56 protein-coding genes and 1 pseudogene (2 of these 57 running past the window's edge) are annotated in these 56676 nt (G+C 57.8%); 26 read left to right on the forward strand and 31 right to left on the reverse strand.

What is annotated here, in order from left to right; all coding sequences use genetic code 11:
- The 4 genes in view from Q0859_RS02985 to bchF are tightly spaced (at most 19 nt apart) and all read right to left on the reverse strand, a layout consistent with a single transcriptional unit that may run on beyond the window.
- Window positions 1–2691, reverse strand: the 5' portion of a protein-coding gene (locus tag Q0859_RS02985) for a magnesium chelatase subunit H (RefSeq protein WP_299147408.1). It extends 840 nt beyond the left edge of the window; the window shows 2691 of its 3531 coding nt (coding positions 1–2691); the start codon lies at window positions 2689–2691; its stop codon lies off the left edge, out of view.
- A 19-nt stretch (window positions 2692–2710) separates the two neighbouring features.
- The gene (bchB, locus tag Q0859_RS02990; RefSeq protein ID WP_299147409.1) at window positions 2711–4261 is read right to left on the reverse strand and encodes a ferredoxin:protochlorophyllide reductase (ATP-dependent) subunit B; all 1551 of its coding nucleotides are present in this window, start codon (window positions 4259–4261) and stop codon (window positions 2711–2713) included.
- Window positions 4258–5598: a ferredoxin:protochlorophyllide reductase (ATP-dependent) subunit N gene (locus Q0859_RS02995; RefSeq protein WP_299147410.1), complete on the reverse strand. Its 1341-nt coding sequence runs from the start codon at window positions 5596–5598 to the stop codon at window positions 4258–4260. The genes bchB and Q0859_RS02995 overlap by 4 nt, the downstream gene beginning before the upstream one ends.
- On the reverse strand, window positions 5595–6095 hold the full coding sequence (gene bchF, locus Q0859_RS03000; RefSeq protein WP_299147411.1) for a 2-vinyl bacteriochlorophyllide hydratase: 501 nt from the start codon (window positions 6093–6095) through the stop codon (window positions 5595–5597). Before bchF ends, Q0859_RS02995 begins: the two co-directional genes overlap by 4 nt.
- Window positions 6096–6403: 308 nt before the next feature.
- Here bchF and Q0859_RS03005 point away from each other — a divergent pair, with 308 nt between their 5' ends.
- From Q0859_RS03005 to glpK, 9 genes are read left to right on the forward strand one after another with little or no spacing between them, the layout of a single operon-like run.
- Window positions 6404–7186, forward strand: a complete 783-nt coding sequence (locus tag Q0859_RS03005; protein WP_299147413.1) for a hypothetical protein — start codon at window positions 6404–6406, stop codon at window positions 7184–7186.
- Window positions 7183–8604, forward strand: a complete 1422-nt coding sequence (gene ppsR, locus Q0859_RS03010) for a transcriptional regulator PpsR (RefSeq protein WP_299147414.1) — start codon at window positions 7183–7185, stop codon at window positions 8602–8604. Before Q0859_RS03005 ends, ppsR begins: the two co-directional genes overlap by 4 nt.
- A gap of 48 nt (window positions 8605–8652) precedes the next feature.
- Window positions 8653–9552, forward strand: a complete 900-nt coding sequence (gene chlG / locus Q0859_RS03015; protein WP_299147415.1) for a chlorophyll synthase ChlG — start codon at window positions 8653–8655, stop codon at window positions 9550–9552.
- The gene (locus Q0859_RS03020) at window positions 9549–10808 is read left to right on the forward strand and encodes a PucC family protein (protein WP_299147416.1); all 1260 of its coding nucleotides are present in this window, start codon (window positions 9549–9551) and stop codon (window positions 10806–10808) included. The genes chlG and Q0859_RS03020 overlap by 4 nt, the downstream gene beginning before the upstream one ends.
- Before the next feature lie 4 nt (window positions 10809–10812).
- Window positions 10813–11991 carry a geranylgeranyl diphosphate reductase gene (locus tag Q0859_RS03025; RefSeq protein ID WP_299147418.1) on the forward strand — a complete coding sequence of 393 codons (1179 nt, stop codon included), beginning with the start codon at window positions 10813–10815 and terminating at the stop codon, window positions 11989–11991.
- Window positions 11988–12521: an isopentenyl-diphosphate delta-isomerase gene (idi, locus tag Q0859_RS03030; protein ID WP_299147419.1), complete on the forward strand. Its 534-nt coding sequence runs from the start codon at window positions 11988–11990 to the stop codon at window positions 12519–12521. Before Q0859_RS03025 ends, idi begins: the two co-directional genes overlap by 4 nt.
- Window positions 12518–13147 (forward strand): LysE family translocator, encoded by a 630-nt coding sequence (locus tag Q0859_RS03035; protein ID WP_299147420.1) that lies wholly within the window; start codon window positions 12518–12520, stop codon window positions 13145–13147. Before idi ends, Q0859_RS03035 begins: the two co-directional genes overlap by 4 nt.
- Window positions 13148–13186: 39 nt before the next feature.
- Window positions 13187–14752: a glycerol-3-phosphate dehydrogenase gene (gene glpD, locus Q0859_RS03040; protein ID WP_299147421.1), complete on the forward strand. Its 1566-nt coding sequence runs from the start codon at window positions 13187–13189 to the stop codon at window positions 14750–14752.
- Window positions 14749–16221: a glycerol kinase GlpK gene (gene glpK, locus Q0859_RS03045; RefSeq protein ID WP_299147422.1), complete on the forward strand. Its 1473-nt coding sequence runs from the start codon at window positions 14749–14751 to the stop codon at window positions 16219–16221. The genes glpD and glpK overlap by 4 nt, the downstream gene beginning before the upstream one ends.
- Window positions 16222–16230: 9 nt before the next feature.
- On the opposite strand, the gene Q0859_RS03050 is transcribed toward glpK, so the two are convergent.
- Window positions 16231–16926 (reverse strand): fumarylacetoacetate hydrolase family protein, encoded by a 696-nt coding sequence (locus Q0859_RS03050; RefSeq protein WP_299147423.1) that lies wholly within the window; start codon window positions 16924–16926, stop codon window positions 16231–16233.
- A 263-nt stretch (window positions 16927–17189) separates the two neighbouring features.
- Between Q0859_RS03050 and flhA the strand changes: the two genes are divergently transcribed.
- The 4 genes from flhA to Q0859_RS03070 are packed head-to-tail and all read left to right on the forward strand — an operon-like array spanning window position 17190 to window position 21518.
- Complete coding sequence (gene flhA / locus Q0859_RS03055; protein WP_299147424.1) at window positions 17190–19265, forward strand: flagellar biosynthesis protein FlhA; 2076 nt, start codon at window positions 17190–17192, stop codon at window positions 19263–19265.
- Between the two features lie 26 nt (window positions 19266–19291).
- Window positions 19292–20032 (forward strand): flagellar biosynthetic protein FliR, encoded by a 741-nt coding sequence (locus tag Q0859_RS03060; RefSeq protein WP_299147520.1) that lies wholly within the window; start codon window positions 19292–19294, stop codon window positions 20030–20032.
- Complete coding sequence (locus Q0859_RS03065; RefSeq protein ID WP_299147425.1) at window positions 20029–21120, forward strand: flagellar type III secretion system protein FlhB; 1092 nt, start codon at window positions 20029–20031, stop codon at window positions 21118–21120. The genes Q0859_RS03060 and Q0859_RS03065 overlap by 4 nt, the downstream gene beginning before the upstream one ends.
- On the forward strand, window positions 21117–21518 hold the full coding sequence (locus tag Q0859_RS03070; RefSeq protein ID WP_299147427.1) for a hypothetical protein: 402 nt from the start codon (window positions 21117–21119) through the stop codon (window positions 21516–21518). The genes Q0859_RS03065 and Q0859_RS03070 overlap by 4 nt, the downstream gene beginning before the upstream one ends.
- A gap of 3 nt (window positions 21519–21521) precedes the next feature.
- On the opposite strand, the gene Q0859_RS03075 is transcribed toward Q0859_RS03070, so the two are convergent.
- Genes Q0859_RS03075 through Q0859_RS03115 form a run of 9 tightly spaced genes read right to left on the reverse strand, consistent with a single transcriptional unit; the run spans window position 21522 to window position 26073 of the window.
- Window positions 21522–22004 (reverse strand): flagellar basal body-associated FliL family protein, encoded by a 483-nt coding sequence (locus Q0859_RS03075; protein ID WP_299147428.1) that lies wholly within the window; start codon window positions 22002–22004, stop codon window positions 21522–21524.
- Window positions 22005–22016: 12 nt separating this feature from the next.
- Complete coding sequence (gene flgH, locus Q0859_RS03080; RefSeq protein WP_299147429.1) at window positions 22017–22754, reverse strand: flagellar basal body L-ring protein FlgH; 738 nt, start codon at window positions 22752–22754, stop codon at window positions 22017–22019.
- Window positions 22755–22765: 11 nt separating this feature from the next.
- On the reverse strand, window positions 22766–23179 hold the full coding sequence (gene flgA / locus Q0859_RS03085) for a flagellar basal body P-ring formation chaperone FlgA (RefSeq protein WP_299147430.1): 414 nt from the start codon (window positions 23177–23179) through the stop codon (window positions 22766–22768).
- Entirely contained in the window at window positions 23179–23964 is a 786-nt protein-coding gene (gene flgG, locus Q0859_RS03090; protein ID WP_299147431.1) for a flagellar basal-body rod protein FlgG, read from the reverse strand. The genes flgA and flgG overlap by 1 nt, the downstream gene beginning before the upstream one ends.
- A gap of 10 nt (window positions 23965–23974) precedes the next feature.
- Window positions 23975–24694 (reverse strand): flagellar hook-basal body complex protein, encoded by a 720-nt coding sequence (locus tag Q0859_RS03095; RefSeq protein ID WP_299147432.1) that lies wholly within the window; start codon window positions 24692–24694, stop codon window positions 23975–23977.
- Window position 24695: 1 nt separating this feature from the next.
- A complete protein-coding gene (locus Q0859_RS03100) occupies window positions 24696–24965 on the reverse strand; it encodes a flagellar biosynthetic protein FliQ (protein ID WP_299147433.1) in 270 nt (89 codons plus the stop codon).
- A 1-nt stretch (window position 24966) separates the two neighbouring features.
- A complete protein-coding gene (fliE, locus tag Q0859_RS03105) occupies window positions 24967–25251 on the reverse strand; it encodes a flagellar hook-basal body complex protein FliE (protein ID WP_299147434.1) in 285 nt (94 codons plus the stop codon).
- A 25-nt stretch (window positions 25252–25276) separates the two neighbouring features.
- Window positions 25277–25669 carry a flagellar basal body rod protein FlgC gene (gene flgC, locus Q0859_RS03110; RefSeq protein ID WP_299147435.1) on the reverse strand — a complete coding sequence of 131 codons (393 nt, stop codon included), beginning with the start codon at window positions 25667–25669 and terminating at the stop codon, window positions 25277–25279.
- 11 nt (window positions 25670–25680) lie between these two features.
- The gene (locus Q0859_RS03115) at window positions 25681–26073 is read right to left on the reverse strand and encodes a FlgB family protein (RefSeq protein WP_299147436.1); all 393 of its coding nucleotides are present in this window, start codon (window positions 26071–26073) and stop codon (window positions 25681–25683) included.
- An 82-nt stretch (window positions 26074–26155) separates the two neighbouring features.
- Here Q0859_RS03115 and Q0859_RS03120 point away from each other — a divergent pair, with 82 nt between their 5' ends.
- Window positions 26156–27490, forward strand: coding sequence for a FliI/YscN family ATPase (locus tag Q0859_RS03120; RefSeq protein WP_299147522.1), 1335 nt, complete (start codon window positions 26156–26158; stop codon window positions 27488–27490).
- Between the two features lie 279 nt (window positions 27491–27769).
- Here the strand turns inward: Q0859_RS03120 and Q0859_RS03125 are convergent, their stop codons facing one another.
- The 6 genes from Q0859_RS03125 to Q0859_RS03150 all read right to left on the reverse strand — a co-directional run bounded on the left by Q0859_RS03125 (window position 27770) and on the right by Q0859_RS03150 (window position 31475).
- The gene (locus tag Q0859_RS03125) at window positions 27770–28555 is read right to left on the reverse strand and encodes a DUF1217 domain-containing protein (protein WP_299147437.1); all 786 of its coding nucleotides are present in this window, start codon (window positions 28553–28555) and stop codon (window positions 27770–27772) included.
- Window position 28556: 1 nt separating this feature from the next.
- Window positions 28557–28961 (reverse strand): flagellar biosynthesis repressor FlbT, encoded by a 405-nt coding sequence (gene flbT, locus Q0859_RS03130; protein ID WP_299147438.1) that lies wholly within the window; start codon window positions 28959–28961, stop codon window positions 28557–28559.
- Entirely contained in the window at window positions 28958–29335 is a 378-nt protein-coding gene (gene flaF / locus Q0859_RS03135) for a flagellar biosynthesis regulator FlaF (protein ID WP_299147439.1), read from the reverse strand. Before flaF ends, flbT begins: the two co-directional genes overlap by 4 nt.
- Window positions 29336–29404: 69 nt before the next feature.
- Window positions 29405–30682, reverse strand: a complete 1278-nt coding sequence (locus Q0859_RS03140; protein WP_299147440.1) for a flagellin — start codon at window positions 30680–30682, stop codon at window positions 29405–29407.
- Window positions 30683–30883: 201 nt separating this feature from the next.
- Window positions 30884–31243 carry a flagellar biosynthesis protein FlgN gene (locus tag Q0859_RS03145; protein ID WP_299147442.1) on the reverse strand — a complete coding sequence of 120 codons (360 nt, stop codon included), beginning with the start codon at window positions 31241–31243 and terminating at the stop codon, window positions 30884–30886.
- The gene (locus tag Q0859_RS03150) at window positions 31233–31475 is read right to left on the reverse strand and encodes a rod-binding protein (RefSeq protein ID WP_299147443.1); all 243 of its coding nucleotides are present in this window, start codon (window positions 31473–31475) and stop codon (window positions 31233–31235) included. Before Q0859_RS03150 ends, Q0859_RS03145 begins: the two co-directional genes overlap by 11 nt.
- Before the next feature lie 155 nt (window positions 31476–31630).
- On the opposite strand from Q0859_RS03150, the gene Q0859_RS03155 reads away from it, so the two are divergent.
- Together Q0859_RS03155 and Q0859_RS03160 are read left to right on the forward strand one after the other, a co-directional pair.
- Window positions 31631–33133, forward strand: coding sequence for a flagellar hook-length control protein FliK (locus tag Q0859_RS03155; protein ID WP_299147444.1), 1503 nt, complete (start codon window positions 31631–31633; stop codon window positions 33131–33133).
- A gap of 4 nt (window positions 33134–33137) precedes the next feature.
- Entirely contained in the window at window positions 33138–33791 is a 654-nt protein-coding gene (locus tag Q0859_RS03160) for a flagellar hook capping FlgD N-terminal domain-containing protein (RefSeq protein ID WP_299147445.1), read from the forward strand.
- On the opposite strand, the gene Q0859_RS03165 is transcribed toward Q0859_RS03160, so the two are convergent.
- The 5 genes from Q0859_RS03165 to Q0859_RS03185 are packed head-to-tail and all read right to left on the reverse strand — an operon-like array spanning window position 33788 to window position 39061.
- Window positions 33788–35107 carry an FAD-binding oxidoreductase gene (locus tag Q0859_RS03165; RefSeq protein ID WP_299147446.1) on the reverse strand — a complete coding sequence of 440 codons (1320 nt, stop codon included), beginning with the start codon at window positions 35105–35107 and terminating at the stop codon, window positions 33788–33790. The genes Q0859_RS03160 and Q0859_RS03165 overlap by 4 nt on opposite strands.
- Entirely contained in the window at window positions 35104–35922 is an 819-nt protein-coding gene (locus Q0859_RS03170) for an ABC transporter permease subunit (protein WP_299147447.1), read from the reverse strand. Before Q0859_RS03170 ends, Q0859_RS03165 begins: the two co-directional genes overlap by 4 nt.
- Window positions 35919–36794, reverse strand: a complete 876-nt coding sequence (locus Q0859_RS03175; protein WP_299147449.1) for an ABC transporter permease subunit — start codon at window positions 36792–36794, stop codon at window positions 35919–35921. Before Q0859_RS03175 ends, Q0859_RS03170 begins: the two co-directional genes overlap by 4 nt.
- Entirely contained in the window at window positions 36791–37918 is a 1128-nt protein-coding gene (locus Q0859_RS03180; protein WP_299147450.1) for an ABC transporter ATP-binding protein, read from the reverse strand. The genes Q0859_RS03175 and Q0859_RS03180 overlap by 4 nt, the downstream gene beginning before the upstream one ends.
- Before the next feature lie 60 nt (window positions 37919–37978).
- Complete coding sequence (locus tag Q0859_RS03185; RefSeq protein ID WP_299147451.1) at window positions 37979–39061, reverse strand: polyamine ABC transporter substrate-binding protein; 1083 nt, start codon at window positions 39059–39061, stop codon at window positions 37979–37981.
- 147 nt (window positions 39062–39208) lie between these two features.
- Between Q0859_RS03185 and Q0859_RS03190 the strand changes: the two genes are divergently transcribed.
- From Q0859_RS03190 to Q0859_RS03225, 8 genes and pseudogenes are all read left to right on the forward strand, one after another.
- Window positions 39209–40609, forward strand: a complete 1401-nt coding sequence (locus Q0859_RS03190) for an aspartate aminotransferase family protein (protein WP_299147524.1) — start codon at window positions 39209–39211, stop codon at window positions 40607–40609.
- 226 nt (window positions 40610–40835) lie between these two features.
- The gene (locus Q0859_RS03195; protein WP_299147452.1) at window positions 40836–41936 is read left to right on the forward strand and encodes an ABC transporter ATP-binding protein; all 1101 of its coding nucleotides are present in this window, start codon (window positions 40836–40838) and stop codon (window positions 41934–41936) included.
- Window positions 41937–42017: 81 nt separating this feature from the next.
- Entirely contained in the window at window positions 42018–43127 is a 1110-nt protein-coding gene (locus tag Q0859_RS03200) for an extracellular solute-binding protein (protein ID WP_299147453.1), read from the forward strand.
- Window positions 43128–43229: 102 nt separating this feature from the next.
- Window positions 43230–43517, forward strand: a complete 288-nt coding sequence (locus tag Q0859_RS03205; protein ID WP_299147454.1) for a DUF1330 domain-containing protein — start codon at window positions 43230–43232, stop codon at window positions 43515–43517.
- Window positions 43517–45154: an ABC transporter permease gene (locus Q0859_RS03210; RefSeq protein ID WP_299147456.1), complete on the forward strand. Its 1638-nt coding sequence runs from the start codon at window positions 43517–43519 to the stop codon at window positions 45152–45154. The genes Q0859_RS03205 and Q0859_RS03210 overlap by 1 nt, the downstream gene beginning before the upstream one ends.
- A gap of 11 nt (window positions 45155–45165) precedes the next feature.
- Window positions 45166–46044, forward strand: a pseudogene (locus Q0859_RS03215) (ABC transporter permease); the annotation flags it as partial.
- 66 nt (window positions 46045–46110) lie between these two features.
- Complete coding sequence (locus Q0859_RS03220; RefSeq protein ID WP_299147457.1) at window positions 46111–46434, forward strand: hypothetical protein; 324 nt, start codon at window positions 46111–46113, stop codon at window positions 46432–46434.
- Window positions 46435–46443: 9 nt separating this feature from the next.
- Window positions 46444–47409, forward strand: a complete 966-nt coding sequence (locus Q0859_RS03225) for a hypothetical protein (protein ID WP_299147458.1) — start codon at window positions 46444–46446, stop codon at window positions 47407–47409.
- Here the strand turns inward: Q0859_RS03225 and Q0859_RS03230 are convergent.
- The 6 genes from Q0859_RS03230 to dapE are packed head-to-tail and all read right to left on the reverse strand — an operon-like array spanning window position 47406 to window position 54005.
- A complete protein-coding gene (locus Q0859_RS03230; RefSeq protein WP_299147459.1) occupies window positions 47406–48761 on the reverse strand; it encodes a lytic murein transglycosylase in 1356 nt (451 codons plus the stop codon). The two genes, Q0859_RS03225 and Q0859_RS03230, sit on opposite strands and share 4 nt — an antisense overlap.
- Before the next feature lie 57 nt (window positions 48762–48818).
- On the reverse strand, window positions 48819–49538 hold the full coding sequence (locus Q0859_RS03235) for a YafY family protein (RefSeq protein ID WP_299147460.1): 720 nt from the start codon (window positions 49536–49538) through the stop codon (window positions 48819–48821).
- A gap of 52 nt (window positions 49539–49590) precedes the next feature.
- A complete protein-coding gene (gene rnr, locus Q0859_RS03240; protein ID WP_299147461.1) occupies window positions 49591–51843 on the reverse strand; it encodes a ribonuclease R in 2253 nt (750 codons plus the stop codon).
- A gap of 31 nt (window positions 51844–51874) precedes the next feature.
- Window positions 51875–52444: a DUF2064 domain-containing protein gene (locus tag Q0859_RS03245; RefSeq protein ID WP_299147462.1), complete on the reverse strand. Its 570-nt coding sequence runs from the start codon at window positions 52442–52444 to the stop codon at window positions 51875–51877.
- Window positions 52441–52863, reverse strand: coding sequence for a GNAT family N-acetyltransferase (locus Q0859_RS03250; RefSeq protein ID WP_299147463.1), 423 nt, complete (start codon window positions 52861–52863; stop codon window positions 52441–52443). The genes Q0859_RS03245 and Q0859_RS03250 overlap by 4 nt, the downstream gene beginning before the upstream one ends.
- A complete protein-coding gene (dapE, locus tag Q0859_RS03255; RefSeq protein WP_299147464.1) occupies window positions 52860–54005 on the reverse strand; it encodes a succinyl-diaminopimelate desuccinylase in 1146 nt (381 codons plus the stop codon). The genes Q0859_RS03250 and dapE overlap by 4 nt, the downstream gene beginning before the upstream one ends.
- Window positions 54006–54248: 243 nt before the next feature.
- On the opposite strand from dapE, the gene Q0859_RS03260 reads away from it, so the two are divergent.
- Window positions 54249–55832 carry a Hint domain-containing protein gene (locus Q0859_RS03260; RefSeq protein WP_299147465.1) on the forward strand — a complete coding sequence of 528 codons (1584 nt, stop codon included), beginning with the start codon at window positions 54249–54251 and terminating at the stop codon, window positions 55830–55832.
- Window positions 55829–56676 carry the 5' portion of a Hint domain-containing protein gene (locus Q0859_RS03265; protein ID WP_299147466.1) on the forward strand. 232 nt of this gene lie beyond the right edge of the window, so only the first 848 of its 1080 coding nucleotides appear in the window; its start codon is at window positions 55829–55831; its stop codon lies off the right edge, out of view. Before Q0859_RS03260 ends, Q0859_RS03265 begins: the two co-directional genes overlap by 4 nt.

The raw sequence follows: 56676 nt of genomic DNA on the forward strand, positions 1-56676 counted from the left end.
CATGCGCGACTGCAGTGGCAGCAGGTCGCGGAAGATACCAGACAGGGTCATAATCACATCGATACGCGGACGACCAAGCTCTTCCAGCGTGATCAGGTCCGCGCCGGCAAGCCGCCCGAAACTATCAAAGCGCGGCGTGCAACCCATCAACGCAAGCGCCTGCGCAATCGGGCCCCCGTCGGATTTGATGTTGTCGGACCCCCACAGGACCAATGCAATGGACCGGGGCAAGGTCGGGTGCGTCTCCAGCAGAAGTTCGGCCTGTTTCGCCCCATCGCGGCAGGCGTAGGCTGTGGGCATACGAAACGGATCAAAGGCATGGATGTTGCGCCCGGTGGGCAGAATATCGAGCGAGCGGATCAGATCGCCCCCCGCCACAGGTCGGGTAAACCGGGCATCAAGCGCGTTCATAATCGCGCTCAACTCGGTCTCATCCCGCAACAAGTGATCCATACGGGTCCGTGCGTCCGCATCAACATGCGGCGTGATATCGAGGTATTCAGCACGCGCCGCATCACTCAGGCGTTGACCTACCACATGCAGCCCATCGGGGATCAGCGCGTCCTCGGTCTCAAGCAGTTTCAGCCAAAGCGCATCGGGGGCGATCCCGCCCATATCCACCGCTTCGGCCTGTTCGGCAATCAACGTTTCAATATCCGCGCGGGTCGGATTGTCCGCAGGCAACTCGCGCCACCGGCACAGGGAATCCTTTAAATCCGCCATACCCTTATACAGCCCCGACGTCGCCAGGGGCGGGGTCAGGTGGCTGATCGTCACGGCACCAGACCGACGCTTGGCCAGCGAGGCCTCGGACGGGTTGTTGGCGGCATAAAGATAGATATTCGGCATTTCGCCAATCAGGCGGTCCGGCCAGTCACGCGTACCCATGCCCGCCTGTTTGCCCGGCATGAACTCAAGCGCGCCATGCATCCCAAAATGCAGGATCGCATTAACCGCGTAGGTGTCGCGCAACCACTGGTAGAACGCGACGAAAGCGTGGGTCGGCGCGAACCCCTTCTCGAACAACAGGCGCATCGGGTCGCCTTCGTATCCGAAGGCAGGCTGCACCCCGACGAACACATTGCCTAGCTCAGCACCCAGCACGAACACACCACGCCCATCGGATTGCACCCGACCGGGGGCAGCCCCCCACACAGCCTCAACTTCGGCCAGGTGGCGTGAGGTGCGCACGATGGTGTCGGCATCCACATGGGCGGCCACATTGGCCTGCTGGCCGTATTGGGCGGCGTTGCCCTCAATCACCTGGGCACGCAGGGCGTCCACGCTTTCCGGCACATCGACGGTATAGCCGCGCGCACGCATCTCGCGCAGCGTGTTGAAAAGGCTTTCGAACACGGAAAGATAGGCCGCCGTTCCAACCGCCCCTGCATTGGGGGGAAAGCCGAACAGAACAACCGCAACCTTCTTGTCGGCGTTCTTCGCCCGGCGCAACTGACCAAGGCGGTGCGTCTTTTCCACCAGCGAGTCGATACGCTCGAAACAGGGCACCATCGCCTTCGGCTCGGACCCGGCCCGACATTTGTGGGGACACCCCGCACACCCCTCAGGCCCAAGCCGCCCCCCGAAGACAGTGGGGCAAGTCGCCCCGTCAAGTTCAGGCAAGGCGACCAGCATCGTGGTCTCGATCGGGCCAAGGCCGCCCGTGCTGTCCGCCCATTGGCCCAAGGTCTGAAACTCAAGCGAATGCGCCGCAACATAGGGGACATCAAGTTCGCTCAGCAGCGCGACAGCGGCGTCATTGTCATTATAGGCCGGGCCACCCACCAGCGAGAACCCGGTCAGAGAGACGAGAGCGTCGACCTTGCCCATGAAATAGGTCTCGACCGCGGGGCGGGCATCAAGGCCACCTGCAAAGGCCGGCAGAACGCGCACGCCGCGCGCCTCGAACGCGCGGATCACGCCGTCATAATGGGCGGTATCCCCGCTCAACACATAAGAGCGCAACATGACCAGCCCGACGGTCAGCGTCGCACCCTTGGGGCCGGGCACATCCGTGGGATCGACCGTAATGCGCGCGGCCAGATCAGGATGGTAAAGGCCCGTATCTGGGTACTCGACCGGGGCGGCGGCCTCGGGCGCGTCGGCCCAGGCGGTATCGGTCGCATAGCGGTTCAACAGGAACTGGACCATCGCGCGGATATTATCGTCCGACCCACCCAGCCAGTATTGCATCACAAGGAACCAGGCCCGCAGATCCTGCGCCTTGCCCGGCAGGAATTTCAGGATTTTCGGCAGGCGACGCAGCATCGCCATCTTCTTGGCACCGCTCTCGGTCGAAGGCTTGGACGAGCCGCGCAACCGTTTCATCAACTTGCCCATGGTGCTGGGCGGAGCCATCATATCAAGCGTGCCCATACGGGTCAGCTTGACCACCTCGGCATCGGCTACCACCCCAACCATCGCGTCACAGTGATCACGCCGGGCCTGCAATGCAGGCAGGATGCGGGCCACGTGCTCTTCAAGGAACAGCAGGTTCGCAATGATAATGTCACCATGGCGGACCGCATCCTCAGCGGCCTCGAACGCGCCGGGGGTTTCGCCCCACTCGGCGGCCGCATGGATCTGCAAATCGAGGCCGGGATAATCGGCGGACAATGCTTCCATGGCGCGGCGGGCGGGACCCGCGGCATGGCTATCCAGCGTGATGATGACCACACGGTAGCCGGGCATGCGCCCCGTTATGCCGGTTTCATCGCGCAAAATGGGCCTTCGCTTCGTAAAGGGTATCGACAGAAATTTCGCCCACACCACGCTCGGCGGCAAAACTCTCAGTATTGCGGCGCGCCTTGCCACGGACAAAAAACGGGATCTTCTTCAACTCGCGCTCAGCCGCATCCAACCAGATGACATCGCCACTCTCTGACTTCTTTTGACCAGAAATACCGCGGGGGGTTTGGGGGGCTGGCCCCCCATCCGCGCTCGCTGCAGGCGCAGACCCACCATGATGAGACGCACCTGCCGCATCGTGAAACTCGAAATCATCACGGAACATGTGCAACAGATGCTCTTCCAACCCCATGACCAGCGGATGAACCCATGTATCAAACAACACATTCGCACCCTCGATCCCCATCTGCGGGGAATAACGGGCGGGGAAATCCTGCACGTGCACGGGGGCCGAAATCACCGCGCAAGGGATGCCAAGGCGCTTGCCGATGTGGCGCTCCATCTGGGTGCCGAGGATCATTTCGGGCTGCAAGGCCTCGATCACCCGCTCGACCTCAAGGTAGTCGTCAGTGATGGTCGCAGCGATGCCGAAGTCCTTGGCCATGGCGCGCACGGGGCGGGCCAGTTCGCGATTGTAGCAGCCCATGCCAACGACCTCGAAACCCATCTCGTCACGCGCAACCCGGGCTGCGGCCATCACATGGGTGCCATCGCCAAAGATGAACACACGCTTACCCGTCAGGTAGGTCGAGTCGACGGATTTTGAGTACCACGGCAGGCGCAAACGGGATGTATCGAGATAGGCGTCGCGCCCCGTGATCCCGGCCACTTCGGCAACGAAATCCTGCGTGGCACCAACGCCGATCGGCACGACCTTGGTATAGGGTTGATCCAACTCCCGCGCCATCCAACGCGCAGCGCTTTCGCCTGTTTCGGGATACATCAACACGTTGAAATGCGCGGCCCCCATACGGGAAATGTCTTGGGGAGACGATGTCATGGGGGCCACCACGTTTACGCTGATACCCATATCGGACAACAGCGTCGTAACTTCCTGAATGTCATCGCGATGGCGAAACCCGAGTGCAGTTGGCCCAATCAGGTTGGCCGTGATCTGCTTGGTCCGCGCCATCGGCTTGGCGAGGGTTTTTACGATCTGAAAGAACGTCTCATCCGCGCCAAAGTTTTCCTTGCGCTGATAGCTGGGCAGTTCCAGCGGGATCACAGGCACGGGCAAACCCATGGTTTCAGCCATGCCGCCGGGATCGTCCTGGATCAGCTCGGCTGTGCAGGACGCACCGACGATGATCGCCTCGGGCCTGAACCGGTCGTAAGCGTCCTGAGCGGCGGATTTGAACAGGTTGGCTGTGTCCGCACCAAGGTCACGTGCCTGAAAGGTGGTGTAGGTCACCGGCGGGCGATGATCGCGCCGTTCGATCATCGTGAACAGCAGGTCCGCATACGTGTCGCCTTGAGGGGCGTGCAGCACATAGTGCAACCCGGTCATGCCCGTCGCGACACGCATTGCGCCGACATGGGGTGGGCCTTCATATGTCCAGACCGTCAGCTTCATTGTGGGCCTGCATGTGGGCCAGCCCCCACATCCCCGCGGTATTTTTCGTCAAAAGAAACAGAGTTCAGTTTCAGCGTTTCGGCACGCCGGATGGGCCGCGAGAAGAGCCCGGCCAGGTCACCGGCCTGTTCGTAAAAATGGACCGGGGTAAAGACGAGTTCGATGGCCCATTTGGTGGCCAGCCCTTCGGCTTCGAGCGGGTTTGCGAGACCGAGGCCACACACTATAAGGTCAGGACGGGCATCGCGGGCCCGGTCAAGTTGAAGGTCGACGTCCTGCCCTTCGGAGATCGTTGGACCGCTTGCCAGCATGTCGAGGTCAGGACCGACGATGCCTTTGTGAATGAATGGCGCGCTGACCTCGATGGCATCCATACTGCACTCACGAGTCAGAAAGCGGGCCAGCGGGATTTCGAGCTGGCTGTCTGGGAAGAAAAACACCGATTTGCCGCGCAGGTTTTCGGAGGCCTGCGAGATGGCCTTGCGCGCCCGGGCACGCGGCGCAGCGGTGACCTGTTCGAACAAGTCAGGTGCCACGCCGAATTCGGTTGCGATCGCGGCAAGCCACTGGGTTGTGCCCTCTTCTCCGAAAGGAAACGGCGCGGGCAAATGCCGGGCCCCACGACGCGTCAGCGCATCATGTGTATCACCAAGGAATGGTTGGGTCAGGGCATAAACGGTACCGCTGCCGACGCCCAGATCGTCTGTTGCGCGCGGTGCCGGCAAGACCTTGATCGGGCCAATTCCCATCGCTTCGAGCAAGCCAATCGCCTGTTCTTCCACCACATCAGGCAGTGCCCCGACCAACAGCAACTGCCGCTGGTCATCTTTGGGCAGAACCGGCACCATGGAGGCGAGGCAGGCGTCCTCGCCCTGGGTGAACGTCGTCTCGATCCCCGATCCGGAAAAGTTCAGTACGCGCACATGGGGTGCGTGGGTCTGGCTCATCCGTTCGGCTGCCTTGGCCAGATCCAGCTTGATCACTTCGGAGGGGCAGGAGCCGACCAGAAACAGCTGTTTGATATCCGGGCGGCGTGCAAGCAGCTCGTTCACGACCTTGTCGAGTTCGTCCTGCGCATCAGCAAGACCGGCAAGGTCGGTTTCTTCAAGGATCGCCGTGCCAAAGCGGGGTTCGGCAAAAATCATCACCCCGGCAGCCGATTGCAGCAAATGGGCGCAGGTCCGCGACCCGATTACCAGAAAGAAGGCGTCCTGCATCTTGCGATGGAGCCAGATGATTCCCGTCAGACCGCAAAACACTTCCCGCTGACCGCGCTGCTTGAGAATCGGCGTGTCACGGCATCCGCCGGCGGAAGGGAGGCGGGGCAGCTCGGTCATACGGAGACCTGCGCATAGGTGGCGGCCTGCAAGCGGGCGGCGCGTAATTTGAGGATGAACTGCACCGCATTGATGAGGTAGGCACCGTAGGCGGTAAGCGCGAGGATCATCAGCGAAACGGGGCCCAATGCACCGGTGAACAGCGCCCAGAGATAGGCGGTGTGCAGCCCGATGACGAGGAAGGAAAACACATCCTCCCAAAAGAATGCAGGTGCCAGAAGATATTGACCAAAAACGACTTTTTCCCAAATCGCGCCCGTCACCATGATCAGATAAAGCACACCCGTCTTGATCACGATAGACCAGGTTGCGATCACGTATCCGTCGCCCGTCGCAAGGTAACGCAGCACCAGCGCCAAAGAGACAAGGAACACCACAAACTGCACCGGAGCAAGGACGCCCTGAACCAGAGTCCAGATGGTCGCATCGCGCCGCGCGCGCTCTTCAGCCGTATAGAGGCCGACGGGCACCGTGTGCTGTGACATCCCGGTGGACATTTGGATGGAACTCTCCGCTTGGGTTATGATTCAAGGTATCGGTGCCAAGGGAAAAGTGTCAATTAAAAGTTACAGTTTGAATGTCAGTTCGGGCTGGCTCATTTTCTGTCAGATATGCGCCGACCATTCGTATGAACCTTGTTTTTTATGAGCATTGATCGGAATCACGCATTGCGCTTGCGCCGAAGTTACTGGATGACTGTCAAATACAGTTGACAATCAGACTGTGGAGGCAGACAATTTTTGACGTATCCGCGACTCTGACGCGCCAGAGTTGTTCATTGCGTTGCTCAGGATCGAGGTAATCCATGGCGCATGACGACCCACATGGCACGACCCGCTCAGGATTTGAGCTTTCCACGGACCTTGAGCCGCTGGCTTCTCAGGTTATTTCGATGCTGCGAGAACGTCAGACCGTAACGACAGCCGGAGCCCGTCAGGTCGCCGTCGACTACCTGTTGCGCGCGACAAGCGCCCGGACCGGATTTGACCCCTGCCTTGTGCTGGATGAGATGCGCGGCTTTCGACTGACCGTCGACGCGATTATCGACCTTTATATTCCACAAGTGGCGTTTGCGTTAGGTGAATTGTGGCTCAGCTCGGATATGAGTTTTGCCGATGTGACCATTGCATCGCTGCGCTTGCAGGCCTTGCTGAGCGAGGCATCGCTTGGGCTGAATGGGGCGCATGCGGATGATCCCGGCACCATCCACGCCCTTGTGGTTGTCCCGGAAGGTGAACAGCATTTTCTGGGGGCCAGCGTTGTGGCCGCCCAATTGCGCCGTTTGGGCGGTGACGTCAGCCTGTCCATCTCCGAGACCCGCAAGCAGGTCATGGCCCGCGTCATCTGCGATCAGCCGAACATGGTTCTGTTTTCCTGTGCACGCATTGCGGCCCTTGAAAGCATCACACGGACTGTTAAAACCATTCGCGCATCTGTCGACACCCCACCCGTCCTCGCCTTGGGCGGATCGGTGCGCGCCAGTGCTGAGGGAATGAAGGGTCAGACAGACGTGGATCTGGTTACTAAGTCAGCAGCAGACGTCTACGGCTTTTGCACGAAACGCATGAAGGCATTGGGCCAGCTATGACGACAGGAGGCAGCAATTTCTGGAGCAGTGGCAGTGTGCCACTGATCGAGCCAGAATTTCTGAGCAGCATTGTGGCGGCCGCGTCGGATATCGCCCTTGTGGTCTCTGCCGAAGGCACGGTTCTGTCTGTGTTGCTGAACGCACAAGACGACAGTTTTGGCAATCTCAGCCATTGGGAGGGTCGTCCGATCGTGGACTTCCTGACCGACGAAAGCATTGAAAAGTTTCAGGGTGCCCATGATGCCTACACGTCCGGTGGTACGCTCAAAAAATCGATTGAGCTGAACCACGCCGACAATGCGGTATGGCAGTATCCCGTCCGCTATACCTTCCACCGCTTTGGTCAAGAGAACGCCGTTTTGCTGTTGGGTCGCGATCTGCGCCCCATTGCGGAAACGCAGCAGCAATTGGTGCAGGCCCAGATTGCACTTGAGCAAGGGTATGAAGCCCGCCGCGAGTTTGACAGTCGGTATCGTGTGGTGATGAGCAATGTGGACGATGCTGTCGTCTTTGTCTCTGTCCAGACCGGTCGCGTGGATGACGCGAATGAAAGAGCGGCAACCTTGCTTGGCCTCAAACGCGAAGCACTGACAGGTGCAACCTTCGCCAGCCTGTTTTCGGACCGCTCTGGCGCGGAACTGACTGAAAGCCTTATGAACGCGACCCTGTCGGAGGATGCAGGTCCCGTGTCAGTGCGCGCGACCCGCACCCGTCAGACCCTGGCTTTGCAGCCCATTGTATTCCGCGCCGCTGGTCAACGTATGTTGATGTGCCGTTTGTCCGGCAACACGCCCGCCGCCGATACCTCGGATACCCCCATAAATCACGCCGCGGCCCTGTTCCGCGCAACAACGGACTCGGTTGTGTTCATGGATCCGCGTGGCGTCATTCTGTCCGTCAATGAGGCGTTCCTTGACCTGATTGGCGCGGCCCACCTCAGAGAAGTCGTTGGCGCCTCATTGGCGGACTTCATGGCCCGTGGTCAGATTGACATGGGCGTGTTGCTCGACAACGCCGCGAAGGCTGGACAGATGCGTATCTATGCCAGTCGCATGGTCAACGATCTGGGCGCGCGCGTACCTGTCGAGGTGTCCGCCGCCCAACTTGAGGATCCCACCAACCCTGCCGTGGCCCTGATCATCCGCGATGTCAGCCGGATGGGCGGGGTGCGCGATGCAGATGCCTCTGGCACCGGCCATCTGCCAGACCCCGGCAGCAATGTAATGGACCTGGTTGGCACCGCGTCTTTGAAAGAAATTGTCGCTGAAACCACTGATGTGGTTGAGAAAATGTGCATCGAGACGGCTGTGAACCTGACCCGAAACAACCGCGTGGCCGCTGCGGAAATGTTGGGGCTGTCGCGTCAATCCCTCTACGTCAAACTGCGTAAATTCGGGCTGCTCAGCAAAAACGGCTAGGCCGCTCGCACCCTTGCGCCGACTCAATGTGTCAGCCATAGTTGACACATGGATGTCAGCCCCACCCTACACGTGCGTCGTTTCCCGGAGCCAGCGGCTGCACTGCGTCTGATCAAGCCGATCACGTGGTTCCCGCCAATGTGGGCCTATCTGTGCGGCGTGATTTCGTCTGGTGTGGCACCTGCGGGACAGTGGTATCTGGTTTTGTTGGGCGTATTGTTGGCTGGGCCCATCGTGTGCGGGATGTCCCAAGCTGCGAATGATTGGTGCGACCGCCATGTAGATGCGATCAATGAACCGGATCGCCCGATCCCGTCGGGTCGCATCCCGGGCCGATGGGGGTTGTGGATCGCACTGGCGATGTCGGCACTGTCACTGTTTGTTGGCTGGCAACTGGGTATCTATGGATTTGCCGCGACCCTCGTAGGTGTGGCCGCGGCGTGGACCTATTCCGCCAAGCCCATCCGCCTGAAGCGATCAGGTTGGTGGGGTCCGGGCCTTGTTGGCCTCAGCTACGAAACCTTGCCGTGGGTTACGGGTGCCGCCGTTTTGGCGGCGGGTGCGCCCCGCCCCGAAATTCTGCTGATTGCGCTGCTCTATGGGATCGGGGCGCATGGCATTATGACCCTCAATGATTTCAAGGCGCTTGAAGGGGACCGCCAGACGGGCGTCAATTCGCTGCCTGTCACGCTTGGACCCCGCCGGGCGGCCCAGGTCGCCTGCATCGTGATGGCTGTTCCTCAGGCGGTTGTCATTGCAGCGCTCACCTTCTGGGATCGCCCTGCCCATGCCGCCGGGGTGGCACTGGTTCTGGTGTTGCAATTCTGGGCAATGAAGATCATGTTCCGCGATCCCCGCGCCAAAGCCCCTTGGTATAACGGCACAGGCGTGTTGCTTTATGTCTCGGGCATGATGATCGCCGCCTTTGCATTGCGAGGACTGGCATGAGCGTCGGATGGGTCACCCTGGCACGTCTGTGCCTTGTGAATGCGGCCATCGGAGGCCTCGCCGCTTTGCCCGTGAACCTGTTCAATCGGTTGATGGCGGTCGAGTTGGCGTTGCCTGCCCTACTGCCCGGCCTGCTGGTTGCATTGCACTATGGGGTGCAGTTGACCCGGCCCGTTTGGGGACACCGCTCGGATGCCAAGGGCGGGCGTACGCCGCTGATCCTTGGTGGGATTGCAGTCGTGGGCGCTGGCGTGCTGGGTGCCGCGTGGGGCATCGCCATTGCCGAGATATCGGTGCAGTGGGCGCTTGTGATTTGGGCTTTATCCTACATTGCCATCGGTCTGGGCATCGGAGCGGCGGGCACATCGTTTCTGGCCCTGCTCGCCAGTGCATCGGGGGCGCGCAAGGGGGGCGTTGCCACGACCGCATGGCTGTTCCTGATCGCGGGTGCAATTGCGGCGTCCATCGGCACGGGCATTGCGCTTGAACCATATTCCCCCGACCGTCTGGTTGTCGTGGTTGGGGCAGTCGTTTCTATCGCGGTCCTGTTGTGCGTCATCGCCACATGGCGGGTCGAAGCACGTATCCCCGAAACCACCGCACCACATGACATGCCTTTGATGATGGCTCTGCGCACGACATGGGGTGACCCCGTCGCGCGCCGCTTTACCGGGTTTGTGTTCCTGTCGATCCTTGCCTTTTACCTGTCTGAGCTGATTTTTGAGCCCTTCGCCGGGCATGTCCACGGCCTTGGCCCCGAAGATTCCACCAAGCTGTCAGGTGGCAAGGACGGGGCCGCATTGATGGGGATGATCGGTGCCGGCGTGCTCTCGCAGCTGCGCCTAGGCACGTTGCGGTTTTGGGCAGTTGCCGGATGTGTACTGTCAGCCCTTGGCCTATTAGGTCTGGGGGCAGGCCTGCCGCTGGTACCAAGCACTGTTGCTTTGGGTCTGGGCAACGGATTGTTCGTTGTGGGTGCAGTCGGATCAATGATGCAACTGGCCGCTGCGCACGCGCAAGCGACCGGCACCCGGATGGGTGTGTTTGGTGCGGCGCAAGCGATTGCCGCAGGCCTCGCTGGATTGGTCGCTACTGGCATGTTGGATTTGACGCGTTTGGTCCTGCCCGATGGTGCAGCCTACGGCGTGGTGTTCACCTTTGAGGCCGCTCTGTTCCTGGTCGCCGCCGTTGTGGCCGCGCGGGTGATGCAGGGCGATGACATGACAGATGATGCAACCTTGGTTCCGGGGGAATGACGCGATGTTTGATGTAGTTGTTGTGGGCGGGGGACCGTCCGGTGCCACCGCCGCCGAGGATCTGGTGCGCTCGGGCCATTCGGTCGCACTGCTGGATCGCGAAGGCCGGATCAAGCCATGCGGCGGGGCCATTCCACCCCGGCTGATGCAGGATTTCCATATCAACGACGGTCAGCTTGTGGCCAAGGTGAACACCGCCCGTATGATTTCGCCCACAGGGCGGCACGTCGATATTCCGATCGAAAACGGGTTTGTCGGCATGGTGGACCGCAAGGATTTCGACCCCTTCCTGCGCGCCCGTGCGACCGAGGCGGGGGCCGAATACTTTACCGGGACTTTCGTGCGCATTGACCGCCTCGAGGGTACGCCGGTCGTCATTTACCGCGACAAGGCCACGCAAGAGCACAAGGAACTGCCCTGCAAGCTGGTGATTGGTGCCGATGGCGCAAGGTCCCGCGTTGGTCTGGCCGAGGTCAAGGATGCAGACAAGGTCCCGCTTGTCTTTGCCTATCACGAGATCATCAAGGCCCCGGCCAAGACCGACGTCTATGATCCTGTGCGTTGTGACGTGATCTATGACGGGGCGATCTCGCCCGACTTTTATGGCTGGGTGTTTCCCCACGGGGACAGTGCCAGCGTGGGCATGGGCTCTGAACTCAGTTCGGTGAACCTCAAGCAGGCGACCGCCGACCTACGAGCCGCTTCGGGTCTGACTGACTGTGAGACATTGCGCAAAGAAGGTGCGCCGATACCGCTTAGACCACTGGATCGGTGGGACAATGGCAAGGATGTCGTGCTGGCCGGAGACGCGGCAGGCGTTGTGGCCCCGTCCTCCGGTGAAGGGATTTATTATGCGATGGTGGGGGGGCGTGTTGCGGCAACAGCCTGTGCGGCGACACTTGCGTCAGGCCGGGTCAAGGACCTGAAGCTTGCCCGAAAGCTGTTCATGCGCGAACATAAGACGGTGTTCCGGGTGCTCGCTTCAATGCAGAACGCCTACTATCGCAGTGATGATCGCCGCGAGCGGTTTGTGTCGCTGTGCCATGATATTGACGTACAACGCCTGACCTTTGAGGCGTATATGAACAAAAAGCTGGTCAAGGCGCGGCCCATGGCCCACATCAAAATCGGTATCAAGAACATGGCCCATCTGACCGGCCTCGTGAAAGCAAACCACGTATGAGCATTATGATCCCCGCTTGGGTCGATGGCACCCTGACCCCCGTTGAAAAGCTGGACGCGCACAAGCGGGGCCTGCGGCACAAGGCGGTGTCGGTGTTCGTGATCCGGGACGGGGCGGTGCTATTGCAACAACGCGCGATGGAAAAATATCACACTCCGGGTTTGTGGGCGAATACCTGTTGTACCCATCCCGGTTGGGATGAGGCACCTGATATGTGCGCTGCCCGACGGCTCGAAGAAGAGGTGGGGATTACCGACCTGCCCTTGGAACATCGTCACCATCTTGAATATCGCGCAGATGTCGGCGGCGGGTTGATCGAACATGAGGTCGTCGACGTCTATGTCGGGCACGCCCCCTCAGACCTGTCCGTTCTGGCGAACCCGGACGAGGTGATGGCGGTGGAATGGGTCGATTTCCATGATCTGAAAGCCGCGATTGCGCGCAACCCTGAACGTTTCACCCCGTGGCTGCGCATCTACCTGACGGATCATGCCGAAACGATCTTTGGCACGGATCTGGTGCACGCGTGAGCGGCGAGACCTATCTGCTTTACCTCGCGGCCGTCGCCATATTCTTTGCCACGCCGCCTGATACCAGCCAGCTTTTGATCGTCTCGAACGCGATAAAACATGGGCTGCGGCGCAGTATGTGGGTGATTGGCGGAGATCTGAGCGCGAATGCCGTACAGATGACAGCCGCTGCCTTTGGATTGGCTGCGATCATTGCGACGTCAGCAGCGGCATTTGGGTGGATCAAATGGTTGGGCGTTGCCTATCTCGTCTGGATCGGGCTGCGACTCATTCTGTCACGATCCGGTCAAGATACAGAGGCTGCGGCACGCTCATCCGCACCGTTCCGTCTGTTTCGAATGGGGTTTGTGACCTCAATGACCAACCCGTTTGCCGTGGTCTTCTTTGCCGCCCTGTTTCCACAGTTCATTGATCCAAATGCGGCGATCCTACCCCAGCTTTTGATCCTTGGGACGACCTATCTGGTGGTAGATGGGGTGACTTTGGTGCTGTGGGGATGGGCCGGGGACCGGGTTGCCGCTCGCATGGCGCAACTATCGTTTAGAGGCATCAATCGCATCTGTGGCGGGCTGATGATCGGGGCCGCTGCGCTGCTTGGTCTCAAGGACATCGCGCCGCAGCGTTAACGCTATCGATTGATAGCGACCCGAACCTGCCCTAAACCGATGCCCAAACCCCAAGCGGAGGGCACACACGTGGCGGACGACAAGATATACGATCTGTTTATCATCGGTGGTGGCATCAATGGCACCGGCATTGCGCGCGATGCGTCTGGTCGCGGCCTGAGCGTGGCCCTGGCAGAGGCCGGGGATTTGGGCGGTGCGACGTCCTCTGCCTCAACCAAACTGTTCCACGGCGGCCTGCGTTACCTCGAATTTTTCGAGTTTGGGTTGGTAAAATCCGCCCTCAAAGAACGTGAAGTGCTGCTGAAGGCGATGCCGCATATCAGCTGGCCAATGCGCTTTGTGCTACCTTATGCCCCCGACATGCGGTTCGACAGTGACACGCCGACATCGCGTCTGTTGGCAAAGGTAATGCCATGGATCGAAAAGGGGCGCCGCCCTGCTTGGCTGATCCGGCTGGGCCTGTTCATGTATGACAATCTTGGCGGCCGCGAGATTTTGCCGGGCACCAAGACGTTGGATCTGACAGCTGCACCCGAAGGCAAAGGACTGAAATCGCGGTTCAAGATGGCCTATGAATATAGCGACGCATGGGTCGAGGATGCGCGGCTTGTCATGCTCAATGCCCGCGACGCCGAGGCGCGTGGTGCAACCATCCTGACCCGCACGGCTGTCACCCAAGCCTCCCGTGAAGGCGACGCATGGCAGATCAAAACCGAAAGCGGCACCTATCGCGCCAAAGCCCTCGTCAACGCAGGTGGTCCGTGGGTGGCCGACATTCTGACCGGTGTGATGCGCCAGAACTCCAAGCATGCAATCCGGTTGGTGCGCGGCTCGCATATTGTGACCAAGCGGCTTTATGACCATGACAAGGCTTATTTCTTTCAAGGATCTGACGGGCGGATCATCTTCGCCATTCCCTACGAGCAGGATTTTACTCTGATCGGAACAACCGACGCAGATCACACCGATGCGGACGTGAAACCGCAGATTTCGGATACCGAGCGGGACTACCTGTGCGCCTTTGCGTCGGAGTATTTCGAAAAGCCGATCACCGCCGATGATGTGGTGTGGACCTATTCCGGTGTGCGCCCGCTTTATGATGATGGGGCCTCATCAGCTACGGCGGCGACCCGCGACTATGTGCTGGCGCTGGATGAAAACGGCCCACCCGTCCTCAGCGTCTTTGGGGGCAAGATCACCACCTATCGCAAGTTGGCCGAGCAAGCCCTCGCCAAGATGGGTTTGGGAGAGGCGTGGACCGCAGGTGTGCCCCTGCCCGGCGGAGACTTCAAAGTCGCCGATGTGCCCAAGCTGCGGGCAAAGCTGGTGGCTGACTATCCGTTTCTGGACGACAAGTGGGCTGCCCGCCTGATCCGCGCCTACGGGACCGAAGCGTGGGATGTGTTGGGTGATGCCAAAGCGGCAGCGGATCTGGGCCGCGACTTTGGTGCCACATTGACCGAAGCCGAACTGCGCTGGATGATGGCCCGCGAATACGCGGTTGTCGGGGACGACGCACTGTGGCGCCGCACCAAACTGGGGCTGCGCCTGACTGCTAACGAGCGCGCCGCTGTGGATACTTGGATGAAGGAGGCCGCCACATGACCCATATCCTCGCCATTGATCAGGGCACCACGTCGTCGCGCGCCATTGTATTTGACACCGACATGAAACCCATCGCCTCCGCGCAAGAGGAATTCACCCAGCATTTTCCCAACAGCGGTTGGGTCGAGCACACGCCTGGCGACCTTTGGGCCACGGTGCAATCGACCTGCGCCGCCGCAATGGACAAGTCGGGTTTAGGCGCGAGCGATATTGCGGCCATCGGGATCACCAACCAACGCGAAACCACCGTGATCTGGGATGCAGAGACGGGCGAGCCACTGCACAACGCGATTGTCTGGCAGGATCGGCGCACCGCTGCAATGTGTCAGCAGTTGCGCGATGAGGGACACGGCGATCAGGTCACGGCGGTTACCGGTCTGCTGCTTGACCCCTATTTCTCCGCCACCAAGGTGAAATGGATCCTTGATCAGCACAAAGGGTCCCGTGACCGTGCCGCGTCCGGCAAGTTGTTGTTTGGGACGGTCGACAGTTTTCTGATCTGGCACATGACCGGCAAGACGGCACATGTCACGGACGCCACGAACGCGGCACGCACGATGCTTTATGACATTCACAAGGGGCAGTGGAGCCCTGAGATGTGCGACATGCTCGACATTCCGATGCAGATGCTGCCTGAGGTCCGCGATTGCGCGTCCGACTTTGGCGTAACCGATTTGCTGGGGGGCGAGACACCGATCCACGGTGTTGCAGGCGATCAGCAAGCCGCCACCATCGGTCAGGCGTGTTTCCAGCCGGGCATGCTGAAATCGACCTATGGTACGGGGTGTTTTGCACTGCTGAACACTGGCGACACCCCGGTCACATCAACCAATCGATTGCTGACCACAGTGGCCTATCAACTGGACGGCAAACCGACCTACGCGCTTGAGGGATCGATCTTTATCGCCGGTGCGGTGGTGCAATGGCTGCGCGATGGGTTGGGCATCATCGGGTCCGCCTCTGAAACGGCGGCGCTGGCAGAACAAGGCAGTGGCAACGTGACATTGGTGCCGGCGTTCACCGGGCTTGGGGCACCCTATTGGAACCCTGATTGCCGTGGCGCGACCTTTGGGCTGACGCGCGATACAGGACCCGCGGACATGGCGCGTGCGGCCCTTGAAAGCATTGGCTTTCAGACCCGCGACTTGTGGGAAGCGATGCGTGCCGACTGGCCAGATGCAGGGGATGCGGTGCTACGGGTCGATGGGGGCCTCAGCGCCAACGATTGGGCGATGCAGTTCCTGTCGGATATGCTGGGCGCACCCGTGGATCGGCCTGCGGGGCTTGAAACCACAGCGCTTGGTGCAGCATGGCTGGCAGGTATGCGCGCGGGCATTTACCCGGACATGGACGGGTTCGCAGATACTTGGGCACGAGATGCCCGGTTTGATCCGGTCATGCCCGAAGATGCGCGCGCCGACGGCTATGCCCGCTGGCAACGCGCGATTACTGCGACTCAAACAGTCTGACGACTACGCTCAGCCCGGTGGATCGATTGTCAGCTTCAGTGTCCCGATGCCGTCAACACCGCCTGTGATCACATCCCCCAGCCCCACTGCGCCGACACCCGCAGGCGTGCCAGTCATAACCAGATCACCGGGGGCCAGCGTCATGGCCTGCGACAGGATCGAGATGTGTTCGCGCACGTCCCAGATCAGGTCAGCGATATCTGCATCCTGACGCGTCTCGCCATTGACTGCGAGCCAGATACGGCCCTGCGCCAAGGACGTGATCGCGCTGAGCGGCACAAGGGGGGCCATCGGCGCAGAGTTGTCAAACGCCTTGGCCCAATCCCAGGGGCGGCCCATTTTCTTGGCCTCGGCCTGCAAGTCGCGTCTGGTCAAATCAACGCCAACACCAGCACCCCAGATGTGATCCATAACGTCTGCCTGCTCGATATTCGCGCCTCCTTTGCCAATGGCAATCACAAGCTCGATTTCGTGGTGCAGGTCGTGTGTCAGCGGCGGATAGGGAATTGCGCAGGGACAATCCACAACAGCATCCGCTGGCTTGGTAAAGAAAAAGGGCGGTTCACGATCCGGGTCCTTGCCCATTTCACGAGCATGCGCGGCGTAATTGCGCCCCACGCAAAAGATACGGCGCACGGGGAACCGCACGGAACTGTCCGCAATCGCGACAGATGCTTGGGGCGGTGGATCGAAAGCGAAAGTCATTTGCGGTCTCCGGTAGATGCGGCTGTAGGCGATCAGATCTCAATAAGATGGATGCGTCCAGAGGCTAAAGGCAAAGGATACCACCCTTCGGGCTGTCATGGTTGGTAAATACACAAACGCCATAAGATACTGTTATATATAAATACTTTAACTATTCCTTCTGCCAAGGCAGCCCCAAAAGACCTCTGATCGATTAGGCGTTTCTTAATTACCTTAAATTATCAGATGAATTTACGAGTAAGTTGCAAGGGCACAGACCGACTATGCCAAAGATCAATGCGTTTAGCCCGACGGTTCTGTTGAGCATCTTCTTGATGGGCATCATCATTATGATGATTTTGCCCATGCCCGCGTGGGTGCTTGATATGGGTTTGGTCATTTCGATCACGTTGGCGATCCTTGTCTTTACCATCACCTTGTTCATCGAACGGCCGCTCGACTTTTCATCCTTCCCGACGATCTTGTTGGCGTCAGTTGTTTTGCGATTGTCGCTGAACGTGTCCTCCACCAAGCTGATCATCAGTGAAGGCCACACAGGCACACAAGCCGCCGGGAACGTCATTCACGGGTTTTCCCAATTCATTATGGGCGGCAGCGTCTTTTTGGGTCTGGTCGTCTTTTGCGTCCTGCTGATCGTGAATTTCATGGTTATCACCAAGGGGGCAACCCGCATGGCCGAAGTTGGCGCGCGCTTTGCACTCGATGGGATGCCGGGCAAGCAAATGGCCATCGACAGCGATATGTCCGCAGGGGCAATTGACCATAAAGAGGCCAAGGCGCGCCGCGAACTCGAACAGGCAGAGACGACGTTTTTCGGATCATTGGATGGTGCGTCAAAGTTTGTGAAAGGCGATGCAGTTGCCGGATTGCTGATCACCATTCTGAACCTGGTCGCGGGCTTGGGCGTTGGGGTGGTTGCACACGGAATGCCGCTTGGCAGCGCATTCGAAACCTATTCCATCCTGACGGTTGGCGACGGTTTGGTCTCACAAATTCCGGCGGTCATCATTTCGATTGCATCTGCGTTATTGTTGGCACGGGGTGGCGCAAAGGGGGCCGCAGACCTTGCGGTGTTTGGGCAATTGGGCAAGCATCCGGCGGCACTCGGGACGGTCGCGCTTTTACTGGCCGTGTTCGCCGTATTTCCGGGGATGCCGTTTTTGCCGTTCATGGCCGGCGCGATCGGATTGGGCATAACGGCATTTTTGATGAAGCGACGCGCTGATGCCGCGCCACTGAACGACCTAACAATCGAAGAATTGCCAGAACCAATCGCGGAAAAATCTCTGGGCGATGTCTTGGAGCTTGACGACATTCACGTCGAATTTGCGCCGGATCTCGTCAATATGGTGCTTGATCCCGGCACGGGGCTGGATGCCAGAATCGCAAATATGCGCACACATGTTGCGTCCGTCTTTGGCGTCATTCTTCCTGAAATCCGGCTGACCGACAATCCTGCATTGGAGACAGGCACCTATGTTTTGCGCATTCAGGGGGTCGAGCAGGCGCGCGGCGTTTTGCGTGCCTCTGACATCCTGATATTGACACCAGGCGAGGACATCCAATTACCCGCAGGCGAAGATACATCAGAACCTGTCTATGGCGCACCTGCCAGATGGATCGCACAAAAACATCAGGAAACGGCTGCAATGTCTGGCGTGACCATCGTAACGCCAACCGAAATTCTTGCGACGCACCTGCTTGAAGTCGTGAAAAAGAACTTCAGCCGCCTGCTCACGCTTAAATCATTGCGCCGCCTGCTGCACGAAATGAGCAACGTATCTGATCAAGGCCGGGCCGAGGCGAACCGGAAAATGCTGGACGAGCTTATACCTGACAAGGTGCCCATCGACGTGCTGCACTCTGTCCTGCGTCTGTTGCTGGATGAGCAGGTCTCGATCCGAAATCTGCCATTGATCCTTGAGGCGACGGCCGAGGCGCGAGGGGTCAATGCGCGGCCCGAGGCGATCTGTGAACATGTGCGCCAGCGTCTCGGATTTCAGCTGGTGGCCGAGATGCGCCGGACAGATGGGACCCTGCCCCTCGTTCAGCTTGCACCCGAATGGGAAGATACCTTTGTGAGCTATCAGGTGGATGCGGATCGGGGTCTGGATGTCGCACTGCCGCCGGAATTGTTCAATCGGCTGGCCGAAAACATGTCGGAAAGACTGCAAGATGCGGCAGAACAAGGCGTCTTTGCCGCCGTCGTCACAAACACCCAGCGCCGTCGGTTTATAAAAACCTTGATGCGGGCCAAGGGTATCTCGAACCCGGTGCTGTCCTTTGAGGAAATCGGCGTCGATGCGCGGCCTTCGTTGGTCGGCGTGATTGCGGCGTGAACGTTGCCGCTGACTTGATCTCGCTGATGCAAGCCGAGCTGTGGCTGGGCTTCATCGTGTTCCTGCGCATTGCCGCAACCGTCGCGCTGCTGCCTGGATTTGGTGAGCAATCCGTTTCCGTTCGCGTGAAGCTAGCCCTTGCATTGGCCTTTACACTGATCGTCGCGCCAGCCGTTTCGCTGCCCGAGTTGGACTATTCAACAAGCACGCTTGCCACGCTTACGCTGACCGAAACGATTTCTGGTTTGCTTTTGGGCATCGGAGTGCGGCTGTTTGTTCTGGCGCTTCAGACGGCTGGCGCAATCGCTGCCCAATCGACATCCCTGTCCCAAATCCTGGGCGGAGCCACGATAGAACCGCTCGCCGCCATCGGCTACATTTTGATGGTTGGCGCGATAGCCTTGGCGATGATGGCCGGGCTGCATGTCAAGGCGGCTCAGTTGATGATACATTCCTATGTCATTTTGCCGATTGGATTGTTCTCGGCTGGCAGCGACATCGCAGGGTGGGGCATTGCGCAGATTGCGCATGCCTTTGAATTAGCGTTTGTCTTGGCCGCTCCGTTCATCATCATGTCCGTGCTGTACAATTTGGCACTTGGGGTGATCAACAAGGCGATGCCGCAACTGATGGTCGCTTTTGTCGGAGCGCCGGTCATCACCTTGGGCGGCTTGTTTCTGTTGTTTTTGGCCGCGCCAACGATGTTGTCAGTGTGGCTCTCCGCATTGGATCAATTCATGGCCAACCCAATGGGGCACACCAGATGAGCGGGCAAGACGACGACAGTGACAAGCCGTTCGATCCGACCCCCCAAAAACTGCTGGAGGCACGCAAAAAAGGCGAGGTTGCAAAATCAACGGATTTACAAACGGCAGCTGGTTACGCGGGGTTGACACTCGCATTTATCGCCCTGGGCACACAGATGATCATCCCGTTCGGATCAGCGATGCAAGTGGTTCTGGATCAATCCGCCGAGCTCTCTGATGTCGCATTTTCAGGCTCTCAGGCACCGGTCCTGGGCGGTATTTTCCGGGCGACGGGCCTTGCCTTGGTTCCTGTATTTGCGTTGCCCGGATTGGCGGTGATCCTGGCTGTCCTTGCACAAAGGGCGTTTGTTGTCGCACCCAGCAAATTGCAACCAAAGCTATCGCGCATATCGCTGTTGCAGAATGCCAAGCAAAAGTTCGGGCGGGGTGGATTTTTCGAGTTCGCAAAGAGTTTTGTGAAGCTGATCATCTACTCCAGTTGTCTGGCCCTGTTCCTCAAGGCGCGCCTGCCCGAAATGGTGTCAGTCATCCACAGCGATGCTGGCATTGTGGTCGCGTTGTTGGCCGAACTGTGCGTCACCTTTTTGTTGATCGTGGTTCTTGTGTCTGCCGCCTTGGGTGCCATCGACGCACTATGGCAGCATCACGAACATATCCGCAAAAACCGGATGTCGCGCAAAGAGGTCATGGACGAAACGAAAAACGCCGAAGGGGATCCACATCTCAAGCAGGAAAGGCGCGCGAGGGCACAAGCCGTAGCGGCACAACAAATGATGTCGGATGTTCCAGCCGCGGATGTGGTCATTGTAAATCCAACGCACTTCGCCATCGCCCTGAAATGGGACCGAAGCTCTGGCACGGCGCCTGTTTGCGTTGCCAAAGGTGTTGATGAAATCGCATTGAAAATCCGCGAGGTTGCAACCGAGGCCGCGGTGCCCATCCACAGCAACCCACCCACTGCACGGGCTTTGTACGCGGTGACAAATATTGGCGATGAAATTGCGCCAGAGCACTACGAAGCAGTTGCGGCGGCTGTCCGTTTCGCAGACCAAATGCGCGATCGTGTGCGGCGGGGGGTCAACCCGTGAATCTGGAGCAGTTGAAAACGCTATCCGACCTCAAGTTCCAAAAAAGCGAACAGGCAATGGCAACCATTCGTCAACGGGAACAAGTGCTGCGTGCCGAACTGGCGCGACTCAGGTCGCTTGTTCTCGACACTCAGGCGCAACGTCCGGAACATTCATCAATCCGGGCCATTGGTGCGGACGTCATCTGGCTCAAGTGGATCGGTCAGGCACAACAGCAACTCACCACCGAACTGGCGCAGGTGCTCGCACAAAAGGAATTCTATCTTCCTCAACATCGCCGTGCGCATGGTAAAAAACTGGTCGCCGCGCAGCTGGCGCGAGATGCGGTCAAACAAGACAAGCAACGTCGCCAGAATGACGTCATTCAGTCTGCAATTAACCACACGCTGCACAAATGATGATCAATAATCCTGACGCGCAATCTCGATGATGAGGACGTCTGATATGCGTTCGCCCATGTCTCTTTGCGCCACAGTCTTCAATGCGGTTCGTACCACATCCAGGTTGGACGGGTTCGTAAATGCGCCGTCAAAGCCACCAATATTTGAATGGTCAAACAATACCCGCAGAAATGAGTCGCGTAACCTTGGCTCTCGGGCATAGACGACGTCCTTTTGCCCGACTGGCACCTCAAGGCTCAATGACATCACAACCAGTGCCTTTACCCTGTCTTCCTTGATGACAGGCACGACAAACTGGTTGCTCATCTTGAAATATTCATGCATGCCATCCTGGCCGGGCTCATCCGTCTTAGCTTCGGGTTTGACAGCTTCAGATGCCACACTTTCTTCGGCTATGTCGGGTTCGGGACGCAGGTAGATACCCGCCCCAACACCCGCACCTGTCCCGATCAAAATCAGTATCAGCGGCAACAGTTTTTTCATTGCATCGATCCTTTAGAATGGCAAAACAGCATCAAGAACCTGCTGCCCGATACGGGGTTGCTGCACATCCGTGATCTGCCCGCGACCGCCATATGACACCCGCGCGGAGGCGATTTTGTCATAGGTGATCTCATTCTGGCGCGAGATATCTTCGGGGCGGACATAACCGGACACCAACAGCTCGCGCATCTCGAAATTTACCCGCAACTCTTGCGAGCCTGTGATTGACAGGACGCCATTGGGCAGGACATCGACGACGGTTGCCGCCACACGCAGCGTCAGTTTCTCTTTACGTTTGACCGATCCGTCCCCACTGGAACTGCTGTTGGAATCGATTGAAACAAAGTCCGAGCTAGACGCGCCTTCCGGCAATTTGCGATCAAGACGCTGCGGCAGACCACCGAGTTGCGGGATTGCCAAACTCTCCGATCCACTGCGCGATCTGTCTGTCTCGTTCGAGATCTCGGCTTTTTCATCGATTTCGATCACCACCGTCAAGATATCACCTTGTCGAATGGCACGTCGATCGCCCAACAGCGACCCACGCTGTCCACTCCAGAGCGATGCACGATCCAAGGGGCCGCGTTCTTCTATAATTTCGGGCAGAGCCGTCGACACCATCGCGGAATGCTCTTTGGTGTCAAGCGCATTGGTGAACGAGGGGGCCTTGCCGATATGATCTGATCGCCCACACGCAGCAATCGTAACCAACAGGGCAAGGGTTGCGATTTTACGGAGCGATGGGCGCATGGCAAAAGTCATTACTGGGTCACCTTTATGGAGCCGTCCGGCTGAACAAAGCCAAAGAGCGTTGCGCGTGAACTGAGGTTCATAATCCTGACACGGTCACCGATGCCGCCGCGTTCAAGCGCGCGTCCCTCGGTTCGGATCGTCAGACCGCCTGCATCAAATTGCATGGGCACAATCTGGTTTCTGTTTATAACCGCGGGGGGACCGATCCCTTCGAAGGGGATGGGGCGCCCGGCGTAAAGTGCGATACGTGCCTCTTGGCCTGCCACATCTGACACGCGGTCAAACATCCCATCCTGAAGACCCGCCTTGACCGTCAGATCCGCGGCCGTAATCAACGTGCCCGGGCGCAGCGTGCGGGTCGGTGTCACCACATCCGCCTGAGCGGAGGTACACAGGAGCAAAAGAGCGATCAGGTGTTTCATCAGCGCACCTGCGTCATTGCGCCCATCATCTGATCCGCGGCCGAAATAACTTTGGAGTTCATTTCATAGCCGCGCTGCGCCGCGATCAGTTCCGTAATCTCTCGCACGGCATCGACCGAGCTTTCCTCCAAGAATCCCTGACGCAAGGTGCCCAACCCATCGAGTCCCGGCGTGGTGACAATCGGCGGGCCGGACGCCTCGGTTTCGGCAAACAGATTGCTGCCAAGCGCTTCGAGCCCTTTGATATTCGTGAAACCGGTCAGGTTGAATTGCCCGATCAACTGACCCGCAGGGGTGTCGGTGAAATAGGCATAAACTTCGCCGTCGCCGTTGATGGATATACTTTGCGCATCTTCGGGAATAACAATCTCGGGCGATACTGGATATCCGTCAGACGTAACGATCACCCCCTCGCCTGTTCGCTTCAAACCACCGTCCCGCGTATACGCTGTCTGGCCAGATGGCAGTGTCACCTCGAGAAATCCGTTGCCGTCGATCGCAACATCCAGATCGCCGCCGGTTGCTGCAAGTGAGCCCTGGGCAACATGAACCGAGACGGCCGTTGGACGAACCCCCAGCCCAAGCTGAACACCCGCAGGCAAAACTGTCCCGTCAGAGGCATTGATCGCCCCCGGTCGGGTCATTTGCTGATAGTGTAAATCTGCAAACTCAGCCCGGCGGGCGTTGTATCCAGTTGTGCTCATGTTGGCGAGGTTGTTGGAAATGGTTTCCACCCGCATCTGTTGGGCCAACATTCCTGTTGCCGCGATTTTCAGGGCGCGCATCAGCGTCTCCTTATTGTGATTTCAACATTGCATCCATGGCACGGCGCACACGTTCGTCTTCGGAATCAAGAAAGTTTTGCCCCATCTCATAGGCACGTTGGATTTCAATCATCCGGGCCAGCTGTCCAATCGGATTGACGTTTGAAGCCTCGATGAAGCCTTGCATCACGCGCGCATTTCCGGCTGGCTCAAACCCGTTCTGGGCATCGAACATGACTCCCGTTTCGCGGACCATGCCGACCGTATCGGTCGGGGCCACAAGACCGACCTGACCAACAAGCAGACCATCAGCACTGATTGTTCCGTCCGGCGATATCGCAATCGTTCCGGCATCCGGCGGGATGAACACCGGCGCACCGCCAGCATCCAACACCTGATATCCATCAGGCGTGACCAGGTCCCCCTCGGCATTGGGGGTGAACGACCCTGCGCGGGTCAATCGCTCCCCATTCGGGGTCTGGACCAGGAAATAGCCGTCACCCTCAATCGCCAAATCAAATGTGCCGCCAGTTTGGGTCAGCGCCCCTTGTTCAAACGATGTCTGGCGCACATTGGCCTGCCCCATGGACAAGGACGGCCCACCCTGCATCCCTTTGACAAATTCGGAAAAGACAACGCCCTCTTGGCGAAAACCCGACGTAGCGCTGTTGGCGATGTTGTTTGCGACGACCTGCATTTCGCGCATCAGACCCGACTGCCGCGTCAACGTAATATATCCGGTACTGTCCAACTTAACCTCCGATAATCAGTGGAATGATGCGGCCATGAAAGAATGAGACCATCGTCTGCGTCATGAACCCCATCGACATCCAGAACACGACGACAATGGCGGCCAGTTTGGGCACGAAAGTGAGGGTCATTTCCTGGATCGACGTCAGCGCCTGCACCAAACCAATCGACACGCCAGCCACCAAGGCCACCGTCAGGATCGGGATAGAAACCAGCACAGCAACCCAAAGACCTTGCCGCAAGGTGTCAAAAAAGATGATCTCGTCGAGCATGCTAGACCGGCATTCTCAGGATTTCTTGGTAGGCCTCGACTACCTTGTTGCGCACCGTTACGGCCGTTTCGACGGCAAGCTCGGTCTGTGCGAGTGCCTGCACCAAGGCGTGCGGATCGGCATCACCAACCATCGCCTGCTGCGCGACGGCTTCGCCTTGCGCCATGGTCTGCGCAAAATTCATTGCGACCCGGCCAAACATACTGCCGCCGGATTCGGTGCCGGCCTGAGTGGCGGGCCGCGATGCGGCATAGCTTTTGACTGCGGAAAGTGCTGCTGAATCCATTCTGGATCTCCTCTTTATGCGCCAATCAACGGCGCAGCAGTTGCATCAAACTCGACGACATTTGCCGAGCTTGTTCGAACATTTTCAGGTTGGCCTCGTAGCTGCGTTGCGCTTCTCGCGCGTCCGCCAGCTCGATTAGCAAATCGACGTTTGATCCATCGTAGTGACCACTTCCATCCGCCATCGGGTGGCCCGGATCATAGACACGTTCCAAAGCGCGATCATCCAAAGACATGCGGCCCACCTCAACCCGTGCGACACCATTTCCGGCATCAAATTCAGTACGAAACGGGACAGTTTTGCGCCGATACCCCGGCGTATCCGCGTTCGATATGTTTTCGGACAGATGACGAAGACGGGAAGACTGCGCCTGCAAACCGCTTGTGGAAACAGATAGTGCTTTTGAAAACTCGCTCATCGCTATGCTCCTTACTGACGCCCTAGGCTGGATCGCAGGATGTTCATGGCTGACTTGTAGATGGCGAGGGAACGATCATGCTGGCGTTTGGCGTCGGTGGCGCGCAGCATTTCGGTTTCCAACGAAACGGAATTGCCATCAGGTGCGGCGAATGAGCGATCCTCAAAGATCATGCCATCAACACGTCCGGCCTTCATCCCATGCAGATGGCTGGCACGTGTGGCGCGTTGAAGCGAGGCACCGGCATCTTGCGGTGCGTAAATCTCCTGAAAACTGGGGATATCGCGGCCAACAAACCCCGGCGTATCGGCATTCGCGACATTCTGCGCGATGACAGCCTGTTTTTGACCTGCGTGAACGGCCATTGCATGTGCCGTTTCGAAAACAGTTAGATTTTGGAACATCGGGGCTTCTCCCTCGAGCAATTTCAACCAAGGCTTAACTGTGATTCCTTTAAAAACTGTTTGCAGGCATTTGGAGGATCCGATGAAACACGCGATACGGCTGAAATCTTTGCAAACAAATCTGGCTGACATCAAAGTGGCACGCTCAATTGGACGCATTGCCGGTGTCCAATCTGGCATTTTGACGATCACAGGCTTGGGCAATGATGCGCGTATCGGTGATCGCGCTGAAATTCGGCTCAAGATCGGCAATAAATTGAACGGCGAAGTGGTGCAGTTGACCGAGGATGGCGTGATCGTCCTGCCAGATGATCCCATTCAGGGGATCGCCCTCGGCGACAGCGTTTTCCTGAAGCGCAATGTTGGATTGTCGCCAGACATGAGTTGGTTGGGCCGCATCATTGACCCTGACGGTGCACCACTGGATGGCCGGTCGTTGGCGAAGGGTGTGATTTCCCGCCCACTTTTGTCCGCTCCGCCCGCCGCTGCGAAACGCAGGCCGTTGGGACAGCGCCTTGATACGGGCCACGTCGTGTTCGATACCATGCTGCCGGTCGTTAGGGGGCAACGCATCGGCCTGTTCGCAGGATCGGGGGTCGGAAAATCAAGCCTTATGGGAAAGCTCGCACAACATATGTCGGCAGATATCGTTGTGATCGCCATGATTGGGGAGCGGGGGCGCGAGGTGCGCCATTTCGTCGACGAGGTTCTTGGGCCCGAAGGCCAGGCACGCTCGATCGTCATCGCTGCGACATCAGATCAATCGCCACTGTTGCGGCGTCGATGCGCGTGGTCGGCAATGGCCATTGCAGAATATTTTCGCGATCTGGGGATGTCTGTATTGTTGCTCGCGGATTCCATCACACGGTTTGCCGAAGCACATCGCGAGGTCGCTGTCGCTGCCGGGGAGGCTCCGGTACTGCGTGGCTTTCCGCCATCAACCTCTCATTTGATAATGTCACTCTGTGAACGTGCGGGGCCGGGCTTATCAGATGAAGGGGATATCACCGCAGTATTCAGCGTGCTGGTGGCAGGGTCCGATATGGACGAACCCATCGCCGATATCTTGCGAGGCGTGTTGGACGGTCATGTCGTCCTTGATCGGTCGATCGCTGAGAGGGGGCGCTTTCCGTCTGTTGATATTCTGCGATCCGTTTCTCGCAGTCTGCCGAGCGCGGCAACGGAGGAAGAAAACGACGTGATCGCAAGGGTTAGAAAACACCTGAGCGTGTATGCTGAAAATCAGATGATGATCAAAGCGGGCCTATATACCCGGGGGACGGACGCGGAAATCGATGCGGCGGTTGATATATGGCCATCTTTGGATGAGGTGATGGCAGGCCTGCACGCAAACAACTGCAAACACAGTTTCGACCAGCTCAAGCTGGTATTGAGACGCGCCGGTCGCGGGCCATGAACTGAGACACACGGTTTCCCCCGTAGAACTGGAGCACTACATTGTCCGCGCAAGAGGGGTTGGCATGGAGTGGAAGGGATATTCGGACAAAGACGTATTGAAATTGCTGCGCGAGATCGAGCCAGAGCTGACCGTGGGCAATTGTCTAGCCCTGAAATCCTTGGCCCAGACACAGGGGGCTAGACAACAACAAAACCAATGATGGTGGATACAGTTCTGTTGTTTCAGCCTCAAGCAGGCTGGATCGTTGTCCCAACGCCCGCCGAAGACACGAAATTACTAACTAAGCAGAGTAAGCGCAATCTGGGCACCTGAAGATCCAGCTCCAAATGCACTTATCTGCGCACGTGCAAGATACGTTGTAATAAGCCGATCCAGATTTTCAGGCTCGGCAAATTCAGATGGATCAGATACTCCAAAGATACGTGCGGTTCTGTCCTGAAATACTCCTAATTGCTGATCAATGTCAGCTTGGCCAAACCCATCGGGCAAACCCAAAGCGGTTTCGAACAAGGTCCGCAGGGGTGGTTGACCCATGATGCTAAACCATTTTTGCGCCTCGCTGCCTGTACCGCCTACGACATCTTCAAGAGTTCGTTCCGCATATAGGGCGATACGCATTGTTTCGTCCTGATTGCCTGTAGCAATTTCAAAACTGTTCGCTTGATGTTGAGCAATGATTTTTTCCGCGAAATCAGAAGCTAATGCGCCTCGAACTTCACCGGGACCCAAACCAAATGCCGCTGAAAAATCTTGATAACGGGAGTCGGTAAACCGATTGGCCAGTGCATCATCTGCGGTCGTCCCGTCACTCAGCATTTTTTCGATGAAGAAGCGATTATTGATATCGTCCTGAAGGCCAAATGCCCCAAGAGCCACTGTCAGAATTTGCCGATCAGCCACCAGCTCCTGTGCCGAGGTCACCGACCCAATTTTTTCCGCAAAGTGATCCGTATCTCGTTTTAGCTGCGCGGATTGATTAAAGGCGGTAGCTTGTTGATCATAGGTCCTTTGCAGAAACTGCCAACCAACTAACCCGGAAGAAATCAGGACAGGCTGATACATGCTATTGCACCCCGGCGGACAGCATACGCTCTTCGCGAGGCAGCAATGTTCTGAGGGCCTTCAAGCAACGATAGTGGTCATCTTGAACCAATGCATGCGACGCAATATCAAGATGTTTGCGGCTATCTGCGTCGATAAAAACCTGACTCAATTCTTCAATGCTTCGCAAAAGTGAACGTCTGCTTTCACCTCGATCTGCATCGCCCGACAGAACCAGCTGCACAGCATAGCAAACGCGACGCACGGGCGTTTTCGCATCTTCAGGATGGATGGCATCCCGAAGTCTCAAAATATGTGCATCCGGTGTCATAATCGCCAGACGGCTTCTGCGGTCACCGTTCTCGATAACGGCACCGTTTATCAAAACGCGTTCTTTCGGGCTTAGCTTCAGGATAAGACCACTCATGTCGCGGGCCCCTCACTTTTCAGGCCGCGCAAAACAGCCATATTGATTTCCAACAGTGGCATAACCGAAGCCTTTTGTCGCAGGATCCGCCGTGTATGATGGCTGGTAAATTCGGCGAGATATATCACACGCGCCTTCAACTCATCCGGCAATGGATTATCGGCATCAGCGATATCGACCACCAGCGCGGTCCATAACCGCTGGTTCCGATGCAAAGCCTCGGCATATGCAGCAAAATTCTTTTTGCTATCCAGCGCCTTGTCGCGCAGCTCTTGAGTAACGCGCGCGATCACCTGATATTCTGCCCGACGGTTACTTCGGGTCGACGTTGCATGTTCTGCATAGCCACGTATAGCTTGAGAAGTCGCGTTCACACGATCACCTGTTCCATTGGAATGAAATGAGTTGGCGAGGCACCAAAAACAGTGCCTCGCCTATGTTGCTTAACGGAACAACGACAGGATTGTCTGCGGTGCCTGGTTCGCAATCGACAGTGACTGAACACCCAGCTGCTGCTGCGTCTGTAGAGCTTGCAAGCGGGCCGAAACCTCTTCCATATCAGCGTCAACAAGCGAGCCGATACCAGATTTCAACGAGTCCGTCAGCTTGCCGACAAATTCCGATTGCGTTTCAATCCGGCCCTCGACAGAACCAAACGATGCAGCAGCATCAATTGCGGTGTTGATAAGCGTCTCGATCGAAGTCAACGCAGCAGTTGCGCCTGCGTCGGTCGTGACATCAACTGCCTGCAAAGCTGCCAAACCACCAGAACTTGTGCCTGCGGTGTTCCCATCGGTGTCGGCTTCGATTGTCACAGACAGTTCGTTGCCAGCATTTGCACGCGTCAGTCGCACGGTGTCACCATCAAGCGCCACTGTATAATTGGTCTCATCCGTGGCAGACAGGAAGGCCGACACCTGATTATACAGATTTGTCGCGACATCCTGTGTGCTGTCATCAGAATCAGCCACATATTCAAACGTCCGCGTGCCAAGGCTGTTGGCACCAGCTGTGTCATCCAACTGGAGCTGATATCCGAACCCATCACCGACCGACGCAATTGCAACATCAACGAAAGATGCTGTGCCCGTGGTGGGCGCTGCGGTGCCAGAATTAACCGCCGCCCCTGCGCCTTCAGGTGTTGCGTTAACAATCGTCGCACCAGTATCCGCACCGGTACCATCATAGACTTGCGTGGTCACAGAACCGGAAACCGACAGGTTTTGACGTTCCACAGTGATATCTGAGGCGCTGACGTTGCCACTCGAATTCCGGTCAAGCGACGAAAGAATAGTGACGTCATCCGTCGATGTGCCATCAACAAGGTTCAGGCCGTTGAACTGCGCAGCCCCAACCACGCCCTCAATCTGATCACGAAGGGCATTGATGTCCGTCTGGATCTTGTCGCGATCCACATTGGATTCTTGAGCGGCTGTGATCTTGCCTTTGATATCGACCAGCAGATCAGTCACAGTTTCTGCGGCGTTCCGGCCAACCGCAACTGTAGATTCACCAAGGCTCAGGCCTTCGGAAATCGCCTTGAACCCTTTGACATCGGACTCCATGACCTTGGAAATCGCCCAAACGGCAGAGTTGTCTTTGGCGCTCGATACCGACTTACCTGTCGAAATCTCGTTCTGCGTCATTGCTAGGTTTTTGTTGATCCCTTTAAGGGTTTGCAGCGCAACCATTGCACTGTTGTTCGTTAGAATGCTCGACATAAGTATGTCCTTTTGTCACGGCGCTTTGCGCCAGGGTTACGTCTCGACCATCGCGGGCGAAACCGATTGCCGTTCTGACAAATGCAGTCCCTATGATCAGGGATTTGCGCCACCCGGTTTGAGTGCAGGAGGACCATGCCCCGTTTAGTCCTAACAGATTGCTAAGTGCCGCTTTCCCAATGTCTTAGATTTGAATCAAACCTAAGCACGCTTTTCCAAAGTCCCGCCATCAGCCACGGTGACGGTGCATTTTTTCCCCAATGAATCGTAAGTATCGAGCGATTGGCGCACCTGACGAATGCTTGCCAACCGACGCGTTACGGATCGCACACCGTCAAGAGCCGCATCCAACAGCAATTGATTGCGTCGCAATTTCTCCTGCAAAGCACCCACCTCATATCCGCCCGAAAAATCAGGTACATTTAGGCTGTTGATCAAGCCCTCCTTTCGAAGATGCAGTCGCGAGACATCTTCCAGATTTCCCTCCAGCAAGGCGGCACGCTCTGTATCCAGCAGATCGTTCAAAGAATCGACAGTTGCTTGCGTCAGATCATCCTTCATGCTGCCGCTCCTTGAGCGCTTCGAACAGCGATTCTGCCAATCCGATTCCGCCAGCAGTCACCATTTCTTCGGCTTGTGCTTGCACTAAGAAGGACGAAAATTGATCTTCGCCCGCACCGCCACCAAAGGCGGTGCGCGTCTGCCCCAACCCGGCGGCCTTTAGCATTTCAGCCAAAAAAGTCGCCTCCAACTTCTGCGCAGCATCACGCAATGCGCCGTCGGTCCGGGTCATGGTTTTGGCGACAAGCGGTTGCGCGTCAACAAACTGCATACTGACTTCCTTTCAATTCGATCAATATTTCAGATCATGGACGATGATCGGTAAAGAACCGGTAACCATCGCTGATCCATAGTGTCGTCAACGCGGAAGAAATCCCGGAGACGCGCATGAACCTCACGATCCTGACGGCCTTGACCGACACAGCAGATGTGCGACCCAAGGTCCTGGAAACCGAAACGTCGGTCGGCACCTCGCTGCTATTTACTGACGTTCTTGGGAAAGGGGCCGACACTTCGGCTTTGGTGCCAGATGTTAACCAATCAACAGCATCAGATGATCTTGAGAAAGAGGTGGCTTCAATCGGTGTGAAGCATGAGGTCGCCGTTCGCAATGATATGCAAGATCGGGATGCAGAGGTTGAAGTCTATCCGTCGCCAACTGCCCAACACGCCACTGACGGTGTGAAAACCAAATTGAAAGCATTGCCGCCGACCGACATTGAGGTCGTACATGGACGCAACGATACAGGGTCTATTGAGGTAGAAATTCCGACAATCACGCCTGTAGAACAGTTCGTTGTGCCAGCATCAGACATGTCCGAGACTGATCAGTCCGCAGTCAGGTCTCTGGACACAGCAGAGCCTCAACCGGTTCGGTCAAGAGCGGTCGGGACAGAAACATCGTCTCGACTTTCGCCGATTGAGGCGTGGCAGCCAGCAACTTCTCAGTCAGCAACAAAAAGGGAGCGGTCGGTGTCCACTCTCCCACCACCGCGCGCTAACGACGCCGCCGATACTGCAATGCCCCGCACGGAACAGCGTGCGCTGATGGATGCGGCTTCGAGCACCAAATTGTCACCGACCGATCGACATCTTTCGGGACATACCGCAACGCTACTCGTGTCACCGATAGCCTCAAACACGGCATCAGGATCACGTCTCATTCAAAACTCCGTAGAATTTTCATCAATTAAACCAATCGCGGGCCAGGACATGATCACCGAACAGGTGCGCGCCACTCCAGAGACGGCAGCACAAATAATGCGACATGATCGTCCGTTCATCGCCCATGCCGTACATGGCAAACCAGACTTGGGCACCGCCTGGCTTGGCGGGGGAAGTGATATTTCAAAGCCATCTATCAATCAGGCCGCCTCTCTGATCACCGACACAGCGACATCGGTCGAGGGTCCCTTCGAGCAAATAGTATGGGACGTTCGGCCTTTGACGACCCCGGGCATGCCAACAGTTTTGCAGACACGCCCGGACCTGCCACCTCATGTCGCGCAGCAGATTGCGGAAGCGTTGCACAGAGCCCCTGAGAAACCATTGGAACTTGTGTTGAATCCGCCTGAGCTTGGGAGAGTCAGGATGCGTCTGTCACCATCTGACGCAGGTATTGTAGTCAGTGTTGTGGCGGACCGACCAGAAACGCTGGACCTGATGCGGCGCAATATCGAAGATTTGGGACGTTCCTTCGAAGAGCTTGGTTATGAGGACATATCATTCTCATTCGCTCAAGGTGATCAAACCGAGCAGGATCCCGACGGGAGCCATCAAGAGGCGGAGACTGCCCGCGCAGACCCTTTCGAAAAACAAACCACGACCGTCATCCCCGCACTCATATCGGCACTCAAAATTACGCCCGATGGCGTTGATATAAGGCTATAAGACTATGGAAATTCTTCAAGCACCCAACACGAACGCCGCGACTACAGCACCGTCATCGGCCAATGTCCTCAGTTCCGACTTTGAGGTTTTCCTGCAAATGTTGACGGCGCAAGCTGAATATCAGGATCCGCTGGAACCTATTGATTCATCAGAATACGCCGCACAACTCGCGCAGTTTTCGATGGTTGAACAACAGGTGACAACCAATGACCTGATGCAACAGATGCTCACGGCGTTAGGCGCAAATGACATGGCGAGTGCTGCAAACTGGATCGGGATGGAGGCATTGGTACAAGGCCCAGCCAAATTTAATGGTGATCCAATCACAATCGCCCCGAACCCACCCATCACAGCCAGCGAAGTTGATTTGATTGTGACCAATGCACAAGGCACGCAGGTGCAACGTCTGGCCCTGCCACTGGGTGCAGAACCCTTTGTTTGGGACGGCAAAAAAGCAGATGGATCATCCTTTGAACCGGGCGAATACACCTTTCAGATCGAAAGCCGCGCAAATGATGCCATCCTGCTGACCGAACCCGCTTTGTCCTACAGCCGCGTGACCGAAGCCCGTATTGAAAACGGTACAACACTCTTGGTGCTTGGCAGCGGATACCTGATCGAGGCCAGCAATGTGAGCGGCTTGCGCGAACCCGCCTAACGAATCCAATCGCTTGCCTGAAATGCGGCATATATCAGCGGCATAACAACACGGCGCTTCGTTCCAAACGGAAAGGCGCGGGCCGGGTGCTGTATCACTTTAGGGCAATCAACTGGCTGATTGCCCAGTGCCATTTCAGCCAGAAACCTCCCGGTGAGCGTACCCATAGCAACACCGTTCCCATGATACGCAAAGCCTGCAAGCACATGTGGCGTATTCGACAAGGGGCCGACATACGGCAACAAATTGCGCGCCAAACAAACCAAGCCAGACCAGCCATGTGTGATATTCACCTTTGACCATGCCGGAAACATTCGCCGGAAATCGCGTATCACAGAAGATCGTGCATGATGTTCGGCAAAGGCAGACGCGGCCAATCCACCCCGCATACCAAACAGAAACCTCTGATCCGGCATCAGCCGAAAATAGTGCAGCAAATGCCGCGTATCATAGGCCATCTGGTGGGTGACCCAACCGTGGTGTTCCAACTCCGCCCGGCTCAAAGGCCGCGTAACGACGATGGTGGATTGCGCCGGCATATAAAGACCGGCCATCGCCAACGGAATATCCTCGCTTGAGTATCCGTTTGTCGCCACGATTATCCGCTCAGCCCGCACGGTGCCTGATGGTGTTGTGACGCGCTTTGGTTCGATACGTGTGGCCGGGCTTTGACCATACATCCGCACCCCCAATGTACCGATGGCTCTTGCCAAACCACCGAGGTATTTGCGTGGGTTCAATCCAAACCCAATCGGGTTTGTGAGCGCACCATGAAAGGGCCCGGCCATACCATGCGCAGCCAAATCACCTGCCCCGACAATCTGGGGTGTGACGCCGTAGTTCTCCTGCATCCGTGCACCTTCGGCCTCCAACATCCCTGCGGCCCTTGGCGTATGCGCAAGACAGGTTTCCCCATTTGAATGGCGGTCAACGTCCAGATCCAGCTCAGAAATCAGGCGATCAACCAGATCAACCGCCGCCTTTTCGCATTGCCGCCACGCCAGCCGCGCCGTCTTTCCAAAGCGTCGATCAAGCGCTGCATCCGATGCCATCCCACCGCCTAAACAACAAAACCCACCGTTTCGACCAGAAGCACCCCAGCCCAGGCTTTGCGCTTCGAGCAGAACGACAGACGCACCGCTGCGGGCCAGATGCAGCGCCGCAGACAGCCCGGTGAACCCACCGCCCACAATGGCTACATCGCAAACGACGTCACCCTCCAGTTTGGGCCAGACAGGCACATGCACCGTTTCATCCCACCAACACCCATCACGTGGCCCGGGCCCATAGGCGTAGTCTGCAAAGATGCGTTTCATGTGGCGCGCGTGGCGGCCTGCTCATCCCGTTTGGCGCGCAAAGCCGCGTGTTTGGTGCTGAGCGATGCAGTGATCACCCCGACGGTAACCAACCCGATCATAATCGTACTCAGCGCGTTGATCTCCGGACTGACGCCCAAGCGCACGGATGACCAGATCTTCATCGGCAGCGTGGTGGCCGATGGACCGGATGTGAAGGATGCGATGACAAGATCGTCAAGACTGAGTGTAAAGGCCAGCAACCAACCCGATATCACCGCAGGTGCGATAATCGGCAAGGTGACCAATCGAAAGGAGTCCAGCGGTGAGGCACCCAGATCCAGGGCAGCCTCCTCCAGCGACCTATCAAATGTCATCAGGCGGGACGAAACAACCACGGATACGAAACACATCGAGAATGTCGTGTGCGCCAACACGATTGTCAGCACACCGCGGTCCAATCCAATTCCGATGAACAACAGCAACAGGGACAAGCCGGTGATCACTTCGGGCATCACAAGCGGTGCATAGATCATCCCCGAAAACAGGGTCCGCCCGAAAAACCGCCCCCCACGCACCAGAACATAGGCCGCCATGGTGCCCAGCACGGTCGCAATGGTGGATGAGATCACAGCGACCCGCAATGTGACCCAAGCCGCATCCAGAAACGCCTCATTCGAGAGCAACTCGCCATACCATTTGGTTGAAAGCCCCGCCCAGACCGTTACCAGTTTGGACGCGTTGAAGCTGTAGATCACGAGGATCAGCATCGGCACATAAAGGAACACGAATCCCAGTGTCAGCGACACCACGTTGAAAGGGCTGAGGCGGCTCATGTTTCGGCCTCGGCCTGGCGCTGTTCATTGCGTTGGAACAGGACGATGGGAACGATGAGGATCAGCAACAGGATCACCGCGACCGCCGAGGCGACAGGCCAGTCGCGGTTGGAAAAGAACTCTTCAAACAGCACTTTGCCGATCATCAGCGTGCTTGATCCCCCCAACAGCGACGGGATCACGAATTCACCGAGGGCCGGGATGAACACGAGAAAGCAACCGGCAATGATCCCATTCTTGGACAGCGGGACTGTCACCAGCCAGAACGCCTTGAGCCGCGAGCACCCCAGATCCTCCGCCGCTTCGATCAGCGATCCGTCCAGCCGATCGAGCGCGGAATAGATCGGCAGGATCATAAACGGCAGATAGGTATACACAATTCCGATATAGACGGCGGTGTTGGTGTTCAGAATGGTCAGCGGCTCGCCAATTACCCCGACCCACAGCAGAAACTGGTTCAGGAACCCTTCGTTCGACAGGATGCCGACCCACGCATAAACGCGGATCAGGAATGACGTCCAGAACGGCAGGATTACCAGCATCAGCAAGGTGGGCCGCCATTGATCCGGCGCGCGCGCCATCGCATAGGCCATGGGATAGCCGACCATCAGTGTCAGCACCGTGGAAATCAGCGCAATCTGCAACGAGCTGACATAGGCTTTCCAATAGAGATCATCTTCGGTCAGAAAGATGAAGTTCTCGAAATCTAACTGCGACAGCATATTCCAGAACCCGTCGCGCATGGTCGGCGTGTAGGGTGGAATCGCCAGCGCGATATCGGACAGTGAAATCTTGAAGACGACCAGAAATGGAATCAGGAACAGCGCCAGCAGCCAGATATACGGCACTGATATGAGCGCTGCGCGTCTCATGTGTCCAACAGCACGCCCGCTGTTTTGGTCCAACCGACCCAGACCGGGTCTTCCCACGTGATGCTGCGTCGGGACAGACGGCGTGTATTGGCGGTTTGCGCTTTGATGATCTGACCGCCCGGCAATTCCACGTGGTAGGTCGACAGGTTGCCCAGATATGCGATGTCGAGGACTTTGCCCTTCAACAGGTTGTCGACATCCTCGGGCTTGGTCGTGTGGATCGCCACTTTTTCCGGGCGCACAGCAAGATGGGCCTGCTGCCCATCCGTGAACGTCGCCTCCGACACGGCGGTAACGGGCGCGGCACCGTCTTTCCATGTGAGCGCGTAGGTATCCGCCCCGGTTGCCGTGACGGTTCCGGCCAGAATATTCACATCCCCAATGAAATCAGCAACATAGACGGACGCGGGGGCCTCGTAAATACGATCAGGCGTCGCCACCTGCATGATCCGGCCTTCATCCATCACAGCGATGCGCGAGGCGACCGTCATGGCTTCCTCTTGGTCATGGGTGACGATCACAAATGTGGTACCGGTCTTTTCCTGAATATCCATTAGCTCGAACTGCGTTGCCTCGCGCAATTTGGCATCCAGCGCGCCAAGAGGTTCGTCCAGCAGCAGCAGCTTAGGTGCCTTGGCCAAGGACCGGGCAAGTGCCACACGCTGACGCTGCCCGCCGGAAATCTGATGCGGCTTGCGGCGCGCAAGTTTTTCGAGCCGGGTCAGCTTCAGCATCTCTTCGACACGGGCTGAAATCGCGGCTTTGTCACTGGTTTCACGCCGCAGGCCAAAGGCGATGTTGTCCCAGATGCTCAGATGCGGAAACAGGGCGTAGGATTGAAACATCATATTCACCGCCCGCTTGTTGGCAGGCACCCCGGCGATGTCCTTGCCCGCGAGTTCGATGGACCCCTCGGTCGGGTTTTCAAAGCCAGCAAGCATCCGCATCATGGTTGTCTTGCCGCAGCCCGACGGCCCAAGCAGTGCAAAGAATTCCTGTGGATAGATATCAAGCGTCAGATCATCAATGGCAACGAATGTGCCAAAGCGTTTCGTGACATTGCGAAACCGTATGATCGGCTCTGCGGTCGGATCGTCCCAAGGGGCGAAAACAGTCTCTGCCAAGGGGGACTCCGTTCAAATAAAGTGGGCGCGAAGAGTATCCCCGCGCCCTGAAAGCACAGCTTAGGTGCCTGATTTGATTTTGGTCCACATGCGCGTGACGGTCCGCTGTGTTTTGGCGTCATAGGGCGTTGTGGTATAGAGATTCTCGAGCGTGGCCGCGTCGGGATAGATCGCGACATCGCCGATCACGTCTTCGACCAGGAACTCCTGCGACGCCAAATTGCCGTTGGCATAATAGACGTAGTTGGATGCAGCGGCCATATTCTGCGCGTCCATGATGAAGTTCAGGAACTTGTGCGCGCCGTCGGGGTTGGGTGCATCGACCGGAATCGCCATGTTGTCGAACCACATCAGCGCCCCTTCTTTCGGCGCGTAGTACTCGATTTCGACTCCGTTCTCGGCCTCTGCGGCCCGGTCGCGTGCTTGCAGAATGTCGCCCGACCAACCGACGGCCACACAGATGTCGCCGTTTGCAAGGGCGTTGATATATTCCGAGCTGTGGAATTTCTGCACATAAGGCGCAATGCCCGTCAGGACCGGCTCGGCCAGCTTGATGGTATCAGCGTCCTGTGCATCCGGGTTTTCGCCCAGATAGGCCAGCGCCGCGGGGATCAATTCGGCCGGGGCATCCAGGATATGCACACCGCAGGCTTGCAGTTTTTCCATATTGGCCGGATCAAACACGAGGGCGAGGGAATCGACCGGAGCATCTTCGCCCAGGATCTCCTGCACTTTGCCGACATTCACACCGATGCCCGTCGTTCCCCACATGTAGTTGATCGCATATTGGTTGTCGGGATCATATTTGGCGACCCGTTCGCTGATCACGTCCCACATGTTCTCGGAATTGGTCAGCTTGGATTGGTCCAGCTTCTGAAACGCTCCAGCTGTGATCTGGCGTTGCAGGAAGGTCCCCGACGGCACCACCACGTCATAGCCTGATCCACCGGCCAGCATTTTGGTTTCCAGCACTTCGTTGCTGTCGAACACGTCATAGATCAGCTCGATGCCGGTCTCTTCTTCGAATTTGGTCAATAGGTCCTCATCGATATAATCGGACCAGTTATAAACACGCACTTCCTCGGCCAGCGCGGCACCTGTCAGGGCAAGACCAGCGACTGTGCTCAGCATTAACTTCTTCATAGTGTACTCCCGTCACATGCCCGGTTTGCCGGGTCGCTTGATATGAAATCAACTTTTATTGGTCCCGTCCAGCAGGATCGCATTACGGCGATTGACGGCACGCCCTTTGTCCATATTCTCCGCAGGTCTCTTACCTTCGAGGTTCCCATGCCCGCGATCACCAACCATTTGCCCACATCCGAATTGCAGGCGCTGGACGCCGCGCACCACATGCATCCGTTTACCGCCGGGGGCGAGCTGGCAGCCAAGGGTGCCCGGATCATCACGCGCGCAAAGGGTGTCTATCTGCACGACAGCGAAGGCCATGAAATTCTGGACGCGATGGCGGGCTTGTGGTGCGTCAATATAGGCTATGGGCGCAGCGAACTCGCCGACGTCGCCGCACGTCAGATGAAAGAACTGCCCTACTATAACACCTTTTTCCAAACGACCCACGTACCAGCCATCGCGCTGGCCCAAAAGATCTCGGAACTGGCACCGGGTGATCTGAACCACGTCTTCTTCGCAGGCTCCGGGTCCGAAGCGAACGACACCAATATTCGGATGGTGCGCACCTATTGGGCGATCAAGGGCAAGCCAGCCAAAACCATCATCATCTCGCGTAAGAACGCCTATCACGGGTCTTCGGTCGGGTCGGGCAGTCTGGGCGGAATGACTCCGATGCACGAACAGGGTGGATTGCCGATCCCCGATATTCATCACATCAACCAACCTAACTGGTGGTCCGAAGGCGGTGATATGAGTCCTGAGGCGTTCGGCCTTGCCCGCGCGCGCGAATTGGAAGATACAATTCTGGCCCATGGCGAGGATCGCATCGCAGCCTTTATCGCCGAACCGATCCAGGGAGCTGGCGGCGTCATTATCCCGCCCAGCACCTACTGGCCCGAGATCCAGCGTATCTGCGACAAATACGAAATCCTGCTGATCGCCGATGAGGTGATCTGTGGCTTTGGGCGGACAGGGAATTGGTTCGGCAGCGAAACGCTTGGGATCACGCCGCATATCATGACCATCGCCAAGGGGTTGTCCTCGGGCTATCAGCCCATCGGTGGGTCGATTGTGTGTGATGAGGTGGCCCAGGTTATCGGGTCAGGCGAGTTCAATCACGGCTACACCTATTCCGGACACCCCGTCGCCTCGGCTGTTGCGCTGGAAAACATCCGCATTCTGGAAGAAGAAAACGTGCTGGACCACGTACGCAAGGTCGCCATGCCAGCGCTGCACGAAATGTGGCACGGGCTGGCCGATCATCCGCTTGTGGGCGAGACGACGATCACCGGGATGATGGGCTCGCTTGCGCTGACGCCGCACAAGGACAGCCGCGCCAGATTTGCGATGGACGCAGGTACTGCCGGTTTCATGTGTCGCGAGCGTTGTTTTGCGAATAATCTGGTGATGCGCCATGTCTATGATCGAATGGTGATTTCGCCCCCCTTGGTGATTTCAACCGACGAAATCGCACTGCTTGGACAGCGGGCGCGCACCGCCCTTGATGAATGTTATGCGCAACTCAAGGACGGAGATATGCTGAAACCAGCGGCCCAATAGCCGCATTTCAGTCCGGCCTGACGCACTAAAGTGCATATAATTCCGACAAACGACCTGCCGAACCTTCAAAGAAGAATCCCTGAAAGCGGCTTGTTTTTAAGTGAAACCGACCCGATTGCGCTATCAAACCGCTTTTTGGAACCTTGTTGGTTGCAACATGCGTTTCGTACCGTTTTACATGTCGCAACTGATGGTCAACCATCAGATATAAAACGGGGAGCCAGATTTGGCTGATATTGCGACCGACCAGGCGTTCGTCGAATTCGAACGCGTGCAAAAGAGCTATGATGGCGAAGTGCTCGTTGTCAAAGATCTGAACCTGTCTATGCCCAAAGGCGAATTTCTGACGATGCTTGGGCCATCGGGGTCAGGCAAGACAACCTGCCTGATGATGTTGGCGGGTTTTGAGACGGCCACACATGGCGACATCCGGCTTGACGGCGTATCGATCAACAACATTCCACCGCACAAGCGCGGCATCGGCATGGTGTTCCAGAACTATGCGCTGTTCCCACACATGACGGTGGCCGAAAACCTCAGCTTTCCGCTTGAGGTGCGCAAGATCGGCAAATCGGATCGCGAAGAGAAAGTAATGCGTGCGCTTGGCATGGTGCAGATGCAAGACTTTGCAGGGCGCCGACCTGCCCAGCTTTCCGGCGGTCAGCAGCAACGGATCGCGCTGGCCCGCGCGCTGGTCTTTGAACCTGAACTCGTGCTCATGGACGAACCGCTTGGCGCGCTCGACAAACAACTGCGCGAAACGCTGCAATTCGAGATCACACGCCTGGCGCATGATCTTGGGATCACGACCGTTTACGTGACCCATGACCAAACTGAAGCGTTGACGATGTCAGACCGCGTCGCCGTTTTTGACGATGGACGCATCCAGCAGCTCGCACCGCCAGATGCCTTGTATGAAGAGCCGCAAAACAGCTTTGTTGCCCAGTTCATCGGCGAAAACAACACGCTTCTGGGCATCATCGAAAAGATCAAGGGCGACACCTGTGAGGTCCGGCTTGATGATGGCAGCATCATTGACGCCAAGCCCATCAACGTCACCGAAGTCGGCCAGCGTACCCGTGTGTCGATCCGGCCCGAACGGGTGGAGATGGACAAGACGCGCCTGAACCCGGACGCACATACGCTCAAAGCCGAAGTTCTTGAGTTCATCTATATGGGCGATATTTTCCGCACCCGCCTGCGGGTGGCGGGGAACGATGATTTCGTCATCAAGACACGCAACGCCCCCGATCAGATCCGCCTGACCCCAGGTACAGTGGTCGACATCGGGTGGATGGCACAGGATTGCAGGGCGCTCGACGCCTAAGGCAACACCAGACAGGCCGGGGCGGTGCCCGACGTTCGGCTTTTGACACTCACAACGGGCGTAAACAGTGGGAGTAATACCATGAAACTCACCAAGACCCTTCTGGCCACCACGGCTTTGACGGTTGCAACCGGCACAGCCTTTGCCGACGGCCACATGGCCAGCGATATGACACTTGTAAGCTGGGGCGGCGCATACCAGTCTAGCCAGCAAAACGCCTATGTCGCCCCTTACCTCGAAAACAACGCCGGCGTCACTGCCGTGTGGGACGAAAGCTCGGCCGAAGCCGTGGCCAAATTGCGCGCTATGAACGAAGCGGGCAACGTCACGTGGGACGTCGTTGACGTTGTGGCCGCGGATGCGATCCGCCTGTGCGACGAAGGCCTCGCACTGGAAATCGATGCGGACGAGCAACTTGCTGCCGCCCCCGATGGCACATCTGCGTCGGACGACTTTGGCGACCTGCTGGTCAGCGACTGCTTTATCCCTCAGATCGTCTACTCGACGACTTTTGGCTATCGCACCGATCTGGTTGGGGACACAGCGCCCACATCCGTCTGCGCCGTCTTTGACACCGAAGCCTATCCCGGCAAGCGTTCGCTGGAAAAACGCCCGATCAACAACATGGAATGGGCACTGCTTTGTGACGGCGTGGCCAAGGATGACGTCTATGACGTTCTAGGCACACCCGAAGGCCAGGATCAGGCCCTGGCCAAGCTCGACACCATCAAGGACGACGTAATCTGGTGGTCGGCTGGTGCGGACACGCCCCAACTGCTCGCCGATGGCGAAGTCATCATGGGTTCGACCTATAACGGCCGTCTGTTCGCCGCCATCGAAGAGCAAAAGCAGCCCATCGGCATGCTTTGGGACGCCCAGGTGTTCGACCTTGACGGTTGGATCATCCCAGCGGGTCTGAGCCCCGAGCGTGAAGCGCGCGCGCTGGACTTCATCAAGTTCGCAACAGACACGCAGCGTCTGGCGGATCAGGCCAAGTATATCTCGTACGGTCCTGCCCGCGCCTCATCCGCACCCCTCGTCGGTCAGCACGCAACATTGGGCATCGACATGGCACCACACATGCCAACCGATCCCGACAACTCACAGAACACGTTCCTTTATAACTACGAGTTCTGGGCTGACTATCGCGACGACATCGACGCCAAATTCCAGGCGTGGCTCGCTCAATAAACTTGTCTGGGGCGCATGACACCTGCGCCTTACGACGCTAAAATATCTGCAAGGCGCGCCATATGCGTGCCTTGCGCCCCTCCACCTTCGCCGGAGACGACAATGCCCAAAGGTTACATCATCGGCCACATCACCGTGAACGATCCTGAGACGTACAAGACGTATATCGAAAAGGACACGCCGATCCTGACTCGTCTGGGTGCTGTGCCCATCGTGCGTGGTGGGCAATCCACAGTGATGGAAGGCGAAACCCAAAACCGCCACGTCGTCTTTGAATTTCCATCATACGAGGCAGCGCTTGCCGCCTACAATGACCCCGAATACCAAGAGGTGGCCAAGATCCGCCACCGCTCTGCCACCTCCACTATTCTCGTAGTGGAGGGCGTCTGATGGCCGAAGCCATGCTGGCCGCTGACGGCACTTCGCTGAAACGCAGTCTGGCCCGCGCCCTGCGCCGTCAGAAGTTGCGCGCGCTGATGCTGATCGCGCCCTTGCTGATCTTTGTGCTGATCACCTTCATTGTGCCCATCGGGTCGATGCTGTTCCGTTCAGTCGAAAACGAGATGGTCGGCAACACGTTGCCTTACACAGTCGAGGCCCTCGCTGACTGGGATGCAGACGAAAGCCCGCTGCCGCCCGAGGACGCGTTTCAAGCGATGTTCTTTGACATGTTCCTGGCGGCCGAGGCTAAACGGCACACCCGCCTTGGCACCCGCCTGAACTATGAAACCACGGGTCTTTCCTCCCTCTTTCGCCAATCTGGACGGCAATTGGATGATGTGGCCGACATATCCTATGAACCGCTCGAAGACTTGGACGAGGCATGGGACGAGGGCGAAACATGGTACGCGCTGATGAATACGCGCGAGGTCGCTGACGATGCGTTGATGGCACAGCAGCGGGCGCGGGTTGCTGCGCTGACCGACAATGAAACAAATGGCGAGGTCAACTTTGCCCCCGACGCGGAAGTCGCCGTCTTACTACCGCTCGCCGCGCGCGAATACACCGCATGGGCGGTTTACGTGGCCACGCAAGACGGGCGCGACCCTGCCACCCGTGACCCGTGGGAGGCTGTTGCCCCTGCCCTGCTGCTTGATCTGCAAACTGCCGATCTGAGCGGCTATTCAGGGCCCGAAGCTGACAAACTGCGCACGGCACAAGCGGCCAATCTGCCGGTCGCCAACTTTGTCGATGCGTTTGTCGACATGGACGAGGATTGGGGCACCCAAACCCCGTGGGAGACCATTCAGACCCATTCGAGCACCTATACCGGCGGCTACTTCCTGAACGCGGTGGATGCGCAAAAGACTGCGGACGGCGTTGCGTGGCAGCCCGAGAACAAGCAAATCCTGATCACGCTATTTGTGCGCACGATCTGGATGTCGCTGCTGATCATGGGGTCGTGCATCCTGCTCGGTTATCCCATCGCATGGTTGCTGGCGAACTTGCCGATGCGCAAGGCGAACCTGCTGCTGATCCTTGTGCTACTACCGTTCTGGACATCACTTCTGGTGCGCACATCGGCTTGGAAGGTGATGTTGCAGCAACAAGGGGTGATCAACGACGTGCTCGTCTGGATCGGACTGGTGGCCGACGACGGGCGGCTGATTATGATCAACAACCAGTTCGGCACAATCGTGTCGATGACGCACATTCTGCTGCCATTTATGATCCTGCCGATGTATTCGGTGATGCAGACAATTCAGCCCAGCTATCTAAGGGCGGCCAAGTCACTTGGGGCAACGAACTGGACCGCGTTCTGGCGGGTCTATTTCCCGCAATCGGTGCCGGGGATCGGGGCGGGCTCCATCCTCGTCTTCATTCTGGCCATCGGTTACTACATCACACCCGAAATCGTGGGAGGGACCAAGGGGGTCTTCATCTCGAACCGGATCGCCTACCACATCTCGTCCTCGCTCAACTGGGGACTGGCAGCCGCACTTGGGACAATCCTGTTGGCGGCGGTGCTGGTTCTGTACTGGGCCTATGACAAGATCGTGGGCATCGACAATGTTAAGCTGGGGTAACTGACATGGGCCTTCCTCCATATGCGACACTGGGCCAGCGGATCTGGTATTACAGCTTTCGGGTAATTTGCGGCCTGATATTTTTCTTTCTGATCGCGCCTATTGTCGTGGTGATGCCGCTGTCGTTCAACGCGCAGGACTTCTTTACATTCACGCCGGAAATGCTGCGACTGGACCCGGCGGGATACTCGCTGAAACACTACGAAGACTTCTTGACCAACCCGCAATGGCAGCTCGCGATGAAGAATTCGCTGATCATTGCACCCATCGCGACGATCATTTCAGTCAGCCTTGGCACGCTCGCCGCCATCGGCCTGTCGCAAAGCCATGTGCCATTCAAAGGGGCGATCATGGCGATCCTGATCTCGCCTATGATCGTGCCTCTGATCATTTCGGCCACGGGGATGTTCTTTTTCTACTCGTCCTTGGGCAACTGGATGGAAAGCACACTCGGCCTCGACAAAGGGTTTGTGGGTTATGTGAAGGTCATTTTGGCACATGCCGTCCTTGGTATTCCGTTTGTGATCATCACCGTCACAGCAACGCTTGTGGGCTTTGATCGTTCGCTCACACGGGCGGCGGCCAATATGGGCGCGGGCCCGGTGACGACCTTTTTCCGGGTTCAAATGCCGCTGATCCTTCCGGGCGTCATCTCAGGCGGGCTGTTCGCATTCATCACGTCTTTCGACGAGGTGGTCGTGGTGCTGTTTGTCGGTTCAGCCAGCCAAAAAACGCTGCCGTGGCAGATGTTCATCGGCTTGCGCGAGCAGATCAGCCCGACAATCCTCGCCGTTGCGACGATCCTTGTGGTGATCTCGATCTGTCTGCTGACCACTGTGGAACTGCTGCGACGCCGTTCAGAACGGCTGCGGGGCATGAGCCCGGGTTAAACCCACTACCCAAACGCGATCCAGCCCCCTATATTTTCGATAAAGGCATGATCGCGAGGCCACCTGATGGACTTCAAACGACCCGCACGCAAATCCTCTGTTTTTGAGACATTCCTCAAAAGCAGCAACGACGGGCCAATGCTCAAAGCGGCGCCGAAGAAAGCGCCACCTGCGCCAAGCGCGGCTGACATGGATCCCAGGCCTGACCCGGTTGAGGTCGCGTTGAAACATCTCGACGCGTCGGGGCCAACAAGTGCATTGAAATTGATTAAAGCATTGAACATCGGCAGTACCCAAGGTTTGAAAACACTTCAGACCATGGAATCGTACGGCCTCATTATTAAGGAAGAAACCGAAGAAGGCGGGGTCATTTTTAAACGCGCACCCTGATATTCAAGCATGATTTACGCATATATGGCCGTTGGATTCATCGGCTTTGTTTCCGCATTTTCGGAAATCGTATCCCGCTATCGGGATGATCCATGGGAGGCGGCAAGTTCACGCGCCGCTTTCGCCTACATCGCGTTCAATGTCGGGATTTCGCTGATTGCGTTCTACCTGATCCGCGAAGTTTTCCAGTACCGTGGAGCGGATCAAACCCTCGATACAGCACGCCAGCTTGTCACGGATGTTTTGCTGGCCGGGCTGTCGGCCATGGCCTTTTTCCGCTCCAGCATCTTTACGGCACGGGTGGGTGACAAGGATGTACCGGTTGGCCCTGCTGCCGTCATTGATGTGTTCCGCGAAATAATCGACCGCGATGTTGACCGTGTCCGCGCCATGCCGCGGGCAACGGCCGTCTCTGAGATTATGGCCAATGTCAGCTTCTCGCGCGCCTATGTGCCCCTCACCTCGACCTGCCTGAACCTGTTGCAAAACGTCAGTGTCGAAGAACGGACCCGTGTCGAGGAAAAGGTTCTCGCACTCTCAAATCAGGTAGGGCGGAACGAAGAAAACAAATCCTTGGAACTTGGCCTTATTCTGGCTGGAACCGTTGGGTTCAACGTGTTGAAAGCGGCCAAAGACACTCTGAAAGATCACATCGCAAGCAGCACATCGCGCACGCAACTGGTCAAGGATGCCGTTCTGAGCCTTGGCCCCGAAATGGTGATGACCCAACTGCCTACGACATGTCTTGCGCTGGATTCAAACCTGCCCGATGGCGAACAGGAAGCACTGGCCAGCGAACTTGAAACGCTTCGGGATCAATCGCAGGACCCTCCGATCATCAAGGCAATCCATGCAGGTTTCCTGCTCACCCACTATCTGGGTGAAGAAGTCTTTAGCTCGGCGGTGTCCTTGCTCGGAGAGTTGAACGTTCCACCGACACAGGCCCTACCCACACCAGACGCGGTTGACCCCTAACGCAAGGTTTGAAGCAGCGTCAGCGACGCATACCCATCCGCCGCCAACCCCCTGGAATTTTGAAACGCACGCACTGCATCAAGCGTTTTCGGCCCGATCTTGCCATCCACACCCTGAGTGTCGAACCCCGCCGCCGTCAGCAGGCGCTGCATTTCCTGGCGTTCGTCAAATGTCAGCGCGCGGTCGCCACGCGGCCATGATGCCTGGATCGCCGGACCGCCCTTGATCCGGTCACTCAGGTGCCCAACGCCAATCACATAGGCGTCTGCTGCATTGTATCGTTCAATCACCGCGAAATTCTTGAACACCATGAATGCGGCCCCCTTACCACCCGCTGGCAACAATATCGCCCCGGCACCATGGTTCGCGACAGCCGCACCATTCGTCGCCGTCACCCCCAAGTTAGCCCACTCGCCCGGTGTTTTGGTGATTTTGCGGCTGGCCAATGCGTAGTCAAAGCCACCAGGCAACGTCACCTCGACACCCCAGGGCTGGCCATTGACCCAGCCGAATTTGGCAAGATAGGCAGCGGTCGATGCCAACGCATCGCTTGGATCATCCGCCCAGATATCCCGACGCCCGTCGCCTGCGAAATCCACGGCATAGTCCAGATAAGATGTTGGCATAAACTGCGTATGCCCCATCGCCCCGGCCCACGATCCGGTCATGTTCCGTGGGGAGGTGTCCCCGTTCTGAAGGATCTTGAGCGCTGCAACCAATTGCTGTTCAAAGAACGCACCACGACGGCCGTCATAGGCAAGTGTCGCAAGGCTTTGCACCACGTCATTCTTGCCGCGGAAGGTACCATAATTGCTCTCAAGGCCCCAAACAGCGACGACAACCTCCTTTTCGACCCCATAGCGCGCCTCGATTGCGTCAAGCTGGCCGCGATGCTTGGCCAATGCCGCCTTGCCGTTTTCGATCCGGCTGTCAGAGGCGGCACTGTCAAGGTAGTCCCAAATCGTCTTGGTGAACTCCGATTGGTTGCGGTCGCGTTTGATCACGTCAGGGTCGTAGCGCACACCTCGAAACGCTTGGCGAAAGGTGGTCGCGTCGATGCCTTGGCTTATTGCCCGATCACGAAAGACCTTGATCCACTGCTGAAAACCGGCATCGGCGGCTGTTTTCTCAACCGGGGGCGGGACCACCTGGCTGACCGCCTGCGGGCGCAATTGTGGGCGTAACACGACAGGATCAAACGTCGCCAGCACGGTGGATGCGGAGACCTGCGCAATGGGCCGCAGTTCGGGTCTGATCGACTGTGAAATGCCCTGCGCCATCGTGCCGTGCGCGATGAAAACGGCACTGCAAAGTGCCCCAAGGGTGACTGCCCACCGCATATTATGCCTCATGCTCGCTTGTTTCGCGTTGTTTCCAATCTAGCGCCAATCACGCAATCCGGAAAGGTATCAATCCAGGGTCACGCGATCCTTCGCCACTTCATGCAGTTCCGCACGCAGGCGTGCCAGATGATCACGCAGCAGGGACACCCGGTGTGGGCGAAAGCTGTCGCGGGTCACAATCAGCTCATCCATACGGTCCAATCGAAACGCCCGAAAGTCCTCGCGCAGCATGCACCACGCGAGCAGCATGTTCGTGCTCTCCATATAGACGATCCCTAGCGGTTTGACCGCGCGCGTTGTCTGATCCCCTTTGGCATCCTGATAGGCAAAGTGGACGCAAACCTCGTCCCAGGCAGCTTGACGGAGCTTGCTCACATCAATCCGCGGAGGATCAGGGCGCCAGTAGCGGCGGGCATCCAGAATCGCGTGTTTCAGGCGATGCGCTTGTTTAGGCGGCACCCGCGCCTGAATTTTCGCCAAGGCCGATGTCGCCGCCTTGGCCAAGGCCGGATCTCCGATCACTGCCACGTCACGCAGACCAAGAACGAGCGCTTCCAACTCATCATCCTCAAAACCGAGAGGGGGTAGGGTCGCGTCTTCGATCAGAGTGAAACCAAAGCCGGCTTCGCCATCAATCACCGCCCCAAGGCCCCGTAATTCGTCGATGTCGCGGTAGATCGTGCGCAAGGACACGTCCATCTCGAACGCCAGCGATTGTGCGGTGATGGGCGGGGCCATGCGACGCAGCGTTTGCATCAATTGGAACAGGCGATGGGTGCGGGTCATTGGGCGAGCATATCACACGTCCTGTCAGAATATGACAGGACGTGCAGCTTGATCACCGCTTGCGGCTGACCTTGCGCTTGGTCTTGTCCGTGCGTCGTTTGGCCTTGGTCGGCTTGCGGCGCGGACTGCGACCCGCCGGGCTGCTACGCCCCTTCGGCAGCGACTTGCCATCCAGCGCCAGCAGTTCGAGCGCGACACCACCCGTGACCGGCACCGCCTCAGTCAGACGCACAGTGGCGCGCTGCCCAAGGCTGATCACCATACCTGTATCGGACCCCATGAGCGTGTTCGCCTCACGGTCAAAATGGAAGTATTCCGCCCCGATGGAGCGCATCGGCACAAGGCCATCCGCCCCACTGCCGTCCAGCTTCACAAAGATACCGAATTTGGCGATCCCCGCGACGCGCCCTTCCATCTCGTCTCCGACACGCTCGCTCAGGTAGGCGGCCAGATAGCGGTCGGTCGTATCCCGTTCGGCCATCATTGAGCGCCGTTCAGTGTCTGAAATATGCGTGCCGGTCTTTTCCAGCACCTCGACATCCTCGGCCCGCAACCCGTCCTTGCCCCACCCATAGGCGGTGATCAGGGCGCGATGCACGATCAGGTCGGCATAGCGGCGAATGGGCGATGTGAAATGCGCATAGCTTTTCAGGGCAAGGCCAAAATGTCCGAAATTCTGTGGCCCGTAATAGGCTTGCGTCATGGATCGCAAAGTCGAGATGTTGATCAATTCGGCATCGTCGGTATCACGCGCTTGCGCCAGCAATCGGTTCAGATGCGCAGTTTTCAACACCTGCCCTTTGGCCATGTTCAACCCAGCGGCATGCGCGACCTCGCGCAAACTGTCGAGCTTGTCTTGCGCCGGCTCCTCATGCACCCGAAACAACAGGGGCTGTGACTTGGCAATCAGGGTCTCTGCGGCCGCCACGTTGGCCAGCACCATAAACTCTTCGATCAGCTTGTGCGCGTCCAGCCGGTCCTTGAAATTGACCGAACTGACGGTGCCATCTTCATCCAGCACGATCTGGCGTTCCGGCAGGTCCAACTCAAGTGGTTGGCGTAGTTTGCGCGCCTTAAGAAGGGCCGCGTAGGCGGCATAGAGCGGCTGCAAAACAGGCTCTAACAAGGGCTTTGTGCGCTCGTTCGAGGTACCATCAATCGCCGCCTGCACCTCTTCGTAATTCAGGGACGCAGGTGAGCGCATCAGTCCACGATGAAAGCTGTGGCCGATCTTTTCCCCCTGGGCATCAATTTGCATACGCACCGCGATACAAGCGCGCGGCACCCCTTCATGCAGAGAACACAGATCACCTGACAACCGATCCGGCAGCATGGGAACCACACGGTCAGGGAAATAGGTTGAGTTGCCCCGCTTTTTCGCCTCACGATCCAACGCGGAGCCGGGCGTGACATAGGCCGCCACATCCGCGATCGCGACCCAGATGATGTGGCCACCCTTGTTTTTGGGGTCGTCGTCGGCATGCGCATAACAGGCGTCATCGTGGTCGCGCGCATCCCACGGATCAATCGTGACCAAGGGCATGTCGCGCAAATCCTCGCGCCCCTTCAGACCGACGGGGGGCTTAGCGTCGGCCTCGGCGACCACCTCGTCCGGAAAGCTGTCCGGGATCCCGTGCTCATGGATCGCAATCAACGACACGGCCTTGGGTGCCGAGGGATCACCCAAACGATCCACAACGCGGGCACGTTGCAATCCAATGCGCGACTTGGGGCCCGCTTGTTCGGCTTCGACCAACTCGCCGTCCTTGGCCCCACCAGTGGCATCGGCTGCGACCGACCATTCCCTGTCAGTGCCCTTGCTGACGGGCACAATGCGCCCGCCTTCAGCCGTTTTGCGGAACACGCCCAGCAAGCGCGCAGGGTTCGTCCCGATCCGCCGGATCAGCCGCGCTTCATAATGATAGTCCTGCCCGCTCACCAAAGTCAGGCGCGCCAGAATGCGATCACCCGCCCCCAGCGCAGGATCCGAAGCGCGCGCTATGATCAGGATTTTCGGTTCGACCCCGGCACCGTGCCATTCCATCGGCCGCGCAAACAAATCGCCGTCATCATCAGGCGCATTGACCAGCAAGACACTGACCGGCGGCAGACGATCCGGATCGTTGTAGGATTTCTTGCGCTTTTCCAGATGCCCTTCATTCGCCAACTCCTTCAGCAGGCGTTTTAGGTCGATGCGCGCCGCCCCCTTGATGCCGAACGCCTTGGCGATATCGCGCTTGGCAGTCAGGGTGGGGTTGGCGGCAATCCAGTCGAGGATTTCGGGTTTTGTCGGGATACGGGTCATAAACGCGAGGTAGCACGCGCGCTGTGGGTCGTCATGGCAAATCGTCGACGGTGTCCACATCTTCCAATACGTCGACCAGATCGATCTGGTAGGGTGCAAGGGCCGCACAACTGTCCGCCAGCGCGTATGGTGAAGACCAACGCACGCCATCCAGCGCCATTTTTCCCAATTTAAAGCCTTGTTTCACTCCGATCAGCCAGTAGCCCCCGTCGGGTGCAGGCCCAAAAACCGCGTCATGTTCACCTAGGGTGGCAAAGGCCTTGGCGACGCCCTTACGTGTGATCCCGGGCACGTCAGCGCCGATCACACAAACCGGGCCACGCGTCCGCCGCATCATTCGCACCATCCGATCCCCCAATGATCCGCCGCCTTGAGGCCATCTATCAAACCGTGCGGGCCAGACGCGTGTGCGCAGCCCTTCGATATCCGGCGCGACTGCCAGCACAACCCGCCAACGCGGGTCTTCTATACGACCCAGCAACCGCGCGACCTGATGGCGAAACCACCATGCGGCGGCTGTCATGCCGATATCGCGGCCCAACCGGGTTTTGACACGACCCGGGCGCGGCACTTTGAGCATGACAACAAGGGTCGGTTTCACAAATCGCGCTCCATATCCCGGTGCGCGATCCCTGCATCATCATAGATCGGACCGTAAGCGGCAAAACCCAACCGCTCATAAAAGGAGAGCGCATGTGTCTGCGCGCCCAACTTGACCTTGCGCACATCCGGCTGCCCCCGCGCCACATCCATGCAGGCACGAATGATCGCAGCGCCGAGGCCTGTGCCACGCGCCTCTTTCAACACGCAGACCCGACCAATCTTGGCCACGCCGTCACCTATCAGGATCCGCGCGCACCCCATCGCGACACCGTCCACATACGCGAGAACATGCAAGGCCCCCTCGTCATGCCCGTCCACCTCGTCAGCCTCACTAACACCTTGTTCTTCGATAAACACGGCGCGGCGCAACGCATGGCAGGTCGCGATATCGTCAGTTTGCCGGATCACCCATGTCATGCGAAATAGTCCCTGAGGATACGCGCATAGATCGCTTTGAGTTGGTGGATATGATCGACGCGCACATGTTCATCCACCTTGTGCATAGATCGCCCGACCAGGCCAAATTCGACCACAGGACAGTGATCTTTAACAAAACGGGCGTCGGACGTGCCCCCAGACGTGCTGAGCGCCGGAATCCGCCCGGTTTCCGCCTCAACCGCACGGGCGACCATGTCAGAAAGCACTCCGGGAGGGGTCAAAAAGCTCTCGCCCGACACTTTGACGTGCAAATCAATCTCGACCCCGAACGCTGTGGCGACCGCATCTGCTTGTGCACGCAACCAGGCGGTCAGGCTGTCGCCGCTGTGGATGTCGTTAAAGCGGATATTGACGGTGGCGGTAGCTTGGGCCGGAATCACGTTGGTGGCCGGGTTGCCTGTATCGACCGTGACCACCGCCAAGGTCGACGGGTCGAAATGCGCAGTCCCATCATCGAGTTTGTGAGAGGCAAGCTGATCCATCAACCGCACCATAGGGTTCAAGGGATTGTTGGCCCGATGGGGATATGCAGAATGCCCCTGCACGCCCGTGACGGTGATCCATGCCGTCATCGAACCACGGCGACCAATCTTGATCATATCACCCATGTTTTTGGGGCAGGTCGGTTCACCCACAAGGCAGACATCCATCGCCTCATCCTGCTTTGACATATACTCTAACAAGGCTGTTGTACCGTCTGTGGCGTCACCTTCCTCGTCTCCGGTGATGGCGATGATGATGGCCCCGTCGGGTGGCGCGGATTGCACAAAGTCGACCGCGGCGGCGGCAAAAGCGGCCACACCCGATTTCATGTCAGTTGTGCCACGACCATACATAATCCCGTCTTTGATATCGGCCCCAAAGGGGGGCATGGACCATGACGCAGCATCACCAATCGGCACCACATCGGTGTGGCCATTGAACCCAAAGGTGCGGGCATGCCCCCTGGTCCCCCACCGCGCAAACAGATTGCGGATGCCACCTCGATCCACCCACGCGCACTCAAACCCCGCGTCACGCAGCAGATCATGCAAGATATCGAGCGCCCCGGCATCCTCAGGGGTGACCGAGGCACAGCGCACAAGATCGGCAGTCAATTGAGCGGGGTCAATACGAGGCATCCGGTCTCCAATCATGGGTTGTGGCCAAAAGGACGCGATTGCAAACCCTTGCCGCCACGAAAGAGTTAACAGCCTGTCAATAGCTGTGCTAGGGTTGGCGCAATAATATGACCCGAGGCAGGGCATCAGCAGTCCGGTCGCCAACGTGCGGCCACAACAAGTGCAAAAAACGCACGTCGAGACACGCAGGCCAACTGCGTGCGCTGCACCCGTTCTGCCGTCAACATTTGGGGTGGGCAGGATATGGTTGCGGCATCGGAACTTCCGATTCAAACGGTACGCGAGGGCGTTGACGCCACGCAAATGGCGAGCACGATCTTCGGCACGGGCGTGCAGGTCGTTTCAGCGTCTTATACGGGCGACATCGACAGTGCGGGCATTTACACGGACGGGGACACCGTCGCACCGGGCGTCACACCCGGAAACACCGGTGTTATTCTATCCACAGGCGAAGCCGAAGATTTCACCAACTCGTCCGGCGACGCGAACCAGTCGACCAATACGTCCACCAACACATCGGGGCAAAACAACAATTCCCAGTTCAACGCGGCTGCTGGAACACGCACATTCGATGCTTCCTATCTCGACGTCGACTTCATCCCCGACGGCAACGTTATGACGATGCAATTCGTGTTCAGCTCCGAAGAATACCCGGAATTCCAGAACTCGGTCTATCAGGATTTCGTGGGCGTGTGGGTCAACGGCCAGCAGGTTGAAATGGATGTGGGCGACGGCGACACGGACCCCGGCAACATCAACACCACCAACAACATCAACATGTTCGTCGACAACTCAAACGACGACTTCAATACGGAGATGGACGGGTTCACTATCACGATGACCCTGACCATGGTGGTCAATCCAAACGTTGTGAACTCGATCCGGATTGGGATCGCAGACGTTGCGGACAGCAACTACGATTCGAACCTGCTGATTGCCGGGGATTCCGTCCAAACTTCTCTCGTCGCGATCTCGGACGATGTGAACGTCTTTCCTGATGGCACCACGTCCTTCAATGTGCTCGACAACGATATCGCGCCGACCAACAGCACGCTCACGATCACCCATATCAACGGGCAGGCCGTTTCTGTCGGGGATACGATCACCTTGCCCACCGGCCAAGTCGTTACCTTGGGCGCAAACGGATTGCTGACCGTCACAGGCGACGGCAACATCGAAGACTTCAACTTCACCTATTCGATAACCGATGGGGTCAACACCGACACAGGGTTCGTTAACGCCACCTCGATCCCATGCTTTGTCGCAGGCACGATGATTGCAACGCCCGAGGGCGACAGGATGGTCGAGGACCTACAAGCCGGGGATCTGGTACTCACCAAAGACGATGGTGCCCAACCCCTGCGCTGGATCGGCATGCGCGCTGTCCCGGCCGAGGGCAATCACGCCCCGATCCTGATCCGCGCTGGCACGTTTGGAGCCCAGAACGACATCATGGTGTCACCGTTACACCGCGTGTTAATCCGTGACAGTTTGGCCGAGTTGCTGTTTGGCGAACCCGAGGTTTTGGTGGCCGCCAAGGATCTCGTCAACGACCGATCTGTCATTCAGAAGTCCGGGGGTAATGTCACTTACGTGCACCTCATGTTCGACAAACATCAGGTCGTCTTTTCCGAAGGGCTGGCCACCGAAAGTTTCCTGCCTGGGCCCCAGACCACCAAAAGCTTCGAGCAGCAGATCGTGGCCGAGATATGTTCGATTTTCCCTGAGTTAGATCCGCATACGGGAGCAGGATACGGCCCTGCGGCGCGCCGGACCCTCAAGGCATATGAGGCCACGTTGTGGCGCAAGGCGCGTGCAGCCGCATGATCTGGACCGGGCTTTGTGACCATCGGAACGGGCGGTATGCGCCATCGGGTCTGGGTACCCAAAAGGCCGATGCGCGCGTGCGCGAGGCGATGACCTGCGGCACGTTGATGTTTGAAACGAATATGGCCGGGCATGTGCGCCCCCACGACCTGTTGGGCGTGGCACATCCCGTGCCGTGGGCGCGCGAGCTGATCTTTCGCGCCATTCCGGGCGGTGGGATCGCGATGGTGCATCGCCACAACGACACCATCAATCACGCTGCGATCCGGTGGACGGGCGATGGGCGGGCACACACGCTGCGCGTCACCTACGCCTGGGACACATCAACAGGCTGGGCACGGCTTGCGCTGGAACAACCCGAACGCGCCCAAGTGGTGTCGAACACGGTACACGCACCCAACCCGCTATTGACGCAGGATATGCGCGATCTGATGTTGGGTCGCGGCGCGCGCACATTGTCGCGCGAGGTATTGTTCGCCGCCATCTCACCTGACATCTTCCCGATTGGTCCGACGCCAAGCCTGCACCCTGCCACACCCATTGCCACCCCAAACGGCTACCGCCCAGCCGAAACCTTGCGGCGTGGTGATACTGTGATGACAGCGGTGGGTGACATCGTGCCCGTATTGCACACCGTGCGCCAATCCGTTCCGGCGCGGGGCAGTTTCAGGCCGGTGCGTCTGCAAGCCCCCTATTTCGGACTGGCACGCGATATCGTCGTATCGCCCGAACAACGGCTTGTGTTGCGGGGATCAGACGTCGAATACATCTTTGGGCAAGAGGCGGTTCTGGTGCCTGCCCGACATATGGTCAACGGACATGCCGCGATATGGGCAGCACCCCA

The organism is uncultured Tateyamaria sp., from assembly GCF_947497045.1.
GTDB lineage: Bacteria > Pseudomonadota > Alphaproteobacteria > Rhodobacterales > Rhodobacteraceae > Tateyamaria.

Excerpts from the sequence above, each read along its gene's own strand:
- Q0859_RS03150 (WP_299147443.1), bottom strand. The coding sequence starts at position 31,475 with ATGACCCGGACCGACGGCGCATTGCGTGATGCTGCGCAGAAGTTGGAG.
- Q0859_RS03020 (WP_299147416.1), top strand. The coding sequence starts at position 9,549 with ATGAGCGTCGGATGGGTCACCCTGGCACGTCTGTGCCTTGTGAATGCG.
- Q0859_RS03160 (WP_299147445.1), top strand. The coding sequence starts at position 33,138 with ATGGAAATTCTTCAAGCACCCAACACGAACGCCGCGACTACAGCACCG.
- fliE (WP_299147434.1), bottom strand. The coding sequence starts at position 25,251 with ATGGATTCAGCAGCACTTTCCGCAGTCAAAAGCTATGCCGCATCGCGG.
- Q0859_RS03185 (WP_299147451.1), bottom strand. The coding sequence starts at position 39,061 with ATGAAGAAGTTAATGCTGAGCACAGTCGCTGGTCTTGCCCTGACAGGT.
- Q0859_RS03025 (WP_299147418.1), top strand. The coding sequence starts at position 10,813 with ATGTTTGATGTAGTTGTTGTGGGCGGGGGACCGTCCGGTGCCACCGCC.
- dapE (WP_299147464.1), bottom strand. The coding sequence starts at position 54,005 with ATGCCTCGTATTGACCCCGCTCAATTGACTGCCGATCTTGTGCGCTGT.
- Q0859_RS03220 (WP_299147457.1), top strand. The coding sequence starts at position 46,111 with ATGGACTTCAAACGACCCGCACGCAAATCCTCTGTTTTTGAGACATTC.
- Q0859_RS03210 (WP_299147456.1), top strand. The coding sequence starts at position 43,517 with ATGGCCGAAGCCATGCTGGCCGCTGACGGCACTTCGCTGAAACGCAGT.
- flbT (WP_299147438.1), bottom strand. The coding sequence starts at position 28,961 with ATGAGTGGTCTTATCCTGAAGCTAAGCCCGAAAGAACGCGTTTTGATA.
- Q0859_RS03170 (WP_299147447.1), bottom strand. The coding sequence starts at position 35,922 with ATGAGCCGCCTCAGCCCTTTCAACGTGGTGTCGCTGACACTGGGATTC.
- Q0859_RS03155 (WP_299147444.1), top strand. The coding sequence starts at position 31,631 with ATGAACCTCACGATCCTGACGGCCTTGACCGACACAGCAGATGTGCGA.
- idi (WP_299147419.1), top strand. The coding sequence starts at position 11,988 with ATGAGCATTATGATCCCCGCTTGGGTCGATGGCACCCTGACCCCCGTT.
- flgC (WP_299147435.1), bottom strand. The coding sequence starts at position 25,669 with ATGAGCGAGTTTTCAAAAGCACTATCTGTTTCCACAAGCGGTTTGCAG.
- Q0859_RS02995 (WP_299147410.1), bottom strand. The coding sequence starts at position 5,598 with ATGACCGAGCTGCCCCGCCTCCCTTCCGCCGGCGGATGCCGTGACACG.
- rnr (WP_299147461.1), bottom strand. The coding sequence starts at position 51,843 with ATGACCCGTATCCCGACAAAACCCGAAATCCTCGACTGGATTGCCGCC.
- flgG (WP_299147431.1), bottom strand. The coding sequence starts at position 23,964 with ATGCGCGCCCTGAAAATCGCGGCAACAGGAATGTTGGCCCAACAGATG.
- Q0859_RS03175 (WP_299147449.1), bottom strand. The coding sequence starts at position 36,794 with ATGAGACGCGCAGCGCTCATATCAGTGCCGTATATCTGGCTGCTGGCG.
- Q0859_RS03200 (WP_299147453.1), top strand. The coding sequence starts at position 42,018 with ATGAAACTCACCAAGACCCTTCTGGCCACCACGGCTTTGACGGTTGCA.
- Q0859_RS03205 (WP_299147454.1), top strand. The coding sequence starts at position 43,230 with ATGCCCAAAGGTTACATCATCGGCCACATCACCGTGAACGATCCTGAG.
- Q0859_RS03115 (WP_299147436.1), bottom strand. The coding sequence starts at position 26,073 with ATGTTCCAAAATCTAACTGTTTTCGAAACGGCACATGCAATGGCCGTT.
- Q0859_RS03005 (WP_299147413.1), top strand. The coding sequence starts at position 6,404 with ATGGCGCATGACGACCCACATGGCACGACCCGCTCAGGATTTGAGCTT.
- Q0859_RS03060 (WP_299147520.1), top strand. The coding sequence starts at position 19,292 with ATGCAAGCCGAGCTGTGGCTGGGCTTCATCGTGTTCCTGCGCATTGCC.
- ppsR (WP_299147414.1), top strand. The coding sequence starts at position 7,183 with ATGACGACAGGAGGCAGCAATTTCTGGAGCAGTGGCAGTGTGCCACTG.
- chlG (WP_299147415.1), top strand. The coding sequence starts at position 8,653 with ATGGATGTCAGCCCCACCCTACACGTGCGTCGTTTCCCGGAGCCAGCG.
- Q0859_RS03250 (WP_299147463.1), bottom strand. The coding sequence starts at position 52,863 with ATGACATGGGTGATCCGGCAAACTGACGATATCGCGACCTGCCATGCG.
- Q0859_RS03145 (WP_299147442.1), bottom strand. The coding sequence starts at position 31,243 with ATGAAGGATGATCTGACGCAAGCAACTGTCGATTCTTTGAACGATCTG.
- Q0859_RS03230 (WP_299147459.1), bottom strand. The coding sequence starts at position 48,761 with ATGAGGCATAATATGCGGTGGGCAGTCACCCTTGGGGCACTTTGCAGT.
- Q0859_RS03260 (WP_299147465.1), top strand. The coding sequence starts at position 54,249 with ATGGTTGCGGCATCGGAACTTCCGATTCAAACGGTACGCGAGGGCGTT.
- Q0859_RS03125 (WP_299147437.1), bottom strand. The coding sequence starts at position 28,555 with ATGTATCAGCCTGTCCTGATTTCTTCCGGGTTAGTTGGTTGGCAGTTT.
- Q0859_RS03120 (WP_299147522.1), top strand. The coding sequence starts at position 26,156 with ATGAAACACGCGATACGGCTGAAATCTTTGCAAACAAATCTGGCTGAC.
- flgA (WP_299147430.1), bottom strand. The coding sequence starts at position 23,179 with ATGAAACACCTGATCGCTCTTTTGCTCCTGTGTACCTCCGCTCAGGCG.
- Q0859_RS03050 (WP_299147423.1), bottom strand. The coding sequence starts at position 16,926 with ATGACTTTCGCTTTCGATCCACCGCCCCAAGCATCTGTCGCGATTGCG.
- bchF (WP_299147411.1), bottom strand. The coding sequence starts at position 6,095 with ATGTCCACCGGGATGTCACAGCACACGGTGCCCGTCGGCCTCTATACG.
- Q0859_RS03065 (WP_299147425.1), top strand. The coding sequence starts at position 20,029 with ATGAGCGGGCAAGACGACGACAGTGACAAGCCGTTCGATCCGACCCCC.
- flhA (WP_299147424.1), top strand. The coding sequence starts at position 17,190 with ATGCCAAAGATCAATGCGTTTAGCCCGACGGTTCTGTTGAGCATCTTC.
- glpK (WP_299147422.1), top strand. The coding sequence starts at position 14,749 with ATGACCCATATCCTCGCCATTGATCAGGGCACCACGTCGTCGCGCGCC.
- Q0859_RS03100 (WP_299147433.1), bottom strand. The coding sequence starts at position 24,965 with ATGCTCGACGAGATCATCTTTTTTGACACCTTGCGGCAAGGTCTTTGG.
- Q0859_RS03235 (WP_299147460.1), bottom strand. The coding sequence starts at position 49,538 with ATGACCCGCACCCATCGCCTGTTCCAATTGATGCAAACGCTGCGTCGC.
- Q0859_RS03165 (WP_299147446.1), bottom strand. The coding sequence starts at position 35,107 with ATGAAACGCATCTTTGCAGACTACGCCTATGGGCCCGGGCCACGTGAT.
- Q0859_RS03075 (WP_299147428.1), bottom strand. The coding sequence starts at position 22,004 with ATGAAAAAACTGTTGCCGCTGATACTGATTTTGATCGGGACAGGTGCG.
- Q0859_RS03225 (WP_299147458.1), top strand. The coding sequence starts at position 46,444 with ATGATTTACGCATATATGGCCGTTGGATTCATCGGCTTTGTTTCCGCA.
- Q0859_RS03190 (WP_299147524.1), top strand. The coding sequence starts at position 39,209 with ATGCCCGCGATCACCAACCATTTGCCCACATCCGAATTGCAGGCGCTG.
- flgH (WP_299147429.1), bottom strand. The coding sequence starts at position 22,754 with ATGCGCCCATCGCTCCGTAAAATCGCAACCCTTGCCCTGTTGGTTACG.
- glpD (WP_299147421.1), top strand. The coding sequence starts at position 13,187 with ATGCCCAAACCCCAAGCGGAGGGCACACACGTGGCGGACGACAAGATA.
- bchB (WP_299147409.1), bottom strand. The coding sequence starts at position 4,261 with ATGAAGCTGACGGTCTGGACATATGAAGGCCCACCCCATGTCGGCGCA.
- Q0859_RS03140 (WP_299147440.1), bottom strand. The coding sequence starts at position 30,682 with ATGTCGAGCATTCTAACGAACAACAGTGCAATGGTTGCGCTGCAAACC.